Genomic DNA, 57671 nt, shown 5'->3' with positions numbered 1-57671 from the left:
GCTCGGTTCCCCGCTCCCCGTTCCCGAGGCCTTCGAGAACGTTCCCGGCCTCGGGGTACGCGGCACGGTCGACGGACACACCGTCCTCGTCGGCCGCGCCCGCCTGCTCGAGGAGGCCGGCGTGGAGCCGCCGCACGAGCTCTCCGCGATCTCCGGACGTACCGCCGTCGCGGTCGCCTGGGACGGGACGGCCCGCGGCATCCTGACCGTGGCCGACGCGGTCAAGGACACCAGCGCCGAGGCGGTCGCCCAGCTGCGCGCGCTGGGCCTGAAGCCCGTGCTGCTCACGGGCGACGAGCGCGCGGTCGCCGAGGCGGTCGCGGCCGGCGTCGGCATCGACGAGGTGTACGCCGAGGTGCTGCCGCAGGACAAGGTGGCCGCGATCCGGCGCCTTCAGGCGGAGGGCCGGACGGTCGCGATGGTGGGTGACGGTGTGAACGACGCCGCCGCACTGGCCACCGCCGACCTCGGTCTGGCCATGGGTACGGGCACGGACGCGGCCATCGAGGCCGGGGACCTCACGCTCGTACGGGGCGATCTGCGGGTCGCCGCCGACGCCATCCGGCTCTCGCGGCGGACCCTCGCCACCATCAAGGGGAACCTCTTCTGGGCCTTCGGCTACAACGTCGCGGCTCTGCCGCTGGCCGCCGCAGGACTGCTGAATCCCATGATCGCCGGATTCGCCATGGCTTTCTCGTCCGTTTTCGTGGTGAGCAACAGCCTGCGTCTGCGATCCTTCACGTGATACACAGGACCTTCACAAAGAGATCCAGATCACAGATATTTGTGGGTAACCATTCGGGCTCTTCGCGAGTCTAAGTGGGCGATGCCAGAACGTCTTGGGGGACGTTCATGGGATGTCTTGGGGGACGTCCCAGGCAAGCGTTGGCCGGGGCACGTAGACCGGGGAGCTTTGAGCGGCCCTCCCGACATACGTACCCCGGCAGACCGCGCGAAGAGCTTCTGCTGGGTACCAGCAGACGCCCGGGCCGGATCCCGTGGGGGGAATCCGCACCGGGGATATGGGAAGCGCCCCGCTCGCCGACCCGTGGGGGGATCGGCAGCGGGGCGCTTCTCGCTTGGTTCAGGAGACGCCGTCCTGCCCAGGAGGCGCCGTCGCCCCTGGGACACACCTCAGGAGCGACGACCCTGGAGGACCGGCGTCAGCGGGCTTCGACCGGAACGAAGCCCCGCAGGACCTCGCCCGTGGCCATGCAGGCCCGGGGGACACCCCCCGGACCCCCGGCAGCCGTCAGCGGGCCTCGACCGGAACGAAGTCCCGCAGGACCTCGCCCGTGTAGATCTGGCGCGGGCGGCCGATGCGGGAACCCGGCTCCTTGATCATCTCGTGCCACTGGGCGATCCAGCCGGGCAGTCGGCCGAGCGCGAACAGCACGGTGAACATCTCGGTCGGGAAGCCCATGGCCCGGTAGATCAGGCCGGTGTAGAAGTCCACGTTCGGGTAGAGCTTGCGCTCGACGAAGTAGTCGTCGGAGAGCGCGTGCTCCTCCAGCTTGAGGGCGATGTCCAGCAGCTCGTCCGACTTGCCGAGCGCGGAGAGCACATCGTGGGCCGCAGCCTTGATGATCTTGGCGCGCGGGTCGAAGTTCTTGTAGACCCGGTGGCCGAAGCCCATCAGGCGGACGCCGTCCTCCTTGTTCTTCACCTTGCGGATGAAGGTGTCGACGTCGCCGCCGGTGGCCGCGATGCCTTCGAGCATCTCCAGCACCGACTGATTGGCGCCGCCGTGCAGCGGGCCCCACAGGGCGGAGATGCCGGCGGAGATGGAGGCGAACATGTTCGCCTGCGACGAGCCGACCAGGCGCACGGTGGACGTCGAACAGTTCTGCTCGTGGTCCGCGTGCAGGATGAACAGCTTGTCGAGCGCGGCGACCACGACCGGGTCGGGCTCGTACTCCTGCGCCGGGACCGAGAACGTCATCCGCAGGAAGTTCTCCACGTACCCGAGGTCGTTACGCGGGTAGACGAAGGGGTGGCCGATCGACTTCTTGTACGCGTACGCCGCGATCGTCGGCAGCTTGGCCAGCAGCCGGATCGTGGAGAGGTGGCGCTGCTTCTCGTCGAACGGATTGTGGCTGTCCTGGTAGAACGTCGACAGCGCGCTGACGACGGACGACAGCATCGCCATCGGGTGGGCGTCGCGCGGGAAGCCGTCGAAGAACCGCTTGACGTCCTCGTGCAGCAGCGTGTGCTGGGTGATCTCACCCCGGAACGCGGCCAGCTCGTCGACCGTCGGAAGCTCGCCGTTGATCAGCAGGTACGCCACCTCGAGGAAGGAGGAGCGCTCGGCCAGCTGTTCGATCGGGTAACCGCGGTAACGCAGGATGCCCTGCTCGCCGTCGAGGTAGGTGATCGCGGATTTATAGGCGGCTGTGTTGCCGTAACCGCTGTCCAGGGTCACCAGACCGGTCTGCGCCCGGAGCTTCCCGATGTCGAAGCCCTTGTCACCGACGGTGCTCTCGACCACCGGGTAGGTGTATTCACCGTCCGCGTACCGCAGTACTACAGAGTTGTCGCTCACGTCATCCCTCACCGACGTAGTCCTCTTCTTCGAGGTGCCCTGACTGTCTCTACCATCCCCCATTTGGCTGAGGAGAGTGCACTCGGGGTCGACCATTGGGTCACTTGGCGGCACTCAGTGCCGCCAACCTGCTCATCGTGCCCCCTTCGCCCCGGTTCCGGAAGACTTAGGTGATCTTTCCCACGAAGCCTTCACCTGTCAGCCGGTGATCGAGTGCGGTAAAGCGCCTGCCTGCGGAAACGGTGCGCACCGCCTGCCCTATGGCCTTGCGGGAGCCGACGAGGACCACGAGCTTCTTCGCACGGGTGACGGCCGTGTACAGCAGATTTCGCTGGAGCATCATCCAGGCGCCGGTGGTGACCGGGATCACGACCGCCGGATACTCGCTGCCCTGGGAGCGGTGGATCGTCACGGCGTACGCATGCGCGAGCTCGTCCAGTTCGTCGAAGTCGTACGGCACCTCCTCGTCCTCGTCCGTCAGCACCGTCAGCCGCTGATCGACCGGATTGAGCGAGGTCACCACGCCGACCGTGCCGTTGAAGACTCCGTTCTTCCCCTTCTCGTAATTGTTGCGAATCTGAGTGACCTTGTCGCCGACGCGGAACACCCTGCCGCCGAGCCGCTTCTCGGGCAGGTCGGGGCGGGCGGGAGTGATCGCCTGCTGAAGCAGTCCGTTGAGAGTGCCCGCGCCGGCCGGTCCGCGGTGCATGGGGGCGAGCACCTGCACATCGCGCCGCGGGTCCAGGCCGAACCGGGCCGGGATGCGACGCGCCGCGACGTCCACGGTGAGCCTGCCCGCCTCCTCGGTGTCGTCCTCGACGAAGAGGAAGAAGTCGTCGAGGCCCTGGGTGAGGGGCTGTGTCCCGGAGTTGATGCGGTGGGCGTTGGCCACGACCCCGGACTGCTGGGCCTGCCGGAAGATCCGGGTCAGCCGGACGCTGGGCACCGGCCCGGTGTCGGCCAGCAGGTCCCGCAGCACCTCGCCCGCGCCCACGCTCGGCAGCTGGTCCACATCCCCGACCAGGAGCAGATGCGCACCCGGGGCCACGGCCTTCACCAGCTTGTTGGCAAGGAGCAGATCCAGCATGGACGCCTCGTCCACGACCACCAGGTCGGCGTCGAGCGGCCGGTCCCGGTCGTAGGCCGCGTCGCCGCCCGGCTTGAGCTCCAGCAGCCGGTGCACGGTGGACGCCTCGGCACCGGTGAGCTCGGCGAGCCGCTTCGCCGCCCTGCCCGTCGGCGCGGCGAGCACCACCTTCGCCCTCTTGGCGCGGGCCAGCTCGACGATCGAGCGAACCGTGAAGGACTTTCCACAGCCCGGGCCTCCGGTGAGGACGGCCACCTTCCGGGTGAGCGCGAGGCGCACGGCCTGCTCCTGCTCGGGGGCCAGCTCCGCGCCCGTACGGTCCGCGAGCCAGGCCAGTGCCTTGTCCCAGGCCACGTCGTGGAAGGCCGGCATGCGGTCCTCGTCCGTGCGCAGCAGCCGGATCAGCTGCGCGGAGAGGGACAGCTCGGCACGGTGGAACGGCACCAGGTAGACCGCGGTGAGGGGATCCCCGCCGTCCGGGGCGGGGACCTGCTCCCGCACGACTCCTTCATCGTCGGCCGCGAGCTCGGCGAGGCAGTCGATGACCAGGCCGGTGTCGACCTGGAGCAGCTTCACGGCATCGGTGATGAGCTGCTCCTGCGGAAGGAAGCAGTGCCCCTGGTCCGTGGACTGCGACAGGGCGTACTGCAAACCGGCCTTGACCCGGTCGGGGCTGTCGTGAGGGATGCCGACGGCCTGGGCGATCCGGTCGGCGGTGAGGAAGCCGATGCCCCAGACATCTGCCGCGAGGCGGTAGGGCTGGTTCTTCACGACCGAGATCGAGGCGTCACCGTACTTCTTGTAGATCCGCACGGCGATGGAGGTGGAGACGCCAACACCCTGGAGGAAGACCATGACTTCCTTGATGGCCTTCTGCTCCTCCCAGGCGGCGCCGATCATTTTCGTCCGCTTCGGGCCGAGGCCCGGGACCTCGATGAGCTTCTCGGGCTCCTTCTCGATGATGTCGAGGGTGTCGGCCCCGAAGTGGTCGACGATCCGCTCGGCGATTCTGGGGCCGATGCCCTTGATGAGGCCGGAGCCGAGATAGCGGCGGATGCCCTGGACGGTGGCGGGGAGGACCGTCGTGTAGTTCTCGACGCTGAACTGCTTGCCGTACTGCGGATGGGAGCCCCAGCGACCCTCCATGCGCAGTGATTCGCCCGGCTGCGCGCCGAGGAGCGAGCCGACCACCGTGAGGAGCTCACCGCCGCCGCGGCCGGTGTCGACGCGGGCGACCGTGTACCCGTTCTCCTCGTTGGCGTAGGTGATCCGCTCCAGGACCCCTTCGACCACTGCCAGATTGGACATGATCCGACGCTACCGCCCCGGTCGGACAGCCCGCCGCGCCTGTGGAGAACTCGGCGGCCACCCGGGCCCGCACAGGTCCCGGAGAGTTCAAGGGGCCCGGTCATATGACCGGGCCCCGCTCCCTCCCCCTCCGGCAGAGCTCCCCGATCCCCCCAGATCCCTCCCCAGGAGCCCTGACGCCAAGTACGACTCTTCTCACCCCGGAAGGGTTGCACGACTGCGGGCAGTTATTTTTTCGGAATCTCGAAATGCCGACATAAAGGGGCACCCTTAGCGTTTTCACCATGAGTCACGATGTGTTTCAGCAGGACGTACTGAACGAGCTGGGGGACGACCGGCTCCATGAGATCGCGGGCCTGCTCGGCACGGACCCCGGGCAGGCTTCGCGCCTCGTGGACACGTCCGTGTCCGCGCTCTCCGGAGGCCTGCGGGAGGCCGCCGCGACACCGGAGCACGCGGAGGAGGTACGACAGGCCGTCTCCGAGGTGACCGAACCTCCGCTCGAGGGCGTCGCGACCCTCGGCGGCGGGCTGCTGAGCGGCAGTCTGATGGCAGGCGTGCTCTCACGGCTGGCCAGACCCGCCGCCGCGGCGGTCGCCAAGAAGACGGGCCTTCCCTTGGCCACGGTCAGCCGGGTGCTCGAACTGCTGGTTCCCGTGGTCCTGACCGTCCTCACGAAGCGCGCGGCACAGCGCAGGCCGGCCGGGGCGGCTCCCGGGGCCTCCGGGGCCGCTTCCGGCTCGCCCGGCTTTTCCGGTGCCTCTCAGGGCAGCCTCGGCGATGTGCTGGGCGACCTGTTGGGCGGCGGCCCCAGGAAGCAGTGAGCCGCCGCGCGCCCCAGGGCCGTCCCGGCGCGCTACAGCACGTGCCGGACGTAGCGCGCCGCCGTCTCCGCCAGCAGCACCACCCCGTCGAGCGTCCACAGCTCATCGTTGAAGAGCTCCACCTCGACCGGGCCCGTGTAGCCCGCCGCGTCGACGCGTTCGCGCCATGCGCGCAGGTCGATCGCGCCCTCGCCCAACTGGCCCCTGCCGTTGAGCACCCCCTCCGGCAACGGAGTGATCCAGTCGGCCAGTTGGAACGAGTGGATCCGCCCGCCCGCGCCGGCGCGCTCGACCGCCGCGGGCGCCTGGTCGTCCCACCAGATGTGGTAGGTGTCCACGACGACGCCGACCTGCTCGGCGGGGAAGCGTTCGGCGAGGTCGAGGGCCTGGGTGAGCGTGGAGACGGCGCAGCGGTCCGCCGCGTACATGGGGTGCAGCGGTTCGATCGCCAGCCGCACACCCCGCTCCCCTGCATACGGCGCGAGTTCGCCCAACGCGTCCGTGATGCGCTCGCGCGCGCCCGGCAGGTCCTTGCTGCCGGGCGGCAGCCCGCCCGAGACGAGGACGAGCGTGTCCGTGCCCAGGGCGGCCGCCTCGTCGACGGCCGCGCGGTTGTCGTCCAGGGCCTGTGCCCGCGCCGCGGGGTCGGTCGCCGTGAAGAAGCCGCCACGGCAGAGCGTGGTGACCGTGAGTCCCGCGTCCCGCACGAGCTTGGCGGCGGCCTCGATGCCGTACGCCCGCACCGGTTCGCGCCACAGTCCGACGCCGGGCACGCCGAGCCGTACGCAGGCCTCCGCGAGCTCAGGCAGAGTGAGTTGCTTGACGGTCATCTGGTTGATGCTGAACCGGGAGAGGCTGTGGGTCACCGTGCGACTCCGTACACCGTGAGCAGGGATCGCATCCGGGCCTCGGCCAGCGCCGGGTCTGGGAACAGCCCCAGCCCGTCCGCCAGTTCGTAGGCCCGTGCGAGATGCGGCAGCGATCGCGCGGACTGCAGGCCGCCGACCATCGTGAAGTGGGACTGGTGGCCCGCCAGCCACGCCAGCAGGACGACGCCCGTCTTGTAGAAGCGGGTCGGCGCTTCGAAGAGGTGGCGTGACAGTTCGACCGTCGGGTCGAGAAGTTCACTGAAGCCCTTGGCGTCGCCGGTGTCCAGGGCGCGTACGGCTTCGGCCGCCACCGGCCCCAGAGGGTCGAAGATCCCGAGCAGGGCGTGGCTGAAGCCCTGGTCGTCGCCCGCGATCAGTTCGGGGTAGTGGAAGTCGTCGCCCGTGTAGCAGCGCACGCCGTCGGGCAGGCGCCGTCGCAGGTCGATCTCGCGCTGCGCGTCCAGCAGCGAGATCTTGACTCCGTCGACCTTGTCCGGGTGCTCGGCGATGACCTGGAGGAAGGTCTCGGTGGCCTTGTCGAGGTCCGCGCTGCCCCAGTAGCCGTCCAGAGCGGGATCGAACATCGGTCCGAGCCAGTGCAGGATGACCGGCTCGCTCGCCTGCCGCAGCAGGTGCCCGTAGACGGTCAGATAGTCCTCCGGGGTGCGGGCGGCCGCGGCCAGGGCCCTGGAGGCCATGAGGATCGCCTGCGCCCCGCTCTCCTCGACGAGCGCGAGCTGCTCCTCGTACGCCGCGCGCACGGCCTCGAGGTCCGCGCCGGCGCCCGTGAGCTGGTCGGTTCCGGCTCCGCACGCGATGCGGCCCCCGACCGCCTTCGCCTCGGCGGCCGAGCGCCGGATGAGCTCCGCGGCGCCCGCCCAGTCCAGTCCCATCCCCCGCTGCGCGGTGTCCATGGCTTCCGCGACGCCCAGTCCGTGCGCCCACAGGTGACGCCGGAAGGCGAGGGTGGCGTCCCAGTCGACGGCGGCGGGGCCGTCGGGGCTGGTGTCCGCGTACGGGTCGGCGACGACGTGGGCCGCCGAGAAGACCGTACGGGAGGCGAGCGGAGCACTGCCTACGGAGCAGGCAGTGCTCGTGCGTTCGGCTCGCGGCTCGTACGTGCGGAGCGTGCCGTCGCCGCCCGGCAGCAGGATGGTCACAGCGTCAGCTCCGGAACGTCGAGCCGGCGTCCTTCCGCCGACGACCTCAGCCCGAGCTCGGCGAGCTGCACGCCGCGCGCGCCGGCGAGCAGATCCCAGTGGTACGGCTCCCCGAGGGCGACATGGCGCAGGAAGAGCTCCCACTGGGCCTTGAACCCGTTGTCGAAGGCCGTGTTGTCGGGCACTTCCTGCCACTGGTCGCGGAACGACTCGGTGGCGGGAAGATCCGGGTTCCACACGGGCTTCGGCGTCGCACTGCGGTGCTGTGCGCGGCACCGTCGCAGCCCGGCGACGGCCGAGCCGTGGGTTCCGTCGACCTGGAACTCGACCAGCTCGTCGCGGTTCACGCGCACGGCCCAGGAGGAGTTGATCTGGGCGACGACCCCGCCCTCCAGCCGGAAGACGGCGTACGCGGCGTCGTCGGCCGTCGCCGCGTAGGGCTTGCCCCGCTCGTCCCACCGCTGCGGGATGTGGGTCGCGACCTGCGCCTGAACGCTCGTCACCCGGCCGAACAGCTCGTGCAGTACGTACTCCCAGTGCGGGAACATGTCGACGACGATGCCGCCGCCGCCCTCGGAACGGTAGTTCCACGAGGGCCGCTGGGCCTCCTGCCAGTCCCCCTCGAAGACCCAGTAGCCGAACTCTCCCCTGACGGAGAGGATCTCCCCGAAGAAGCCGCCCTCCACAAGGCGCTTCAGCTTCAGCAGTCCCGGAAGGAAGATCTTGTCCTGGACGACGCCGTGCCTGATGCCGGCGGCGCGGGCGAGCCGGGCCAGTTCGAGGGCGCCTGCGACATCGGTCGCGGTGGGCTTCTCCGTGTAGACGTGCTTGCCCGCGGCGATCGCCTTCTTGATCGCCTCGGCGCGCGCCGAGGTGACCTGGGCGTCGAAGTAGATGTCGACGGACGGGTCGTCGAGCACCGCGTCCAGGTCCGTGGACCACTCCGTCAGCCCGTGGCGCTCGGCGAGCTCACGCAGGGCCTGCTCGCGGCGGCCCACCAGGACGGGCTCGGGCCAGAGGATCTCGCCGTCGCCGAGGTCGAGGCCGCCCTGCTCGCGGATCGCGAGGAGGGAGCGCACAAGGTGCTGCCGGTATCCCATGCGTCCCGTAACGCCGTTCATGGCGATCCGCACTGTCCTGCGTGTCACGAAGATGCCTCCATGTTCCGTCGTCCCCTCGTTTCCTTGCGTCCTCGTGTCTTCGATACGGTCGCGAAACGGTGACAGCAAGCGCTTTCTATGCGCTATGACGCTAGCCTGCGCACAGTGGCCCTGCAAGGGCTCAGCCCGATCTCCCCCGGAGGAAAGCGATGACAGTCACGCTGGCGGATGTGGCGGCCCGCGCCCGGGTGTCCCCGGCGACCGTCTCCCGGGTACTCAACGGCAACTACCCCGTCGCCGCGACGACCCGGGAGCGGGTGCTCCGCGCCGTCGACGAGCTGGACTACGTCCTGAACGGGCCGGCCAGCTCGCTCGCCGCGGCCACGTCCGACCTGGTCGGCATCCTGGTCAACGACATCGCCGACCCGTTCTTCGGGATCATGGCCGGAGCCGCGCAGACCGCGATCGGCGAGGGGGCTTCCGGGCGGGCGGGCGGCGAGAAGCTGGCGGTCGTCTGCAACACGGGCGGCTCCCCCGAACGCGAACTGACCTACCTCACCCTGCTGCAGCGGCAACGGGCCGCGGCGGTCGTCCTCACCGGAGGGGCGCTGGAGGACCCGGAGCACATCGCCGCGATGTCGGCGAAGCTGGCGAGGCTCGCGGACGCGGGTACGACGGTGGTGCTGTGCGGCCGGCCGCCCGTGCCGGGCGGGTCCGTCACGGCGACCCTCGCCTTCGACAACCGGGGAGGCGGGCGGCGGCTCACCGAGCACCTGATCACGCTGGGGCACCGGCGGATCGGGTACGTGGCCGGACCCGCGGAGCGGACGACGACCCGGCACCGGCTCGAGGGCCACCGGGCGGCACTCGCCGCGGCAGGGCTCGACAAGGCCGCCGAGGATCACGCACGGCTCACCGTGCACGGCTCGTACGACCGGCGTTCGGGCTACGACGCCACGTTGGAGCTGCTGCGCCGCGACCCGGATCTGACGGCGGTCGTCGCCGCCAACGACACGGTGGCACTGGGCGCCTGCGCCGCTCTGCGGGATCAGGGCCTGCGCATTCCGGAGGACGTCTCGGTTGCGGGCTTCGACGACCTGCCGTTCTCGGTGGACGCGGTCCCGGCCCTGACGACGGTACGGCTGCCGCTGCACGAGGCAGGAGCACGGGCAGGGCGGCTGACCCTGGGCAAGGAGACGCCTCCGCCCGGGGGCATCGCGACGATCGGTGCGGAGCTCATGGCACGGGCGTCGACGGCGCCGCCGAAGAGGCGGTAAAAGGCCGGACCCGGCTCGAGGCCCGAGGCCCGAGGCCCTGCGCGAGGGCGGATCGGGACGGAGCGGGGTGGGCGAACAAGGGCCCGGGAGCGGCCCGACGGGGGCGCGGCAAGGCTCGGGAGCAGAGTTGTCCACAGGCCTTGCCGGGCATCTTCACCTCCACCTAGCCTTTGACTCAGTCAACGAAAATGGGGGCTGGGTCATGGCCGTTCACGAGATCCGCGCTTTCAACCGCTTCTACACGAACCTCATCGGCGCGCTCGACTACAGCAAGCACCTGTACACGCCGTACACATTGACCGAGTCGCGCGTTCTCTACGAGCTGGCGCACGCCCCGCGCACCGATGCCGCCGACCTCCGGCTGGAGCTCTCCCTCGACGCGGGGTATCTGAGCCGGCTGCTCAGCAAGTTCGAGCGCGACGGTCTGGTCGAGCGGGCCCCGTCGGAGGCGGACTCGCGGCGCCAGCGCATCACGCTCACCGAGCGCGGACGCGAGGCGACCGCGCTGCTGGACGAGCGGTCGCGGGAGGCCGTCGGCAAGCTGCTGTCCGCCGTGCCGGCGGACGACCGATCCCGTCTGACGGAGGCGATGCGCACGGTGCGGGACATACTGGGCGAGGCCCGCCCCGACCAGGACCGACACCGCGAGGGCCCCGTGCTGCGCGACCCCGTGCCCGGCGATCTGGGCTGGATCGTCCAGCGCCACGGCGCGCTCTACGCCGCGGAGTTCGGGTGGAACGCCGACTTCGAAGGCCTGGTCGCCCGCATAGTCGCCGACTTCGCCCAGGACCACGACCCGCATCTGGAGCGGGTGTGGATAGCGGAGATGGACGGCCGCCCGGTCGGTTCGGTGATGTGCGTACGGGACGAGGCGCCGGCCACCGCCCGGCTGAGGCTGCTGCTGGTCGAGCCGGAGGCGCGCGGGCACGGCCTCGGGGACCGGCTGGTGGGCGCGGTCGTGGACTTCGCCCGCGAGGTCGGCTATCGGGAACTGGTGCTGTGGACGAACGACGTACTCGGCGCCGCCCGCAAGATCTATCAGCGCGCCGGGTTCACTCTTGTCGCCGAGAAGCCCCACCGTTCGTACGGGGTGGATCTGGTCGGCCAGGACTGGCGGCTCCCCCTCCAGGAAGGATCACCCCAGTGAGGCTCGCCTTCTCGACGCTCGGAGTTCCCGGGATGTCCGTCCCCGAAGTGGCCGCCCTCGCCGCCGCGGCCGGCTACCAGGGAGTGGAACTGCGGGCCCACCCGGAGGAGCCGGTCCACCCGGGCATCGGTATACGCGAACGGGCCGCGGTGGTGGACGAGTTCGCTCGCGCAGGCGTGGAGATCCTGACGGTCGCCGGCTACGCCCGGGTGGCGGCCGCGGGCGACGACGAGGCCGTGCGCCAGGAGCTCGACGAACTGCTGTGGCTGGCCAGGGACTTGGGGGCCTCGTTCATACGGGTCTTCCCGGGCGGCGGCGACCAGGACCAGGAGACGGCGGACGCGGCAGCCGCGCGCCGGCTGGCAGCGGCGGCGGAGACCGCGGCGGGCCTGGGCGTGCGGATCCTGCTGGAGACGCACGACTCGCACCGCACGGGTGCGGCGGTGTCCCGCGTCCTGGGCACGGTCGGCCATCGGCACGTGGGCGCGCTGTGGGACGTCATGCACCCCTGGCTGGACGGCGAGGCCCCGGCCACCACCGATGCCGCCCTCGCCCCGTTCCTCGGCTATGTCCAGGTCAAGGACGTCGCTTCGCGGGAGGATCTCGGCCCACTCCCCCTCGGTGCCGGCGTCCTGCCTCTCGCCGAGTGCCTGGCCCTCACGGGCGAGGAGGGCTGGGTCTGCTGGGAGTACGAGAAGCGCTGGCATCCGCAAGCGCCGGACCTGCCGGGGCTGCTGTCGGCGGGGCGGAAGCATCTGGAGTCGCTGTCCGCGCCAGGGAGGTGAGCGCGACCCCGCCGACGAGGAGGGCCGCCGCGCACCAGCGGAGGGGGGTGACCGACTCGTCGAGGAACAGGGCGGCGGACGACATGCCGAAGACGGGCACGAGGAGGGAGAACGGGGCCACGGACGAGGCGGGGTGGCGACGGATGAGCCAGCCCCAGGCCCCGAAGCCGAAGATCGTGGTGATCCAGGCGACATAGACGATGACGCCGACGCCCGGCCAGTCGAGGGCGCGGAGTGCGGCGAGGTCCCGGTCGGGGCCCTCCATCAGAAGGGAGAGGAGGACCAGGGGGAGTACGGGCACGACCGACACCCAGACCATGAAATTGAGGGCGTCGGGCGGGGATGCCTTGCGGGTCAGGACATTGGAGACGCCCCAGCAGGCCGCCGCTGCGATCACGAGGGCGAAGCCGGTCAACGGGCCCGAGCCGCCTTCGTCGACCGCTGCCACCGCGATGCCCGAGAGGGCGATGAGCATGCCGAGCATGCGCGTTCCTCCCGGCCGCTCGCCCAAGGCCAGGAACGCGAAGAACGCGGTGAAGACGGCCTGGATCTGAAGGATCAAGGAGGACAGTCCGGCCGGTGCACCTTCGTTCATACCGGTGAAGAGCAGCCCGAACTTGGCGACGCCCAGCACCAGGCCGACGGCGATGATCCACTTCCAGGCCACCTTGGGGCGGCCGACGAAGAACACCGCCGGAAGAGCGGCGACCAGGAAGCGCAGGGCCGAGAAGAGGAGAGGGGGGAAGTGATCGAGGCCGATCTCGACGACAACGAAGTTCACGCCCCAGACCGCGGCGACGAGGGCGGCGAGAGCGACATGGGAGGGGCGCATGCGTCGAGCTTCGCCTGCGGCAACCATGTAGCACCAGCGCGGATTGCTACATGGTCGGTGGAAGCAGCGCTAAAGGGCAGTCGTCGGCGGGCTGATGAGACGGGGTCACATCGGCATCATCCGCACCTTTATCCAGGAATAAGAGGAATCTTCGCAATGCGGGGAACCTGCGGCGCTCCCGCCCCGTCCAAGTGCCGTCCTGCCGGTGAGTCACCGCAGCGCGGTGTCGGCCCTCGCTGTCGGCCGCGATCGCTGACTCCCCTCTCCAGCCGCCTGCGGCCGGCAGGGCACACCGCCACCGGCGCGCCCCCTCCCTAGCGCCGGTGGCGGCCCTCCCGGCCCGGCCCGGTCCGCCCGGCCCCCGGCCCCCGGCCCCCGGCCCCAACCTCCGGCTCCGCCCCCAGCTCGCCCGGCCTCCGGCACCGGCTCCGACCCCGGCTCCGGCTCCGGCTCGCCCACCCGGCCTCCGATGCCGCCCGTCCCGACACGCCACGCCCGCGCACCGCCCTTCCCTGCCACACCCCTTGACTGGCAGTTACTTTCCGGATATCCGTGGCTCCTTGGAAGTTTCCTTCACGGGAGGAGCATCAGTGCAGGACCGGACCACCCCCTCCAGACGTACTCTCCTCGCCGCGACCGCCGCCGGAGCCGCGGCCGTCGCTCTCGCCCCGGCATCCGCCCTCGCTTCCGGCCGGGGCGACGCCGAAGCCGCCACGCGTGACCACCTCAAGCGCCTCATCTCCCGGATGAGTCTGGAGGAGAAGGTCGGCCAGCTCTTCGTCATGCGGGTGTACGGGCACTCCGCCACCGCGCCCGACCAGGCCGACATCGACGCCAACCTCACGGAGATCGGCGTCAGGACCGCCGCCGAGCTGATCGAGCGTTACCACGTGGGCGGCATCATCTACTTCGCCTGGGCGCACAACACCCGCGATCCCCACCAGATCGCCGACCTCTCCAACGGCATCCAGCAGGCGGGCCTCGCCCAGCCCACTCCCCTGCCCCTGCTGATCTCCACCGACCAGGAGCACGGCATCGTCGCCCGGGTCGGCAAGCCCGCGACTCTGATGCCGGGTGCGATGGCGCTCGGGGCCGGCGGTTCGCGCTCACGCGCCCGCGAGGCCGCCCGGATCGCGGGCGCCGAGCTCGCCGCGATGGGCATCACGCAGAACTACGCGCCGGTCGCCGATGTGAACGTGAATCCTGCCAACCCCGTGATCGGCGTTCGCTCCTTCGGCGCCGACCCGCAGGCCGTGGCCGGGCTCGTCGCCGCCCAGGTCCGCGGCTACCAGGGCGCGGGCATCGCTTCCACGTCCAAGCACTTCCCGGGGCACGGCGACACCAAGGACGACAGCCACTACGCCCTGCCCACCATCCACCACACGCGTGAGCAGTGGAACGAGCTGGACGCACCGCCGTTCCGTGCGGCCATCGCCGCCGGGATCGACTCGATCATGACCGCGCACATCGTGGTCCCCGCGCTCGACCCGAGCGAGGACCCGGCGACGCTCTCCCGGCCCATCCTGACGGGCGTCCTGCGCGAGGAACTCGGCTACGACGGGGTCGTGGTCACGGACTCGCTCACCATGGCCGGAGTGCGCCAGAAGTACGGCGACGAGCGCGTCCCCGTGCTCGCGCTGAAGGCAGGCTGCGACCAGCTGCTCAACCCGCCGAGTCTGAACATCGCCTGGAACGCCGTCCTCGAAGCGGTCAGGAGCGGCGAGCTGACCGAGCAGCGCATCGAGGAATCGATCCTGCGCATCCTCCTCCTCAAGGCGAAACTCGGCCTGTTCCGCGACCGCTTCGTCTCGCACATGGGCGTGGACCGCACGGTCGGCACCCGCAGCCACCTCGCCGCCGCCGACCGGATCGCCGAGGAGACCACCACCCTGCTGGCGAACGAGAACGGCTTCCTGCCGCTCTCCCCCCACAGCCACTCCGACGTCCTTGTCGTCGGCGCCGACCCGGCGTCCCCCTCCGGCACGACCGGTCCGCCCACCACCACCCTTGCCAAGGCCTTCACCGAACAGGGCTTCACCGCCACGGCGCTGTCCACCGGCATCACGCCGACCGCCGCGAAGATCGACGAGGCGGTGGCCGCGGCGGCCGGCAAGGACGTCGTGGTCGTGGGTACGTACAACGTCTCGGCGACCAGCCCTCAGCGCACACTCGTGTCCCGGCTCGTCGCGACCGGCGTTCCCGTGGTCACGGTCGCCATCCGCAACCCGTACGACATCGCCCAGTTGACCGGCACGGGTCTCGCCGCCTCGCTCGCCGCGTACAGCTGGACGGACGTCGAACTGCGCGCCGCCGTACGGGTGATCGCGGGTCGCGCGGAACCGGAGGGCACACTGCCGGTACCCGTGCAGCGTGCGGACGATCCGGCACAGGTGCTGTACCCCGTCGGTCACGGTCTGACGTATCGGACGTAGCGCGGCGTACGCCGCACCACCGGCGCACGACCCCCGCACGACGGAAAGCCCCCGGCTCCCCTGGCGTGCGCCCGCTTCCGCGGGCCACGCTGGGACGGACCGACCGGGGGGAATTGCATGCGTATGCGGCGACTGGGTGTTGGGGTGGTGTGCGCCGCGCTCGTCATCATGGGCACGGTCGGATGTCAGCGCTCGCCGGGGCGCGGCGGCTCGGACGCGGATGGTCTCCGGCAGACCGGGAGCGGGCCGGTGCACCCGTCCGGGTACGGGGCGGTGTTCCTGGGGCCCGGCGACTGCAGCAACACCGGCGGCGACGACGTCCGTGAGGTGCCGTGCACGAGCGAGAGGGCGTCCGCCCGGGTCGTCGCGCGGTACGAAGGGCGCCGGGCGGGCGGGCCCGCCTGCCCGGCCGCGACCGACTTCGTCCTGCACATCTCCGAGAGCCGGCCGTCTGCCGACGAGGACGGCGACGGGGCCGTGCCGCGCGGCTACGCGTGCATGCGCAATCTGGAGGCGCCGCATCCGGGCGACCCGGGCGGGGGCGGCGGACCGCACACCGTGCCCGGCGACTGCGTCTACACCTCCCGCAAGGGGCAGGTGAAGGAGACGGCGTGCGACGGGTCGGGCGAGCGGCGGCCCGAGTTCGAGGTGGCGTCCGCGGCGGAGAAGCGGTCGCAGTGTCCGCCGTCGACGGATCTGTACGTCCACTTGGTGGGTGAAAGGCCGGTGGGCTGCGCCCGCCGTGTGTGACGCACACACGGCGGACACAGCCCACCCAGAGCCTCGGCCACGGACTACGGCCGAAGCGTGAACGGCTCCCGCTCGATGTCCTGCCTGTCCAGCAACGCGTCGGGCTTCGTCAGCCGCTTCGCCTTGGACGGGTCGGCCTGGACGGCGGCCGGCGCGACGCCCGCCCACTCCAGGATCCGGGCGGTGGCCTTCGCCTTCTGCTCGGGGTTCAGACCGGCCACGTTGGCACCGTGGTTGGCACCAGGGGCGGTGAAGACGTAGCTGTCACGCGCTCCCTTGCCCAGGCGGAACGGCTCCGCGCCCCACGGGTCGTTCTGCCCGTAGACGAAGAGCATCCGACGCGCGTTGTGCCTGACCCAGCTGTCCACGTCGTCCATGACCCACGGCTTGAACCGCATGGGGATGTCCCGCGGCACGAAGTTCCGCGGCGGCTGGTAGCCGTAGCGGCTCAGGCCCTTGAGGTGCGACTGCTCGATGTCGGGCGAGCCCAGCTCGGTCCCGGCCTGGTAGTAGTACGGCGTGTACGGGGCCAGTCCCTGGTCGGTGTAGAAGGAGAAGCCGGAGATCGCGTCGATGCTGTCCCAGATCTCCTGGTCGGTGGCGGTGGAGGCGACCGGGATCGTGTCGCAGTCGGCCACGAGGCTGTACTGCCAGAAGGCCCAGGTGTAGTCGAGAACGACGGCCTCGAACGCCTTGTCGAGCGAACCGACCGTGGTGAAGGTGTAGCCGTTCTCGGCCGCGTAGTCGGTGTAGCGGGCTTCCAGCGGCTTGCGACGGACGAGGGCCTCGCGCTGCACCGCGTTCAGCCTGTCGCGGCACTCCTTGGTGCCGACCTTCGCGAGGAACCGGTCGTAGGCCGAGTCCTCGTTGTTGTTCACGTCGTTGGGAGCGACGTACGCGACGACGCCGTCCATGTCACGCGGGTAGAAGCGCTCGTAGTAGGTGGCAGTCATACCGCCCTTGGAGCCGCCCGTGGAGATCCACTTCTTGTCGTAGATCTTCTTCAGCGCGGTGAAGACACGGTGCTGGTCGCTCGCGGCCTGCCAGATGTCGAGCTTGGACCAGTCGGCCGGATCGGGCCGCGACGGGCTGAAGAAGCGGTACTCGAGGTCGACCTGGTTGCCGTCGACGATCTGGGTGGGCTCGCGGCGGCGGGGGGTGGTGCCCACGTTGTAGCCGCTGGTGTAGAAGACGGTCGGCCGGGCCGCGTCCTTGTGCAGCACGGTGATGCGCTGCTGGAAGGTGCCCTTGGACGGATGCCGGTGGTCCACCGGCTGGGTGTAGTTGAGGACGAAGTAGCGGTAGCCGGGGTACGGCTTCTCCTCGATCAGGCTCATTCCGGGGATCGCGAGGATCCGGTCCTTGATGTCGGTGGACACTCCCGGTGAGCCGGTGGCCGGATCGGCGGCGGTGGCCGCGCTCGCCGTCGCTCCGGCCATGCCTATGAGCACGACCAACGACAGCAGCCATCTCAGCGTTCTGCGCATGCACCCTCCCCTTGGTTCACAACGGTCGCGGTGAACCTAGCGGGCGCAACACCCGTATCGCCAGACCCGGTTGCACGGCCCGGGCCCGCTCGGCAGTGGGCTCAGCAGAGAATCCAGCCGGTCGATGCGCTCTTCCCGGCGATCGAACCCGATGCGCGCACGCAGCGGTTGAGCGCGTGCACCGTGACCGGCCCTGCCTGTCGGGTGAAGCGCCCCTTGTCGACGGCGGCACGGCCGCCGCGCGGCTGGAGGGACACCGACATGGCCCGTCGGGTGCCGGGCTGCTTGGCGACGGCGAGGGCGCACACGTACTGCCGGGTCTTGTAGAGGCGCAACTCCCCCGTGGCGAACCCCACGGTCTTCGACGGGCGCCCGGAGCACGCGGACATGGCCGCCGCGTTCTGCACCCCCGGACCCGTCAGTGACAGAGCCGCGACGACCGCGAGCACCGCGAGTACGCGCACCACCAGTCTTCCGAACACCCTTGCTCCCCTCGGACACCAAGCCGTACTGACGTACGACGCAACAAGGGCCCGGACGGTTGCCGTCCGGGCCCTGCGCGTCCGTGTCCGGCCAGGCCGGAAGGGCCGGCACAGGCGGAATGGCCGGCGCAGGCGGAATGGCCTGCTCAGGCGGAATGGCCGGCTCAGGCCGCCGCCGGCGCCTCTTCCCCGATGAACGTCCGCCACAGCTCCGCGTACCGCCCGCCCTGCGCCAGCAGTTCGTCGTGCGTGCCGTCCTCGACGACCCTGCCGTGCGCCATGACGACCACCCGGTCGGCGCGGGCTGCGGTGGTGAGGCGGTGGGCGACGACGAGGGTCGTACGACGGCCCGTCAGACGGTCCGTGGCCTGGTTGACCTGTGCCTCGGTGGCCAGGTCCAGTGCGGCGGTCGCCTCGTCGAGCAGCAGCACGTCCGGGTCGACGAGTTCCGCCCTCGCGAGGGCGATGAGCTGGCGCTGGCCGGCCGACAGATTGCGGCCGCGCTCGGCCACCTCGTGCAGATAGCCGCCGTCCAGCGTGGCGATCATGTCGTGGGCGCCGACCGCGCGCGCCGCCGCCTCCACCTCGGCGTCGGTCGCCTCGGGACGCCCGTACGCGATGGCGTCGCGGACCGTGCCCGGGAAGAGGTACGCCTCCTGCGGGACGACTCCGAGCCGGTGCCGGTACGCGGTGAGGTCCAGCTCGCGCAGATCGACGCCGTCGGCGGTGACCCGACCGCTCGTCGGATCGTAGAACCGCGCCACCAGCTTGACCAGTGTCGACTTGCCGGCGCCCGTCTCCCCGACGAAGGCGACGGTCTGCCCGGCCGGGATGCGCAGGTCGACTCCGGTCAGCGCTTCTTCATCGTCGCCATAGGCGAACGACACGTCCTCGAAGGCGATCTCGCCGCGCAGCGACAGCACGTCCAGCGGCTCGCCGGCCTCCGCCGTCGACGTGGGCTCCCGCAGCAGCTCCTGGATGCGGCGCAGCGACACCGTCGCCTGCTGGTAACCGTCGAAGACCTGCGACAGCTGCTGCACGGGTGCGAAGAACAGGTCGATGTAGAGGAGATACGCGACCAGCGCACCCGTCGTGAGCGTCCCCGCCTCGATCCGCCCGGCGCCGACGATCAGCACGGCAGCGGCCGCCACCGACGACAGCAACTGCACGAACGGGAAGTACACGGAGATCAGCCACTGGCCGCGCACCCGGGCCTCGCGGTAGCTGTTGCTGCGCTCCACGAACCGCCGGTTGCCCGAGCGCTCGCGGCGGAAGGCCTGCACGATCCGCAGCCCGCTGACCGACTCCTGGAGGTCGGCGTTGACGACGCTGATCCGCTCGCGCGCCAGTTCGTACGCCTTCACCGACCGGCGGCGGAAGAAAAACGTCCCGATGAGCAGCACCGGCAGGGTCGCGAAGACCACCAGCGCCAACTGCACATCGAGCACGATCAGCGCGACCATGATGCCGAAGAAGGTGACGACCGAGACGAAGGCGGTGACGAGTCCGGTCTGCAGGAAGGTGGACAGGGCATCCACGTCCGTCGTCATCCGGGTCATGATCCGGCCGGTCAGCTCGCGCTCGTAGTAGTCGAGCCCGAGCCGCTGCAGCTGCGCGAAGATCTTCAGCCGCAGCGCGTAGAGAATGCGCTCGCCGGTGCGCCCGGCCATCCGGGTCTCACCGATCTGCGCCGCCCACTGCACCACCACCGTGAGCAGGGCGACGGCGGACGCCACCCACACCGCAGCCAGCGCCGCCCGCTCCACACCGTCGTCGATACCGTGCCGGATCAGCACCGGCAGCAGCAGGCCCATGCCCGCGTCCACCGCGACCAGCAACAGGCTGATCAGGAGCGGCAGCCCGAAACCGCGCAGCAGCCTGCGCAACCCGTACGACAACTCGGGCGTCACCGCCCGCGCCTCGTCGACGTCAGGGGTTTCGGTGGCCGGCGGCAGCGCCGCGACCTGGGCCAGCAGCTCGGGAGTGGCGCCGGCGGCCTCGTCCTCCTCGGCCTCCTCCTTGCGCACCCAGAGCGGGGGCGTGATGCCGCGCTCGGCGTCGAACTCGGCCTCCAGCTCCTCCAGGACCGTCCGGTCCTCCGGCAGCTCCACGGGAACGGCGTGTCCTGGCGACACACCGCCCAGCTCGTCGGGGTCGGTCAGCAGCCGCCGGTACAGCGCGGAGCGTTGCTGCAGCTCGTCATGGGTGCCGATGTCGGCCAGCCGGCCCTCGTCGAGGACGGCGATCCGGTCGGCGAGGCCGAGCGTGGAGCGGCGGTGGGCGATCAGCAGGGTCGTACGGCCGGCCATGACGCCGCGCAGCGCCTCGTGGATCTCGTGCTCCACGCGCGCGTCCACGGCGGAGGTCGCGTCGTCGAGGAGCAGCAGCCGGGGGTCGGCGAGGATCGCGCGGGCGAGGGCGATGCGCTGGCGCTGGCCGCCGGAGAGGGTGAGGCCGTGCTCGCCGACCTTGGTGGCATAGCCGTCGGACAGTGCGTCGATGAAACGGTCCGCCTGGGCGGTGCGCGCGGCCTGGACGATCTCCTCGTCCGTCGCGTCGGGCTTTCCGTACGCGATGTTCGAGCGGACGGTGTCGGAGAAGAGGAAGCTGTCCTCCGGCACGAGGCCGATGGCGGCGCGCAGCGACTCCAGCGTCAGATCGCGTACGTCGTGGCCGCCGACGAGGACGGCACCGCGCGTCACGTCGTAGAAGCGCGGCAGCAGCAGCGAGACGGTGGATTTGCCGCTGCCGGACGAGCCGACGACGGCGACGGTCTCACCCGGGCGGATCTCCAGCGAGAAACCGTCGAGGACCGGCTGCGAGGCCTCCCCGTCCCCGTACGCGAAGCCGACGTCCTCGAACTCGACGGTCGCGGGGGCGTCGGCCGGGAGCTCCTTGGTGCCGTCCTTGATGGCCGGCTCGGTGTCGACGAGCTCCAGGACCCGCTCCACGCCTGCGCGTGCCTGCTGGCCGACGGTCAGCACCATGGCGAGCATCCGCACCGGCCCGACCAGCTGTGCGAGGTAGGTCGAGAAGGCGACGAACGTGCCGAGGGTGATCTGACCCCGGGTCGCCAGCCAGCCGCCCAGCGCCAGCATCGCCACCTGCCCGAGCGCGGGCACGGCCTGCAGGGCCGGGGTGTACGTGGCGTTCAGCTTGATCGTGCGCAGCCGGCCGGCGAAGAGCCTGCGGCCGACGTCCCTGAGTTTCCCGGTCTCCTGCTCCTCCTGGCCGAAGCCCTTGACGACGCGGACGCCGGAGACGGCCCCGTCGACCACGCCCGCGACGGCCGCTGCCTGCTGCTGTGCGTACCAGGTGGCGGGGTGCAGCCTCACCCGGCTGCGCTTGGCGATGAACCACAGCGCGGGGGCGACGGCGAGCGCGATCAGGGTGAGCGGCAGCGACAGCCACGCCATGATGACCAGGGAGATGAGGAAGAGCAGGACGTTCCCGATCGTCATCGGGAGCATGAAGAGCAGACCCTGGATGAGCTGGAGGTCGCTGGTGGCGCGGCCGACGACCTGGCCGGTGGACAGCTCGTCCTGGCGGCGCCCGTCGAGCCGGCTGATCGTGGCGTACATGTCGGTGCGGAGGTCGTGCTGGACGTCGAGGGCGAGCCGTCCGCCGTAGTAGCGACGGATGTACGTGAGGACGTAGACGACGACGGCGGCGGCGATCAGGAGTCCGGTCCAGACGGCCAGTGAGCGTGTGTGATCACCGATGACGTCGTCGATGACGACCTTGGTGATCAGGGGGACGACGGCCATCACGGCCATACCGGCGAGGGACGAACCGAGCGCGAGCACGACGTTCCGCCGATCCCGCCAGGCGTAGCCGGCGAGCCGCCATGCCCAGGTCTGCTCTGACGCCGCCGCCACGGGTGCCTCCCGGCTCCGGATCCTGATCCTGATTTTGATCCTGATCTTCCGGAAGGCACCAACGCGGGCGCGGGCGGATTTCATCCCGCCGCAACAAAGTACGGTCTCCGGTCCTAGGACCCGTGTGGGACCGGAGACGAGCCGGTTCCCGGCGGGGAGCCGGACCGGCAGGACCCACCTGGCAGGACCTACGAGGCCGGGCCGCGCTCCGGCACGGCAGGCATGGCCTCCTGCGGGACGGCGGGCGGGGTGACCACCGAGCGCGTCGACGCCGTCGGGTTGAGGTCCCTGTGCACGACGCGGGAGACGGCCTGGATCGTGTTGATGCCGTCGGTCATCGTCGCGTTGTCGTGCGTGAGGACGGTGATCGAGTAGTTCGCCGTGGTGCTGGTGAAGGCGCCGATGCTGTGCACCCGCCAGCCGTGCGTGGCCCGGGACAGCCAGCCGTTCTTCACATGGACGGTCACGCTGGTGGGCGCGCCGACCGGGGTGCCCCAGCGCTGCGAGGAGACCACGCGTCGCATCAGGCTCTGCATGTACGAGCGCGAGCTGTCGCTGAGCACACCGTTCTTGTTGGTGACCAGGCCCAGCAGCTTGCGCTGGTCACGAGCGGTGATCTGGGTGAGCCCCCAGTAGCTGCCCGAGCCGGGAACGGTCATCGTCATGCCCGCGGTCTGCAGAAACGCCTTGACCTTGGTGACGCCGAGCTGGTTCCACAGCTGCGTGGTGGCGTTGTTGTCCGACTTGGTGATCATGGCGGTGGTGAGGCTGACCTCGCGGTCGGTCAGCCGCCGCTGCTGCTTGCCGGCGTCCCACAGCAACGTCGCCAGCACGGACGCCTTCACGACGCTCGCGGAGTCGAACCTCTGCGTGGCGCGCAGTTCGCAGTGGGTGTTGGTGGTGCGGTCGTAGACCGCGACGGCGGTCATCGAGGAGCGCCCGTTGAGGGCGGCCGCGATGTCGGTCGACAGCTTGGTCGCGAGTCCGGCCTTGTTCGAGGTACAGCTCACGGCTGGGGTCGCGGCGGAGGCGGGTGCGGCCGACAGTGCTGTCGGCAGGAGCACTCCCACGGCGAGCGCCGCACCGAGAGCGCCGCGTCTGCGGCGGCGGGATATGGAGTGGTGAGTCACGCATCGGAAGACTCACCGGACGGCGAAAAGTTGTACGAGCGCGGAGTCTGTCAGGTCACCGGGCACGTGCGTCTGCGTCAACGGGGACGAGGCCACGCACCGGCCGCCGACGAGGCGACCGTCCGCGTGGCCTCGTGCAGGTGCACCGGACTCGTGCAGTGCTCCGGATCACAGGTGCGCCGGATCACAGGTGCGCCGGGATCAGAGGTGCGTCGGGATCAGAGGTGCGTCGGCGCGAACATCCTCAGCAGCGCCGGCAGGACCACCACCGAAGGTCCTGGCTGGTCCAGGGACTTGGCCAGGTCCTCGCGCAGCGACTCCGTCGTCGTACGGACCGCGGGCACTCCGAAGGACTCGGCGAGTGCGACGAAGTCCGGGCGGGAGAGCTCGGTCGCCGTGGACTCGCCGAAGGCGTCCGTCATGTACTCGCGCAGGATGCCGTAACCGCCGTCGTCGACGATCAGCCAGGTCACCGGCAGGTCGTACTGCTTCGCCGTCGCCAGCTCCGCGATCGAGTACATCGCGCCGCCGTCGCCGGACACCGCGAGCACCGGGCGGCCGGGGTCCGCGGCCGCGGCGCCGAGGGCCGCGGGGAAGCCGTAGCCGAGGCCGCCGGCGCCCTGGGCGGAGTGCATGGTGTTGGGGTGCCGGGCGTCGAAGGCGGACCAGGCCCAGTAGGCCAGGATCGTCATGTCCCAGAAGCTCGGCGAGTCGTCCGGCAGGGCCTCGCGGACCGCGGCGAGCAGTTCCTGCTCCAGGGTCAGCTCCTGGCCGGCGATCCGCTCCCGCACCTTCGCCAGCAGGTCGGACACCCGCTCGGCGGCGGACGGGTCGGGGCGGTCCTCCACGGTCTCCAGCAGCGCGGCGAGCGCGAGACGGGCGTCGGCGTGGATGCCGAGGCAGGCGTGGTTGGACTCCAGCTTGCCGAGGTCGGCCTCGATCTGGACGACCCGGCCGCGCGGCGCGAACGTGTGGTAGTTCGAGGAGAGTTCACCGAGGCCCGAGCCGACGACCAGGAGGACGTCGGCGTCCTCCAGGAGGTCGGTGGTGTGCCGGTCCTCCAGCCAGGACTGCATCGACAGCGGGTGCTCCCAGGGGAACGCGCCCTTGCCGCCGAAAGTGGTGACGACCGGCGCGTCCAGCTTCTCGGCGAGCGCCAGCAGCTTGCCGGAGGCGTCGGCGCGTACGACACCGCCGCCCGCGATGATCGCCGGGCGGGAGGCGCGGGAGAGCAGATCGGCCGCGACGGCGGTCAGCTCCGGGCGCGGGACCAGGTCGCGCGGGGTCGCGTCCATGGCCGTGACGACCGGCAGGCCGGTCTCGGCGAGCAGCACGTCCTGCGGGATCTCCACCCAGACCGGGCCGTGCGGGGCGCTCAGCGCGGACTCCCAGGCTTCGGCGATCGCCGACGGGATCTGCGAGGCCCGACGGACCGTGTGCACGGACTTCACGATGTCGCGGAACGACGCCTTCTGGTCGCGCAGTTCGTGCAGGTAGCCGTGGCGTCCGCCGCCGAGACCGGCGGACGGCACCTGGCTGGAGATCGCCAGCACCGGGGCGGACGCGGCCGCCGCCTCCTGGAGCGCGGCGAGCGAGGTCAGCGCGCCGGGCCCGGTGGACAGCAGCAGCGGGGCGACCTGGCCGGTGATCCGGCCGTACGCGTCGGCGGCGAAGCCCGCGTTGTTCTCGACCCGGAGGCCGACGTACCTCAGGTCGGAGCGGCGCAGCGCGTCGAACATGCCGAGCGCGTGCTGCCCGGGCAGGCCGAAGACGGTGGTCGCCCCGAGCCCGGCCAGGGTCTCGACGACGAGGTCGCCGCCGTTGCGCCCGGCCGGCGGGTTGAGCGCGGCCGCGATCTGCGTCGCGGTCGGGCGCAGTACGAGGTCGTGGTCGTGGGTCACTATGCGTCCTCTGCGTCGCGTTCGGTCGGTGTCCGGGGCGCCGGTGCTCCGGCCGCCGGACCGTGGCCGGCCCGGCGCGAGCTCTCGGCGGCGCCGAAGCCGGACGAGGTGGAGGTCACTTCGCGGCTTCTCCCGCGCCGGAGGCACGGTTCGCGGCGATCTGGCGGGACATGATCGTGGTCAGCTCGTACGCCGTGTGGGAGGCCGCGACCGAGGTGATCTCGGCGTGGTCGTACGCGGGCGCGACCTCGACGACATCGGCGGAGACCAGGTTGCAGGAGGCGAGCCCGCGCAGGATCTCCAGCAGCTCGCGCGAGGTCATGCCACCGGCCTCGGGGGTGCCGGTGCCGGGGGCGTGCGCCGGGTCGAGGCAGTCGATGTCGATGGAGATGTAGAGCGGGCGGTCGCCGATGCGCTGGCGCAGCTGGTCGGCGACCTCGTCGGCGCCGCGGCGGTAGACGTCGGACGAGGTGACGATGCCGAAGCCCATCTTCTCGTCGTCGGTCAGGTCCTGCTTGCCGTACAGCGGGCCGCGGATGCCGACGTGGGAGAGCGCCTCGGTGTCGAGGATGCCCTCCTCGACGGCACGGCGGAACGGGGTGCCGTGCGTGTACTCGGCGCCGAAGTACGTGTCCCAGGTGTCCAGATGCGCGTCGAAGTGGAGCAGCGCGACCGGGCCGTGCTTCTTGGCGACCGAGCGCAGCAGCGGCAGCGCGATGGTGTGGTCGCCGCCGAGGGTCATCATGCGGGCGCCGGTGCCGAGGATGTCGTCCGCGGCGGCCTCGATGGTCTCGACGGCCTCGTTGATGTTGAACGGGTTGGCGGCGATGTCGCCCGCGTCGGCGACCTGGGCGAGCGCGAAGGGCGAGGCGTCCTGCGCCGGGTTGTACGGGCGCAGGAGCCTCGAGGCCTCACGGATGGCATTGCCGCCGAAGCGCGCGCCGGGGCGGTACGAGACCCCGGCGTCGAAGGGCACGCCGACGACGGCGACATCCGTGGTGCCGACCTCGTCGAGCCGTGGCAGCCGGGCGAACGTCGCAGGTCCGGCGTACCGCGGGATGCGGGACGAGTCGATGGGGCCGCGCGGCGTCTCGTTGCTGCTCATGACGTATGCCTTCTTCCTACGCTTTTCCTACTGTTCGCAGTCGATCGACTGTAACGGGCTTCAGGGGGCGGCCGGGACGGCCGGCTCGGCCACCGGCTCGTCGACGGCCTCGGGGCCGCGGCCCGCGAGACGCTCGCGCCAGTGGGCCAGGATCGCCTCGTCCGTCGGCCTGGTGGCCAGCGAGACGATGACGTACGTGGCGAGCGAGGCGAGCAGGCCGTAGTAGACGGGCTGGTTGGCGAGGATGCCGTAGTGCCACATCAGGCCGATGACCGCGAGGCCGCCGACGACGACGGAGGACAGCGCGCCGTGGACCGTGCCGCGCTTCCAGAGCAGTCCGCCGAGGATCGGGACGAGCAGTCCGCCGACGAGCAGGTTGTACGCGACCGTCAGTGCCTCGATCACATTGTTGAGGGCGATGGCGATGACGATCACCGCGACACCCATCATCAGGATGAACGCCCGGTTGCCCTTGACCTCGTCGTGCGCCTCGCCGTCCTCGCGCTGGTGGGTGACGGCGCCGCGCAGCCGCTGCCAGATGTCGTTGTTGGCGACGGTGGCGCAGGCGATCAGAGCGCCGGACGAGGTGGACATCACCGCGGCGAGCGCGGCGGCGAGGACCAGGCCCCGCACGCCGAGCGGCAGTTCGTCCTTGACGATGGTGGCGAAGGCGTCGTCTGCGTTGGCGAGGTTCGGGTAGAGCACCTTGGCCGCGGTGCCGATGACGGCGCCGGCGAGGGCGTAGACGAGGCAGTACGTACCGGCCACGGTGCCGCCGTAGCGGGCGACCTTGTCGTTGCGGGCGGTGAAGACGCGCTGCCAGATGTCCTGGCCGATCAGCATGCCGAACGTGTAGATCAGCACGTACGTGAAGATCGTCTCGCCGCCTATGCCGAGCGGGGCGAAGTACTCGGTGGGCAGCTGGGCCTTCATCTCGGCGAAGCCGCCGGCCTTGACGACCGCGATGGGCAGCAGCAGGAGCAGCACACCGATCGTCTTGACGACGAACTGCACCATGTCGGTCAGGGTGATCGACCACATGCCGCCGAGCGTGGAGTAGACGACGACGATCGAGCCACCGAGGATGATCGCGAGCGTCCGGTTCATGTCGAAGAGGACGTCGAAGATCGTGGCGTAGGCGATGGTCGAGGTGACCGCGAGCATCAGCGTGTACGCCCACATCACGACGCCCGTGATGAGACCGGCGCGGCCGCCGTAGCGGAGGTCGAGCATCTCGGAGACGGTGTAGACCTTCAGCCGGGCGATACGCGCGGAGAAGAAGATCGAGAGGGCGAGGAGCCCGAGGCCGATGGTGAAGACCATCCAGGCGCCGGAGAGGCCGTACTTGTAGCCGAGGCCGACGCCGCCGATGGTGGAGGCGCCGCCGAGGACGATGGCAGCCATCGTGCCGGAGTACATCCAGGGGCCGAGCCTGCGGCCCGCCACCAGGAACTCGCTCTTGGACTTGGCGCGGCGCATGCCCCACCAGCCCATGGCCAGCATGCCGGCCAGATAGACGACGATCACTGCGTAGTCGACGGCCATGGGGCCCTCCTTCGTTCACCTCGGTGGCGTGTCGTGCAGATGTGAGGGGGACGCAGCAGCTCTTGTGCGGGGACATCCGCCCGTACCCGCGGCCGCTGGACGTCTCGACGATAGGTGGCCGAAAACCGACGATGAAGTGTACGTTTCCTCCATTCTCGAAGACGATCACGGATGGAACGTCCACCATGCCGGACCCCACCGCTTCACCCGTCACCCCTTCGGCCCCACCGGCCCCTCCCATCCCACTGGCCGCACTGCTGGCCCGCGAGGACCTCGGCCTGCGTCTCGTCGCGGGCACCACGGACCCGGAGAACGCGACCATCCAGTGGGTGCACACCTCGGAGATGGACGATCCGTACCCCTATCTGCTGGGCGGCGAGCTGCTGCTGACGGCGGGCGTCCAGCTGACCGACGCCAACATGGACAGGTACGCGGCCCGCGTGGTCGAGGCGGGCGGTGCGGCGATCGGCTTCGGGGTCGCTCCCGTGTACGACACTGTCCCGCGCGCGCTCGTCGAGGCGTGCGAGCGGCACGGACTGCCGCTGGTCGAGGTGCCGCCGCAGACCCCGTTCACGGCGATCGCCCGCGCGGTCTGGCGGCTCATGGCCCAGGTCCGCCTCCAGGAGGTGCGCCGGGTGAGCGAGGCCCAGCAGGGCCTGGCGACCGCGGCCGCCCGCCCGGACCCGGTCCCGGCGGTGCTGCAGCAGCTGGCGTCCCGGCTGGGCGGCTGGGCGGTGCTCCTGTCCCCGGAGGGCTCGGCCCTGTACGCCTCCGGGCGCCGGCCGCCCGCCGATGCCCGCACGGCGCTGGCCCGGCTGGCGGCGGTGGTCAGGCCGGCGGCGGACGAGGAGCCCGGGCCCGGGGGACCTGCGTCGGCGCCGCGTACGACGGGAGCGGCCGGTACGGAGCCCTCGGCAGCACCCGCCGACTCCCCCGGCGGCAGCGGCCGCCGCACGCCCGCCTCCGCGACCGACACCGTCGACGGCGTCAGCCTTGCCGCGTACGCGCTCGGCGGCGGCGAGGGGCTGGTGCTGGGGATCGCGACCGAGGCGCGGGAGCCGGGCGGACACACGGTGGCCGGCGTGGCCGTGGTCCTGCTCTCGCTGCTGACGGCACCGCACCAGGGCGTGGACGCGACCGGACGGTCGGCGGCGCTGGTGCGGCTGCTGCTGGGGGCGGCCCCCGCCGAGGTGGCGCCTGCGCTCGGGCCGGGTCCGTGGACCGTGGTCCACGCTGCACGCCCCGGCCCGCCGCCCGACCGGATCGCGGCGTCGGCGCTCGGCGCGGTGCTGGGCAGTGCGCTGGTGGACGCGGACGGCGCGACCGTACGGATCCTGCTCTCGGGTGACCGCCGGGTCGAGCCGCAGCCGGGCTGGACCCTCGGCGTGAGCGACCCCGCAGCCCCCGCCGACCTCTCCGCCGCCGACACGGCCGCCGCGCGCGCCCTGCGCCGGGCCGAGGCGACCCGGGAGCCGCTGGCCCGCCAGCGCGCCACCGGGCTCGGCGAGCTGATCGCGCCCGACGAGGCCGCCGTGCACGCCCGCGCCCTCCTCGCGCCCCTCGCGGGCTCCCCCGCACTCACGGAGACCCTGCGCGTCTGGCTCTCGCTGCACGGCAGCTGGGACCGGACGGCGGTCGCCCTGGGTGTTCACCGCAACACGGTGCGCCAGCGCATCACCCGGTGCTCGGCGCTCCTCGGGGTGGACCTGGACGAGGCGGACGTACGGATGGAGCTCTGGTTCGCGCTGCGGTACGGACCACACACGTGAACCCCCGGTTCCGTAGGACGTCCACGGTTCCGTAGGGAATCCACCAACGCCGCACCCGAAGACTGTCGTGAACAACCCAAGTCCCTTCCGGTGCAGGGGTGTTGGAATGCCTTCATGGTCACTCCCGCACACGGAACCACGCTCCGCGCTCCGGACGGCCCCGGGCGCCGCCTGCGTGCCGAGATCGAGCGCCTACGGGACGAGGCAACGCGGCAGAAGACGCTCGCCCACCGGCGCGCCGAGTTCTGGGCCAAGGCCGACATCGCCCTCGGTTTCCCCGCCGCCCTGCTCGCCGGCTCGGCGGGGGCGGCAGGACTGGCCACGGCTGACGCACGGATTCCCGCGGCCCTGCTCGCCCTGGCCTCTGCCGGGTTCGCGGCCGGGGCGGGCTTCCTGCGGAGCGCCACCAGGTGCAAGGCGAACAAACGCGCCCGGCACGCCTGGGCAGCGGTGGAGGGCATGGCCACGGTGAAACTGGCGCAGGAGCAGCCGACCCCCGAGGCCCTCGGCGAGCTGCTGGGCTGCCGCCAGGCGGCTCTGAACGCCTACGACGGCGAGGACCCGCAGCCGGGCCCGCCTCCGCTCGCCGCGGGCTGAGCCGGGGTGGGGGCGCGAAGCCTGGAGCCGCGACTCTCCGCGATCCGATGTACGTCGCGCAGCGCTTCGACCATGCGGGCCACGACGAAGCGGAGTTGTGCGGGGGCGACCTGAGAGAGCAGCAGCGAAGGACTACGAGCATCATGGCTGAACGCATCGTCCCGGACAGCTCCCAACTGACCGGCCGGCGCAAGTCGTCCTACAGCGGGTCTGATCCGGGCAGCTGCGTCGAGGTGTTGGACAGTCACCTCTCAGGCGTCCCCGTCCGCTACTCCAAGACCCCGCACGGCCCCGCCCTGGTCTTCCCGCCCTCCCGTTGGTCATCGTTCATCGCAGCCGTAAGGGGCAACGAGTTCCCCTCCTGACTTGACTCTGTCGGGGATCTTGCAGTCGTCGAGGTCAGCCGCTGACAGACAAGATCCCCGGCAGAGTCAAGCTAGGGTCAATTCCGGTGATTTAGGTCGTTTTTAGTCGGTTGCTGGTTGGTTTGGTGCGTGGCGCCAGTGCGGCGGTGAGCGGCGTCCAGGGGTGGGGCGAGCCCCACGTCGGCGGATGCGGGGCTGGGCGCTGGGCTGTCAGACCGGGGTGCGAGGGTCCGTGAGCCGGTCGGTCACGCGGGAGGTGGCGGGGACGAAGACCGGGACGTCCTGCTGGTAGAAAATGTCGATGTCCGCCTCCTCACCGCCGACGATCAGCGTGTCCCACGCGCCGCTCTCCTGGAGCGTCCGCAGGGTCTCGGGGGCCATCGTGGAGAGGTGGGCCTGCAGTTCCTCGTCGTCGGGCAGGCCGGGCAGGCGGGCGGCGAGGCGGTCGCGGATCGCCCGCACGCGGTCCATGAGGATCTTCAGGTCCGCCCCCGCTGCTCCCGGAGACACGGAGCCAGCAGTCGATCCGGCGACTCCGGCTGCCGGCCCCGCCGTGCTCTCCATGCTGCGGTCGATGATGTCCTTGATCGCTCGGGTCACGCCCCGCTCGTCCGTCGTGACCATCGCGTTCCACGCGCGACTCTTGTGGCGGTACTGGAGCATCGACATCGCCGCCTCGTGCCGGATGAAGTCCGCGTCGCGCAGCGGGCGGCCCTGCCAGACGCGGCTGAGCGAGCGGGCCAGGGAGGCGGCTGAAGCGAGGCCACTGTTCAGGCCGCGGCCGGGCCAGAAGTGGATGGCGTTGGCCGCGTCACCCAGCAGGAAGCCGTACGTCCCGGGACTGCCGGCGGTCGGGCGGGCGAGCTGGGCGGTGAACCGCGGGCGCTGCACCATGTCCAGCCGAAACGATGTGATCGCGCTGAGGTCGTCCTCGGCGACGCCGAACAGCCGCAGCCCTTCCTGGATCTGCTTCCACAGCGGCGAGCTGCGCAGCAGCGCGGGCAGGAACAGCGTCCCGTGCGTCGGGCAGACGAACTCGTTGTCCTCCTGGCGGCTCATCACGCACGGCCGGGCTGCGATGCACTCCTCGAAGACCTGCCGCACCGGGTCGATGCCGATGACATTGCGCGCCTCATCGCGGGTCAGCCGCATGTTCAGGAAGCCCTCGCCGCGCAGCGAGTTGAGCAGGAACCGGTTCTGTGCCACCGTCAGCAGGACGCTCATCGGGTCCGAGAGCCTGGACTTGACCTGCAGCCCCAGCACCACGTCCTGCAGGTGCTCCCCGTCGAGGGAGTAGATGGAGGCGTCGGCCGCGCCGAAACGGTCCGCGAAGTGCTCGCGGGTGCGCGACCGGCCGCCCTCGCAGATCACCAGCACGTGGTCGCTGGTGATGAGGTGTTCGTGCTCCGCCGGGTCGAACCGCTTGGGCACCAGCCGGATCGCGGACTTGCCGTTGGCCAGCTCCAGCAGCCGGTCCTCGATGTAGGCGATCCTGATGTTGCGGGGCGGCCGTCCGTTCACGGAGTCGGGCCCCAGCGGCCACATCTCGGAGAACTGACCGTCCCTGAACAATGCCGACCGCATCTCCTCCGTCAGCGCCATGTACTGTCGGCTCTGGACGGTGACGACCTGCTGGCGGCGGACGTTGCCATGGGTCTCGTCCTTCCAGACCACGGTGGTGCCGCTGCGGACCCACCGGCCGTCGTAGACGGTGACGGAGACCCGCCCCGGCAGCGCCTCCTCCAGTAGCAGCGCGAAGGCGAGGCCGACCGGCCCGCCACCCGTCACCGTGACTCGCAGCACACCGGGGTCCACGGCAGCGTCGGCGCGGGGCAGGGCGAGCTGGGAGAGGTCCATGACCGTCTCCACGGCCTCCTGCGTCTCGAACAGGAACGTCTCGTCGCCGATGCGTATGGTGTCGCCGGGCGTCAGCTCGTGCCGGGTGACGCGCTTGTCGTTGACGTACGTGCCGTTCCTGCTGCCGCGGTCGTGGAGCACATACGCGCTGTCCTCCGTGACGATCTCGGCGTGCAGCCGGGAGGCGCTGACGCTGACGATGATGACGTCGTTGTCGCTCTTGCGTCCGAACGTCAGCGGAGCGTCGCCGAGGACCACGCTCTGACCGGCGAAGGGACCAGTGCGTCCCACGATGACCGACAACACGGAGACTCCTTAAGCGAAAGCCAGGTTGGTTGAAGTATGTACGACGTGTCGCCGGGTCACTCGCCGTTCGGACGGCATGTCACCGAGAACGCCACCGCGTTGGACTTGGCGTCGAACGGCGACCGGATCTCCACTGCCATCGCGCTCCGCAGCGTCCCCTCATGCGCGTACGTCGACAGCCGCACCGTCTCCTTCTTGGTGGTCGGGTCTCCCTCCCGGAACGTCAGCGTCCGCCACTGCCGGTCGACCACCGACCCGTTCTCCGAGACCCACCGATAGGAGAATTGGACGGGAGGCCGGGCCGTCGTGAACGTCGCTGTGAACCAGGGCGCCTGGCTGTCCCCCGGCGGGCAGTTCCCGTCGTAGGTGGTCGCGCCGCCCGTCACCGTCACCGACACGGGCTGTGACGTGCTTCCGCCGTTCCCCGTCCCGCCGTCCCCGTCGCCGCCCTTGCCCACGAGCGCGTAGGTCAGGCCCCCGCCGAGCAGGACCAGCACGGCCGCTCCGCCCCCGATCAGGTATGCGGTACGGCGGTTGCGCCGCGCGGTGGCGGGCGCGGCGCCGGTGTCGTGCCCGAAGCCGGGGCCGGGCGCCGCGATCACGGGCCCGAACCCCGCCCCGCCGGGAGGAGGACCGAACGACGGCACCGGCGCGGTCGCCGTCCCGCCGGTCCCAGGCGACAGTGCCGTGGGCTTGCCCGCCGTGGCAGTGGCGGCCGTCGTCCCGGCCGTGGCCGTCGTATCCCCATCGGCCGCCGTCGGCGCGGTCTCTCCGGGCACGGACGCGGCGGTGGGCAGCGTCTCCGCCGTCACCGCGGCCGTCACCGCGGCCGTGGCCGCGGCCGTGGCCGAGTTCGTGGCCGAGTTCGTGGCAGCGGTGGTGCCGGTGGCGGTGTCCGCCGCCGGCGGGGCCGCCGGCCCCTCGGCGGCCAGGCGCAGTTCCCGCCCGGCCTGCTCGGCCGTCATCCGCTCCGCGGGGTCCTTGCGCATCAGGCCCTCGATGACCGACGTGAGCGGCCCGGCCCGGTGCGGCGGCGGCAGTTCGTCGTCCACGACGGCGCGCAGCGTCGCCAGGGCCGTCGTCCGACGGAACGGCGAACGGCCCTGTACGGCCGTGTAGAGAAGCGCGCCCAGCGACCACAGGTCGGACGCGGTGCCCGGCGTCCGGCCCAATGCCCGCTCCGGCGCCAGGTACTCGGGCGAGCCGACGACCTCGCCGGTCATCGTCAGCGCCGAGTCCCCCTCCACGGTGGCTATCCCGAAGTCGGTCAGCACGACCCGGCCCTCGTCGGCGAGCAGGACGTTGGCAGGCTTCACGTCGCGGTGCAGTACCCCCGCGCCGTGCGCCGCGCGCAGCGCCGCCAGCACCTCGACGCCGATGCGCGCGGCCTGTTTCGGCGGCAGGGCGCCCCCGGCGCCGATCACGTCGGCCAGCGACCGGCCACGGACGAGTTCCATCACGATCCACGGCCGGCCGTCGAAGGTGGCCACGTCGTAGACGGTCACCACTCCACGGGCGTTGACGCGCGCCGCCGCCCACGCCTCCCGCTCCAGCCGGGTGTACATCCGCGCGCTTCGCTCCGCGGGCAGTTCGGCGGAGGCGCGCACCTCCTTGACCGCCACCTCGCGGTGCAGCACCTCGTCGCGGGCGCGCCACACGGTGCCCATACCGCCCTCGCCGAGCACGGACAGCAGTCGGTACCGCCCGGCGACCAGCCGTTCGCCGACGGAGTCCGGCGAGGCCGCGTCCTGGTTGTGCATGGGGCAACTCCCTGTCTCTGCGCACTGCCGGAGACAGTATGATGAATGCGTCGACGTTGACTGAATGCGCAGGGGGGCGGGCCGGTCGCCGTCCAGGATCCTGTCGGGATCTTGGATGCCCGCGCCCTCGAAGAACACCACCGGATCGTGATCGCTGTATGCGATGCCGAGGATCTCGTCCCGGCCCTGGGAGTGCACGGGGGGCGGACAGGTTGAAGATCCGGGCCCTCGCGAAGCGCCCTTCCTGGACCAGCACGGATCCCTCGACTGAAGTCTTGGCGGGCCGTCAGCGGCTGACCTCGACGACTGCAAGATCCCCGACAGGGTCAAGCCAAGGGCCGTTCCCCTCACCCCTGTTACTCCTGGCCGCCCGTGCTGTTACGTCCACCCCGGTGCTACCCACCGCGCGTTGAGGCGGTACCAGGCGTTTCTGGAACCGCCGGGACGTCGGCCCCTCTACCCGCAGGATGCGGAGTGCTCGTGCCGCGGCTGTTCCTTCGACGACGTGCGACATGCCCGCGATGGGCTCGAGGAAGTCCTGCAGGAACTGCCCTCCTGGGCACGCGCTGAGCTGAAGCGCCGAGTGGCGTCCCTGGACACCGTGTACCTCAAGCGCACTCTGCCGGATCCGTTCGCCGGTCGTCGGCAGTGGCGCTCTGACCGGTGGTGGCGTCGCCGTCTCGCCGGCGGCAGGGAGTCTGGATGAACGGCACTTCCGTCGTGCGCAGTCGCAGTGTGGCCTTGTCGGCTTGCTTGGGGAGCTTGCTCATACCTGAGATCTGCCGAGGTGAAGGTCTCGCGGGGCACGAGGGCAGCGCCATGACCGGCAGCGTTCGGCCCCATGGGGCCACGCACCCAGGGGTGGGGCGGGTGAGCTGGTGTTGGCGCACTCGGGTCGTGAGCACCGACGGGTCGTCCGAGACGGCCGACAACGACATCGGCTTGTGTCCGGCGGCACAGGAGCGTGCTCAGACTCACTCTGGACAGGCTTGCGAACCGCCGGGTAACTTAGGCTGAGCAAGCGCTTAGACATTCATCAAGCCCGTCAGCTCAGAGGGAGGCGTCCGGTGCGTCGGACCGTATTCAACGAGGACCACGAGGCGTTCCGCGAGACGATCCGCGCCTTCATCGAGGCCGAGGTCGTCCCCGTCTACGACGAGTGGTTCGCCGCGGGCCAGGCACCGCGCGACTTCTACGACAAGCTCGGCGAGCTGGGCATCTTCGGGATCAACGTCCCCGAGGAGTTCGGCGGTGCGGGCATGGACACGCACAAGTTCGAGGCCGTCCTCTACGAGGAGACCTCGCGCGCGGGCGTCCAGTTCGGCGGTTCCGGCGTGCACGTGCTGCTCGCCCTGCCCTACATCAAGATGCTCGCCACGGACGAGCAGAAGAAGCGCTACCTGACGAAGTTCGTCACCGGCGAGGAGATGTGGGCGCTGGCGATGACCGAGCCGGGCACCGGCTCCGACGTCGCGGGCATGAAGACCACCGCCAAGCTCTCGGACGACGGCACGCACTACGTCCTCAACGGCGCCAAGACCTTCATCACCGGCGGTGTGCACGCCGACCGCGTGATCGTCTGCGCCCGCACCTCCGCCCCGCGCGAGGACGACCGCCGCTTCGGCATATCCCTGTTCGCCGTGGACACGAAGTCCGAGGGCTACTCCATCGGCCGCAAGCTGGACAAGCTCGGCCTGCGCACCTCCGACACCGCCGAGCTGGCGTTCGTCGACGTGAAGGTGCCGGTCGAGGACCTGCTCGGCGAGGAGAACAAGGGCTTCTACTACCTCGGCCGGAACCTGCCCTCCGAGCGCTGGGGCATCGCCTTCGGCGCGTACGCGCAGGCCAAGGCCGCCGTCCGGTTCGCCCAGCAGTACGTGCAGGACCGCACGGTCTTCGGCAAGCCGGTCGCCAGCTTCCAGAACACCAAGTTCGAGCTGGCCGCCTGCCAGGCCGAGGTGGACGCCGCCGAGGCCGTCGCCGACCGCGCCCTGGAGGCCCTGGACGCCGGCGAGCTCACGCCCGCCGAGGCCGCCTCCGCCAAGCTGTTCTGCACCGAGGTCGCGCACCGCGTCATCGACCGCTGCCTCCAGCTGCACGGCGGCTACGGCTACATGAACGAGTACCCGATCGCCCGCCTCTACGCCGACAACCGCGTCAACCGCATCTACGGCGGCACCAGCGAGGTCATGAAGTCGATCATCGCCAAGGACATGGGTCTGTAACCCGGTCGACTCGGCCGACTGATACCTGCTCAAACATGAACGAAGCTCTGCAGTCCCTGCTCGATCTGCTCGACCTGGAGCAGATCGAGCAGGACATCTTCCGCGGCCAGAGCCGCTCCGCAGTCGTGCCGCGCGTCTTCGGCGGCCAGGTCGCCGCACAGGCCCTGGTCGCCGCGGGCCGCACCGTCCCCGGTGACCGGGCGGCGCACTCCCTGCACGCGTACTTCCTGCGCCCCGGCGACCCGGGCGCGCCGATCGTCTACACGGTCGACCGCATCCGCGACGGCCGCTCCTTCACCACCCGCCGGGTCGTCGCCGTCCAGCACGGGCATCCGATCTTCCATCTCTCGGCGTCCTTCCAGACGTACGAGGAGGGACTCGACCACCAGGCGGAGATGCCGCCGTCGCCGGACCCGGAGACGCTGCCGACGGCCGCCGAGATGCTGCCGCTCCACCTGCCGGCGCACATCGCCGAGCGGATGGTCCAGGCCCGCTCCGCGGTCGATCTGCGCTACGTCGACGCGCCGCCGTGGGCCAGCGTCGGGGAGCCCCGCGAGCCGCGCTCGCAGGTGTGGTTCCGTACCAACGGCAAACTCGACGACTACTCCGACGACCCGCTGCTGCACGTCTGCCTCGCCACCTACGTCTCCGACATGACGCTGCTCGACTCGGTGCTGCTCGCGCACGGGCGGGGCGGCTGGGCGGTCGGGGACGTCGTGGGCGCCTCGCTGGACCACGCGATGTGGTTCCACCGGCCGTTCCGCGCGGACGAATGGCTGCTGTACGACCAGGAGTCGCCGTCTGCGCACGGCGGGCGGGGCCTCGGCCAGGCCCGTATCTACACGCAGGACGGGCGGCTGGCCATCTCGGTGATCCAGGAGGGCGTGGTCCGCGTCCCGCACGGCTCGTCCTGACGCTCGGGCACGCCGGTGTGTGCGTGTCCCCCGACGGCTGTGCAGTGATCACCACGAGGCCGGCGTCGACAACGGCAGCACCGCCTCGACGGCGAAGCCGCCGTCCGCCGCCGGGGCCGTGGTGAGGGTGCCGCCGAGAGCCGCCGTGCGGGCCCTCAGGCCCGGCAGGCCCTGGCCGCCCGCGAGGTCGGGGCGCGGACCGGGCACGGACGGTGGCCCGTTGCGGACGGAGATGTGCACTGAGTCAGGTGTGTAGCGCACCGCGACATCGGCCCGGGCGCCCGGCGCGTGTCGGCGCACGTTCGTCAGTGCCTCCTGGACGATGCGGTACGCAGTGTGCTGGACCTCCGGCGAGCAGCCCGCGAGGTCCGCTCGGGCGAGGTCCGCGCGCACACCGTCGCCCGCGGCCACGACAAGTTCGGGGAGCTGCGCCAGGCCGGGGGTCTCGTGGCGGATCGCCTGGCGCAGGTCGGCCGCCGCACGTCTGCTCAGCTCGCCCAGCGCCTCGGCCTCCTGGCGGTAGTCGGGGGAGTCCGCCGCCGCGGCGAGTGCGGTGCAGCGAAGGCTGATCAGGCTCAGGTGATGGGCTGCGGTGTCGTGGACGTCCCGGGCCAGGCGCTCCCTTTCCCGCAGCGCCGCCTGCTCGGCGGCGTACCGGCGCTCGCGTTCCCGGGACAGGGCCAGTTCGGCGAGGCGGGCGGCGAGTTCGCGGCGGGCGCGGCCGAGCAGGCCCAGCGCGGCGGGGGCGACCGCGAGCAGCCCGGCCAGCAGTACGCCGAGGGTGGTGTCGGGGAGCGTCCAGGCGTACCCGTCGAGGTCCCGCCACGGGACGAACGCGACGACCGCGACGGCCGCCGACCCGGCGATCACCTCGCCGCGACGGCGTCCGGATGCGGCGAGTGCGTGCAGCGCGCACATCGCGGGCAGCCACAGCACGCCGGTGGCGAGGGTGGGCAGCGCGAGAGCGAGAACCGTCCGGGGGAAGCGCCTGCGCAGGACGAGGACGACCGCGACGGCGAGCGCGCCGGCGAACATCCAGTCCTCCAGCCAGTGCCGGGTCGCAAGTGCCTCGGCGACGGCGACGACAACGACGAGCGCTTCGACTGCCCAGAGGCGGGCGGTCATCCTGAACCTCGCCCGGCGGCGGATCGGTGGACCACGTTGGCGAGGGCCACCCGGCTGGTGACGGCGAGCTTTCGCTTGAGCGCCCCGATGTGGGTCTTGACCGTGGTCACGCCCATGCCGAGGTGGGCGGCGATGTCGGTGTTGGGCAGACCGGCCGCGATCAGTGCAAGCACCTCGCGCTCGCGGTCGGTGAGCCCGGCCGGCCCGTCGGACGCGTCGGACGCGTCGGACGCGTCGGGGCCGAATATCGGCGCCGAGCCGGCGTAACGGGCGAAGACCGCCGCGCTGCCTGGCGGTGTGCAGATGACGCCACCCGCGGCCAGCAGCCGCACGGCGTCCACGAAGAGCCTCGGCTCGGTGGTCTTGAGCAGAAATCCGGAGGCGCCGCCCCGCAGCGCGCGCTCGACGTGGTCGGCCCGGTCGAGGGCGGTGAGCATGGCCACGACGGGCGGCCGGGGAAGTGCGCGCAGACGGCGCAGCACCTCCAGGCCGCCGACGGACGGCATGTCGATGTCCAGCAGCACCACGTCGGGGGCGTGTCGCCCGACCGCCTCGACGGCATCGGGGCCGTCACAGGTCCCTTCGACGGTGATCGCGTCGGCGGCGTCGAGGATGCGCTGCAGTGCGGCGCGTACGAGCTCCTCGTCGTCGACGACGAGCACACGCACCGGCGGCCTCAAGTCGTAGAGCAAAGGTCGTCCTGTGGTGTGAGCGATGTGGTGCCTGGGGCTGCGAGCCTGGATGCAGATCCTAGGACGCCACAAGCGCCCACCGGGATCCCCGGGGCCCGACCAAACTCCCGGGACCCTCGCTGCACGGGCCGCCTGGCCCGCCCGCGAAGGGGATTCGCGCGCGGTGCCACCGGCCGAGGAGGAACCGTCGCACGCCGATGAGTCGGCCTGCGACGCGGCCAGGACCGCCGCCCGGGCGAGGCGACGCCTGCGCCCGGGCGGCGTGGCCCGTCGGAACCGCGCAGATCACCAGGACCGCCGCCGTTGCCGGTGGCACCGCGGTCGGTCGGCCGTCGCCGGGTGGCGTTGCCCTCGCCGTTCTCGGCGGAGGAAGGGGTGGGCGGTCCGGCCGGCGTGCGGACCGCCGTCAGGAGCAGGCCCGCCTGTTCGGCGGAGCTGAGCTCCTCCGAGTGACGTCCCCCATGGGTCACTCGGAGGAGCTGAGTCCCGCCGCGTCCAGGAGGTACGCCGTCATCGGCTCGTAGAAGCGGGGGTCGGTGACGTGGTCGTCCAGCGGGACCGTCACCCGAAGGGTGCCCTCCGCCTCACCGATGAACAGCGCCGGGTCGTTGCAGTCGGCATAGCCGATGGCGTCGATGCCGCGCTGGCCAGCGCAGCCCGCCCAGCCGTGGTCGGCGACCACGAGGTCCGGCAGTGGCCGGCCCTCCCGCTCCAGGCCGTCCAGGATCGCGGCCATCGGCTCCGGTGAATGGGTGTGCCACAGGGTCGCGCCGCGCTCCAGCATCGCGACGTCGGCGAACTGGTAGACCATGCCTTCGTCCGCGGTGAGCCCTGACGGGATCCGTACGATCTCGCAGCCCGCGGCTCTCAGCGCGTCCGCGGTCTGCCGGTGCACATCCAGCAGCCCGCCCGGGTGGCCGGTCGCGAAAAGCACCGATTCCCCGGCGGCCGCAGCCTCCTTCAGCCGCGCCGCCATCCGGTCCAGGGCGTCGACGGTCAGCTCGGGATCGATGGTGTCCTGCCCGAACCGGTGCTGCGGATCGTCGACGACGCCGCAGCGCTCGGCCATCACGGCCAGCACGTCCTGCTCGTCCGTCCAGCGGTCGCCGAGCTCGAGCCCCAGCCAGTAGTGGCGGTCTCCGTTGGCGAGCTTGCGGTAGTGGGAGAGGTTGTTGTCGCGGGGTGTGGCGACCTCTCCGGCAATTCGTGTGCGGACGAGGTGGTCGACGAGGGCGGCGCGGTTCGGTATCGGCATGAGCCCATTGTGCCGTCAGGTGTGCGGAGCGTGCCGGACGTCCCGGTGGCTGGACGCGCGCTGCGGCCGCATCATGCGGACAGCGAGGCGAACGCGCCGTGCGCCAGCTTGCGCAGCAGCTCCTCCATCGAGGCACGGTTCGGCAGGCCGTTTCCGTACGACCCGAGGTGCGGGGTGGAGTTGAGCAGCCCGAAGACCGCGTGGACGGCCGCCCGGGCCTGACCCTCGGGGACCTCCGGGTGCAGCTTGCGGACGACGTCCACCCACAGCTCGACGTACTGCCGCTGCAGCTGTCGCACGAGCTTGCGGTCGCTGTCCCGCAGGCGGTCCAGCTCCCTGTCGTGCAGGGTGATCAGGGGGCGGTCGTCGAGGGCGAAGTCGATGTGGCCGTCGATCAGCGAGGCGAGCACCTGCTCGGGCCCGCCGTCGCCGTCCGCCTCGGCGACCCGGCGCCGACCGCCGTCCAGCAGCCGGCCGGAGATGCCGACCAGCAGCTCGGCGAGCATCGCGTCCTTGCCGGCGAAGTGGCGGTACAGCCCTGGGCCGCTGATGCCGACGGCCGCGCCTATCTCGTCGACGCCCACGCCGTGGAAGCCGCGCTCGGCGAAGAGGCGGGCGGCCTCCCTGAGGATCTGCTCGCGCCGGGTGGAGGTGTCGGTCCGGGTGCTCATGCCATTGATTCTAGACAACGCAGTTAGCGCTCGTTAACCTGAAGGAAATGGGTTAACGCTCATTAACACGAAGGGAGCCCTGCCGGATGCAGCAGGCACCTGTGCTGGCGAGCGCGGCAGACCCCGCCTCCCAGGCTTGGCAGGCCAATGAAGCGGCACACCGCGCCCTGGCCGACACACTCCGCGCGAAGCTGGCCGCGGCCCGGCTGGGCGGCGGCGAGAAGGCCCGCGCCCGGCACACCGCGCGAGGGAAGCTGCTGCCGCGCGACCGGGTGGACACGCTGCTGGACCCGGGCTCGCCGTTCCTGGAGCTCGCGCCGCTCGCGGCCGAGGGGATGTACGAGGGACAGGCCCCGGCGGCCGGCGTGATCGCCGGGATCGGCCGGGTCAGCGGCCGCGAGGTCGTGATCGTCGCCAATGACGCCACGGTCAAGGGCGGCACGTACTACCCGATGACGGTGAAGAAGCACCTCCGCGCCCAGGAGGTGGCGCTGGAGAACCGCCTTCCGTGCGTCTATCTCGTCGACTCGGGCGGCGCCTTCCTGCCGATGCAGGACGAGGTCTTCCCCGACCGTGAGCACTTCGGCCGGATCTTCTACAACCAGGCGCGGCTCTCCGGCGCCCGCATCCCGCAGATCGCGGCGGTGCTCGGCTCCTGCACGGCCGGCGGGGCGTACGTCCCGGCGATGAGCGACGAGGCCGTGATCGTGCGGAACCAGGGCACGATCTTCCTGGGCGGCCCGCCACTGGTGAAGGCCGCGACCGGCGAGGTGGTCACGGCCGAGGAGCTCGGCGGCGGCGAGGTCCACTCCCGGATCTCCGGCGTCACGGACCATCTGGCGGAGGACGACGCCCACGCGCTGAGGATCGTGCGGAACATCGTGGCGACCCTGCCGGAGCGCGGCCCGCTCCCCTGGTCGGTGGAGCCCGCCGAGGAGCCGAAGGTCGATCCGTACGGGCTGTACGGCGCGGTGCCGGTGGATTCCCGCACCCCGTACGACGTGCGGGAGGTCATCGCCCGGGTGGTGGACGGCTCGCGGTTCGCGGAGTTCAAGGCCGAATTCGGTACGACCCTGGTCACCGGCTTCGCCCGGATCCACGGCCACCCGGTCGGGATCGTCGCCAACAACGGCATCCTGTTCTCCGAATCCGCCCAGAAGGGCGCGCACTTCATCGAGCTGTGCGACCAGCGCGGCATCCCGCTGCTGTTCCTGCAGAACATCTCGGGCTTCATGGTCGGCAAGGACTACGAGGCAGGCGGCATCGCCAAGCACGGCGCGAAGATGGTCACGGCCGTGGCGTGCACGCGGGTGCCGAAGCTGACGGTCGTCGTCGGCGGTTCGTACGGCGCGGGGAACTACTCGATGTGCGGGCGGGCGTACTCGCCCCGCTTCCTGTGGATGTGGCCCAACGCCAAGATCTCGGTCATGGGCGGCGAGCAGGCCGCCTCGGTGCTCGCCACCGTCAAGCGCGACCAGATCGAGGGCCGCGGCGAGGAATGGCCCGCCGGGGAGGAAGAGGCCTTCAAGGCCCCGATCCGCGCCCAGTACGAACAGCAGGGCAGTGCGTACTACGCGACGGCCCGGCTGTGGGACGACGGCGTGATCGACCCGCTGGAGACCCGGCAGGTGCTGGGTCTGGCCCTGACCGCCTGTGCCAACGCCCCGCTGGGCGAGCCCGGCTTCGGCGTCTTCCGGATGTGAGGGACTGCTGTGACATTCAAAGGACAGGCGATGTTCGACACTGTTCTGGTCGCCAACCGCGGCGAGATCGCGGTGCGCGTCATCCGCACACTCCGGGCCATGGGGGTGCGTTCGGTCGCCGTCTTCAGCGACGCGGACGCGGACGCCCGGCACGTCAGGGAGGCGGACACGGCGGTGCGGCTGGGCCCGCCGCCGGCGGCGGAGAGCTATCTCTCGGTGGAGCGGCTCCTTGACGCGGCCCGGCGCAGCGGCGCACAGGCGATCCACCCCGGCTACGGCTTCCTCGCGGAGAACGCACGGTTCGCACGGGCCTGCGCGGACGCCGGCCTGGTCTTCATCGGGCCGCCCGCCGAGGCGATCTCCCTGATGGGAGACAAGATCCAGGCCAAGGAGACGGTGCGGGCAGCCGGGGTTCCGGTGGTGCCCGGCTCCTCCGGGTCCGGGCTGACCGACGATCAGCTGGCCGACGCGGCCCGCGAGATCGGCATGCCGGTGCTGCTGAAGCCCTCGGCGGGCGGCGGCGGCAAGGGCATGCGCCTCACGCGCGTCGAGTCGGCGCTGCTGGAGGAGATCGCGGCGGCGCGGCGCGAGGCGCGGGCGTCGTTCGGTGACGACACGCTGCTCGTGGAGCGCTGGGTCGACCGCCCCCGGCACATCGAGATCCAGGTCCTCGCGGACGGGCACGGCAATGTGGTGCACCTCGGCGAGCGCGAGTGCTCGCTGCAGCGCCGGCACCAGAAGATCATCGAGGAGGCGCCCTCGGTCCTTCTCGACGAGAAGACCCGGGCGGCGATGGGCGAGGCGGCGGTCCAGGCCGCACGGTCCTGCGGGTACCGGGGCGCGGGCACAGTGGAGTTCATCGTCCCGGGCGGGGACCCTTCCTCGTACTACTTCATGGAGATGAACACCCGCCTCCAGGTCGAGCACCCGGTGACCGAACTGATCACCGGCATCGACCTGGTGGAGTGGCAGCTCCGGGTGGCCGCCGGCGAGCGGCTCCCCTTCACGCAGGAGGACATCAGCCTCACCGGCCACGCGATCGAGGCCCGTATCTGCGCGGAGACTGTGTCCATCAAGGAGGGCTCCCGCGGCTTCCTTCCCTCGGGCGGCACGGTCCTCGCCCTCCGCGAGCCGCAGGGCGACGGCATCCGCACGGACTCGGGCCTCAGCGAGGGCACTGAGGTCTCCAGCCTGTACGACCCGATGCTGTCGAAGGTCATCGCGTACGGCCCCGACCGCCCGACCGCCCTGCGCAAGCTGCGGGCGGCCCTCGCGGACACGGTCACCCTCGGCGTCCCGACCAACGCGGGCTTCCTCCGCCGGCTGCTGGCCCACCCCGCAGTCGTGTCCGGCGAACTGGACACGGGCCTGGTGGAGCGCGAGGTGGACGGGCTGGTGCCGGACGGCGTGCCGGACGAGGTGTACGAGGCGGCGGCCCTGCTGCGCCGGCCGGCCCCGTCCGCGGGCCCGGACGGCTGGGTCGACCCTTTCTCGGTCCCGTCCGGCTGGCGCCTGGGCGGCGAACCGGCCCCGACGGTCCGCCACTTCCGCGTGCCCGGCCACGACCCGTTGACGGTCCGGGTGCCCGACATGCCTGCCGGAGGCACCTCCCAGGCGCAGCTCCAGGGGGGCTCGAGGACGGACACACGCGCCGCCGGCTCGGAGAAGATCGGCACCGTCACCGTCGAGGTCGACGGCGTCACCCACACCTTCACCTGCGCCGCCACCCCCGGAGGGACCTGGCTCGGCAGGGACGGCGACTCCTGGCACGTCCTGGACCACGACCCCGTCGCGGCGAGTCTCAGCGGCGCCGCCCGGCAGGGCGCGGACACGCTCGCCGCGCCCATGCCCGGCACCGTCACGGTCGTCAAGGTGGCGGTCGGCGACGAGGTCATCGCAGGCCAGAGTCTGCTCGTCGTCGAGGCGATGAAGATGGAGCACGTCATCTCCGCCCCGCACGCCGGCACCGTCACCGAGCTGGACGTCACACCGGGGGCCACGGTCGCCATGGACCAGGTGCTCGCTGTCGTCGCCCCGCGCGAGGAGGGCGAGAAATGACCGCCGGACTGCCGATGGAGGTGCCCGTCGCGGACCTTCCGCCGCGGGTGCGGATCCATGAAGTGGGCCCGCGTGACGGGCTGCAGAACGAGAAGACATCCGTCCCGACGGACGTGAAGGCGGAGTTCATCCACCGCCTGGCCGACGCCGGCCTGACGACCATCGAGGCGACCAGTTTCGTGCACCCGAAGTGGGTGCCTCAACTGGCCGATGCCGAGGAGCTGTTCCCGCGGCTCGCCGGCATCGAGGGCGTCACCTTCCCCGTCCTCGTACCGAACGAACGCGGGCTCGACCGCGCCGTCGCCCTCGGCGCACGCCGGATCGCCGTCTTCGGGTCCGCGACGGAGACTTTCGCCGCCCGGAACCTCAACCGGACGATCGACGAGTCGCTCACGATGTTCGAGCCGGTCGTCGCCCGCGCCAAGGCCGACAAGGTGCACGTCCGCGGGTATCTCTCGATGTGCTTCGGCGACCCCTGGGAGGGCAGGGTGCCCGTCCACCAGGTCGTCCGCGTCGCCAAGCGGCTCATGGACCTGGGCTGCGACGAGCTGAGCCTCGGCGACACGATCGGGGTCGCCACGCCCGGCCATGTCCTCACCCTGCTCGCCCAGCTCAACGAGGAGGGCGTGCCCACCAGCGCCATCGGGGTGCACTTCCACGACACGTACGGCCAGGCACTGGCCAACACCTTTGCGGCGCTGGAGCACGGCGTCACGACCGTGGACGCGTCCGCGGGCGGCCTCGGCGGCTGCCCGTACGCGAAGAGCGCCACCGGGAACCTCGCCACCGAAGACCTCGTGTGGATGCTCAACGGCCTCGGCATCGAAACCGGGGTCGATCTCGGCCGGCTCACCGCCACCAGCGTGTGGATGGCCGAGCGGCTGGGCCGTCCCAGCCCTTCCCGCACCGTTCGTGCCCTCGCGGGCACGGCCTCCCACAAGGAGTCCTAGTCATGTCGCTCGACCACCGCCTCGCTCCCGAGCACGAGGAACTGCGCCGCACCGTCGAGGAGTTCGCCCACGACGTCGTCGCCCCGAAGATCGGCGACTTCTACGAGCGGCACGAGTTCCCTTACGAGATCGTCCGCGAGATGGGCCGCATGGGCCTGTTCGGCCTGCCCTTCCCCGAGGAGTACGGCGGCATGGGCGGCGACTACCTCGCCCTCGGCATCGCCCTGGAGGAGCTGGCCCGCGTCGACTCGTCCGTCGCGATCACGCTGGAGGCGGGCGTCTCTCTCGGCGCCATGCCGGTCTACCGATTCGGCACGGAGGAGCAGAAGCGCGAGTGGCTGCCCCGGTTGTGCTCCGGTGAGATCCTCGGCGCCTTCGGGCTGACCGAGCCCGAGGCCGGTTCGGACGCGGGCGGCACGAAGACCACCGCCGTGCGCGACGAGGCGACCGGAGAGTGGGTGATCAACGGTTCCAAGTGCTTCATCACCAACTCCGGCACGGACATCACGGGCCTGGTCACGGTCACCGCGGTCACCGGCCGCAAGGCCGACGGCCGCCCGGAGATCTCCTCGATCATCGTCCCCTCCGGCACCCCCGGCTTCACCGTCGCCGCGCCCTACTCCAAGGTGGGGTGGAACGCGTCGGACACGCGTGAGCTGTCGTTCTCCGACGTCCGGGTCCCGCCGGCGAACCTGTTGGGCGAGGAGGGCCGCGGGTACGCCCAGTTCCTGCGCATCCTCGACGAAGGCCGGATCGCCATCGCGGCGCTCGCGACGGGCCTCGCCCAGGGCTGTGTGGACGAGTCCGTGAAGTACGCCAAGGAGCGGCACGCCTTCGGCCGCCCGATCGGCGACAACCAGGCCATCCAGTTCAAGATCGCGGACATGGAGATGCGCGCCCACATGGCCCGTATCGGCTGGCGTGACGCGGCCTCACGACTGGTGCTCGGCGAGCCGTTCAAGAAGGAAGCCGCGCTCGCGAAGCTCTACTCCTCGACGGTCGCCGTCGACAACGCCCGTGAGGCCACCCAGATCCACGGCGGGTACGGCTTCATGAACGAGTACCCGGTCGCCAGGATGTGGCGGGACTCCAAGATCCTGGAGATCGGCGAGGGCACGAGCGAGGTCCAGCGCATGCTGATCGCGCGGGAGCTGGGGATCGCGGGCTGACGCGCCCCGCCGGCGTGCACCGCGCCCTCATCCCCGCTCGCGGGAATCCGCGTGCACCACGCCCTTCGACAGCGGTCCGATCCTGCTGATCGGAGGGCCGCCGAGGAGTTCCGCGCCCATCGGGGTGAGGGTGTGCAGGACCGCGCCCCCCAGCCGTCGGGAGGCGATCAGCCCCGCCTCCCGCAGCACGGCCGTGTGGTGGCTCACGGTGGCGGGGCTGATGCCGGCCCTCCGGGACAGCTCGGTGGTGCTCAGCCCGTCGGCGACGGCTTCCAGCACCGCGGCCCTCGCCCGGCCGAGCAGCGCGGCGAGCGCGCGATGGGGCGAGCCGCCACCGCTGCCCCGCCCGCGGTCCTCGCCTCCGTACGCGGAGGGTGCCGGCCAGCGCGGATCGTGGGTGAGGGGATGGACGAGCACGGGTGGCAGCGTCCGGTCCCTGAGCACGATCGGCCCGGGCCAGCAGAAGAACGAGGGGACGATCCGCAGGCCGCGTCCGTTCAGGTGCAGATCGCCGTCGAGGTGGGGGCCGCCGACCTCCAGGACCGGCGGCATCCACCGGATCGAGGGGTGCAGGCCCTGTGCCATGGCCGCGAACCCGCTCTGCAGCAGGACCCTGACGGCGGTGGACCGCTCTTCCTCGAACTGCGCCCGGATGTGGGTCCAGTACGGGGCCACGTGGAGCTCGTGATGCCGCCGCACCAACCCGGCCGTCCCGCGCAGCGCCTGGGGGTCGCCATCCGCCAACGGCCGCACCCAGCCCGGTAATCAGCGCGCGAGGGCAAGTTCCGTCAGGTCGGTGCGGAGCCGGGCCCGTGGCGTGGACAGCAGAGCGTCGATCCCCGCCTCAAGGCCAAGGGCCCCCTCGGCAGGGGTGAGAAAGTCAGCCGAGTAGCCCACCGGCGGGGCCAGCGTCCGCAGTCGGAGCAGCGCCGGCTCGACCGGACGCCCCGCGGCCGCACGCCGCCAACTCCCGAAGACCAGCGGCCCGTCGCGGTTCTGCAGCAGATGCAGGCTGAGCAACGCTTCCCAGAGGGGGTCCGGCGCGTCCGCCAGTACCACCCGGGTCAGGTCCTCGTACGTGAAGTGGATCCGCAGTCCCATGGTCGTCCCCCGTGTCCCCCGTTCCGTCCTGTCTCACGCGGGCGGCCCGGCAGCGGTTCCATGCCCCCCTCTGGACATCACGTGAGGTTAGGCTAACCTACCTTCGAACTTGCCCAGTGGCCGAAACCCGGCACGTACGAAAGCGACTCCGCCATGCCCCACGCCCGAGCCACCCATCTCACCCGACGCGGCCTGCTGGCCGCCGGAGGCGCCCTCGGGCTCGGCGCCGCGCTCACCGCCTGCGGTGGCGAGAAGAAGAGCGACTCGGCCGCCGACGCGAAGTCCGGCCCCTGGGAGTTCAAGGACGACCGCGGCCAGACGGCCAAGACCAAGGCGACCCCGAAGAACATCGTCGCCTTCAGCGGCGCGGCCGCCGCCCTCCACGACTTCGGCATCGAGGTCAAGGGCGTCTTCGGCCCGACGTACGTCGAGGACAAGGCGAAGGGCACGAAGGTCCCCGACGTCCAGGCGGGCGACCTCGACATCAACAAGGTCAAGGTTCTCGGCAATGTCTGGGGCGAGTTCAACGTCGAGGAGTACGCGGCGCTCGCCCCGGACGTCCTGATCACCGACATGTGGGAGAAGGACGCCCTCTGGTACGTGCCGGACCAGTCCAAGGACAAGATCCTCAAGCTGGCCCCGTCCGTCGCCCTGTGGGCCTCCGACTACTCGATGCCCAAGGTGCTCCAGCGCCACGTCGACCTGGCGAAGTCGCTGGGCGCCGACGTCACGGCCAAGAAGGTCACGGACGCCAAGGCCGCCTTCGAGAAGGCGGCGGCCCGGCTGCGCGCCGCCGCGAAGGCCAAGCCCGAGATCACGGTGCTCATCGGCTCCGCGAGCGCCGACCTCTTCTACGTGTCCACCCCGGGACGGCCGACCGACACGCTCTACTTCAAGGAGCTCGGCGTCAACTTCGTGACGCCCACCAAGCTCGACGCCGGCGGCTGGTTCGAGGGCCTCAGCTGGGAGAACGTCGACAAGTACAAGGCCGACATCATCATGATGGACAACCGCGCCTCGGCGATTCAGCCCGACGCCCTGAAGGCCAAGCCGACCTGGGCCCAGCTGCCCGCCGTCAAGGCCGGCCAGGTCATCCCGCGTGTCACCGAGCCGATCTACTCGTACGAGAAGTGCACGCCGATCCTCGAGGATCTCGCGAAGGCCATCGAGAACGCGAAGAAGGTCGCCTGACGATGTCGACAGCCGTAGCCGCCCCGTTCCGTTTCTTCCCTCTTCAGGTCGTACGGACGAGGCGGCTCGGCCCGTCGTTGATCCGTGTCACCTTCGGAGGGGAAGCCCTCGCGGACTTCGCCTCCGGTGGCCGTGACCAGTCCCTCTCGCTCTTCCTGCCGCACCCCGGCCAGGACGCGCCCGTCGTGCCGGTTCCCGAGGACGGGGACATGTACGCCGCGCTCGGCGCCTGGCGTGCGCTGCCGGACGGCGTACGGGCCGTGATGCGCTCGTACACCGTGCGGGAGCAGCGCCCCGACGCCGGTGAACACGGCGAGATCGACATCGACTTCGCCGTCCACGAGGACGGCGGGCCTGCCTGCCGCTGGGCGCAGAGAGCTGCCGCCGGTGACCGTGTGACCGTGCTCGGCCCCGCGGTCGCCGACAACACCGCCGTACGCTTCCGGCTCCCCGACGACGCCGACTCGGTGCTGATCTGGGCCGACGAGACGGCGCTGCCCGCCGCCGCGGCCGTCCTGGAGTGGCTGCCCTCAGGAATCCGCGCCCAAGTCTGGCTCGAAGTCCCTTGTGCCGCCGACCGGTTGGATCTCACGACCGCCGCCGACGCCACCGTCACCTGGCTGGTGCGGGCGGAAGGAGCGCCGTCCGCCGTCGAGGCCGTGCGCGCCGCCGGGTTCGCCGGCTCGGACCCGTACGCCTGGATCGCGGGCGAGTCCGGTTCGGTCAAGGCGCTGCGCCGCCATCTGGTGAACGAGCGCCAACTCGACCGCCGCCGCGTCACGTTCGTCGGCTACTGGCGCAAGGGCCTCAGCGAGGACGCCCTGCGCGAAGTCCCGGACGACGAAGCCTGATCCGCGTATCCCCTGACTGCGCAGCTCCGTGGCTCTGCCCGACGGAGCTGCACAGTCGTACCGGCCCGTGCGGCCGACGCGCGGCCGCGCGCCGAGTGTGACCCGAGTCGCTGCGCTTCTGGGACGGAAAGGACCTGAAGGGGTCGGCAAGGACCTCGAACTTAGGTTAGGCTTACCTAAGTTCGAGTCGCCCCTCTGCCTCCATTCCTGTCCCCGGGGGCGACCACGTCCCCGCACCGGGAGGACCCCCACCATGCGCTCGCACCTGCTCAACGACACAACGGCGGAGCGTTACCGGCGCTCCGTGACCGAAGGAGTCGAGCGGGTGGCGAACAAACTCGCCACGACCCGGCGGCCGTTCACCGGAGTCACCCCCGACGAGCTCGCCCCGGCGATCGCCGCCGTCGACCTGGACCAGCCGCTCGGCGACACCACCGCCGCGCTCGACGAGCTGGAGCAGGTCTATCTGCGCGACGCGGTCTACTTCCACCACCCCCGCTACCTCGGCCACCTCAACTGCCCGGTCGTCATCCCCGCCCTCCTCGGCGAGGCGATCCTGTCCGCCGTCAACTCCTCGCTCGACACCTGGGACCAGAGCACCGGCGGCACCCTGATCGAGCGCCGACTCATCGACTGGACGGCGGGCCGCATCGGCCTCGGCCCCGCCGCCGACGGCGTGTTCACCAGCGGCGGTACGCAGTCCAACCTCCAGGCACTGCTGCTGGCCCGCGAAGAGGCCAAGCCCGCCGACATGACCGCCCTGTCGAAGCTGCGCATCTTCTCCTCCGAGTGCAGCCACTTCAGCGTCCAGAAGTCCGCGACCCTCCTCGGCCTCGGCCGCGACGCCGTCGTCTCCGTCCCGGTCGACCGGGACAGGCGCCTCCAGACCGTGGCCCTCGCCGCCGAGCTGGAGAAGTGCAAGCAGAACGGACTCGTCCCGATGGCCGTCGTCGCCACCGCCGGCACCACCGACTTCGGATCCGTCGATCCGCTCCCCGAGATCGCCGACCTGTGCACGCTGTACGGCACCTGGATGCACGTCGACGCCGCCTACGGTTGCGGACTGCTCGCCTCCCCCACCCGCCGCCACCTCCTGGACGGCATCGAGCGCGCCGACTCGGTCACCGTCGACTACCACAAGTCCTTCTTCCAGCCGGTGAGTTCCTCCGCCCTACTGGTACGGGACGGGGCCACCCTGCGCCACGCCACGTACCACGCGGACTACCTCAACCCGCGCCGCACGGTCGAGGAGAAGATCCCCAACCAGGTCGACAAGTCCCTCCAGACCACCCGCCGCTTCGACGCCCTCAAGCTGTGGATGACGCTGCGCGTCATGGGTGCCGACGGTGTCGGCCGGCTCTTCGACGAGGTCTGCGACCTGGCGGCGGAGGGCTGGCAGCTGCTCGCCGGCGACCCGCGCTACGACGTCGTCGTCGAACCCCGGCTGTCCACGCTGGTCTTCCGCTACAACCCTGCGCGCGTCACCGCCCCGGCCGAGATCGACCGCGCCAACCTCTACGCCCGCAAGGCCCTGTTCGCCACCGGCGAGGCCGTCGTCGCCGGGACCAAGGTCGACGGCCGCCAGTACCTGAAATTCACCCTGCTGAACCCCGAGACGACCGTGCACGACATCGCCGCCGTCCTCGATCTGATAGCCGGCCACGCCGAGCAGTACCTGGGAGAGACCCTTGTCCACGCCTCTTGATTTCATCGGGATCGGTCTCGGTCCGTTCAACCTCGGCCTCGCCTGCCTGACCGAGCCCATAGACGAGCTGAACGGATTGTTCCTGGAGTCCAAGCCGGACTTCGAATGGCACTCGGGGATGTTCCTCGAAGGCGCCCACCTCCAGACGCCGTTCATGTCGGACCTGGTCACCCTCGCCGACCCGACCTCCCCGTACTCCTTCCTCAACTACCTCAAGGAGAAGGGCCGGCTCTACTCCTTCTACATCCGCGAGAACTTCTATCCGCTGCGGACCGAGTACAACGACTACTGCCGCTGGGCCGCCGCCGAACTGAGCAGCATCCGCTTCAGCACGACGGTGACGAAGGTCGCGTACGAGACCGGGAGCGAGCTGTACGTCGTCCACACCGCCGACGGCGAGACCTTCCGCGCGCGCCGGCTCGTCCTGGGCACCGGCACCCCGCCGTACATCCCGGACGCCTGCCAGGGCCTCGGCGGCGACTTCCTCCACAACTCGCGCTACCTCCAGTCCAAGGAGGAGCTGCAGAAGAAGCGGTCCATCACCCTCGTCGGCAGCGGCCAGAGCGCCGCGGAGATCTACTACGACCTGCTCGCCGAGATCGACGTCCTCGGCTACCAGCTCAACTGGGTGACCCGCTCCCCGCGGTTCTTCCCGCTCGAGTACACCAAGCTGACGCTGGAGATGACGTCCCCCGAGTACATCGACTACTTCCACGCGCTGCCGGAGGCCACCCGCTACCGGCTGGAGACGCAGCAGAAGGGCCTGTTCAAGGGCATCGACGGGGAACTGATCAACGAGATCTTCGACCTGCTCTACCAGAAGAACCTGAAAGGCCCGGTCCCGACCCGGCTGCTCACCAACTCGGCTCTGCACACCGCCTCGTACGAGCCCGCGACCGGGACGTACACGCTGGGCCTGCGCCAGGAGGAGCAGGGCAAGGACTTCGAGATCAGCACCGAGGGCCTGATCCTCGCCACCGGCTACACGTACGCGACCCCCGAGTTCCTGGAGCCCGTGCGCGACCGCATCCGCTGGGACGGTCACGGCCGCTTCGACGTCGCCCGCAACTACTCCGTCGACACCACAGGACGCGGCATCTTCCTGCAGAACGCGAGCGTGCACACGCACTCGATCACTTCGCCCGACCTGGGCATGGGCGCGTACCGCAACGCGTCCATCATCCGCGAGCTGCTCGGCAGCGAGTACTACCCCGTAGAGAAGACCATCGCGTTCCAGGAGTTCGCCGTATGAGCGCCATCGCCCCCGCCCTGGGGACATTCACCTTCCGGCCCCTCGACCCTTCCCCTACCTCCGGTGGGGAGACCCCGAGCGACGCCGAGCTGCTGCACGGCTGGGTCACCCACCCCAAGGCCGCGTTCTGGATGATGCAGGACGCCAAACTCCACGACGTGGAGCGCGAGTACATGGCCATCGCGGCCGCCGAGCACCATCACGCCTTCCTCGGCCTGCACGACGGGGAGCCGGCCTTCCTGATGGAGCGGTACGACCCGTCGAAGGTCGAGCTGGTCGGCCTGTACGAGCCCCTGCCGGGCGACGTCGGCATGCACTTCCTCGTCGCTCCGACGGACACCCCGGTGCACGGCTTCACGCGTGCCGTGATCATCGCGGTGATGCGTGAGCTGTTCGCGGACCCGGCGACCCGGCGCGTCGTCGTCGAGCCGGACGTGTCGAACAAGGCCGTCCACGCGCTGAACGAGTCAGTCGGCTTCGTACCCGAACGGGAGATACAGAAGCCCGAGAAGAAGGCCCTGCTGAGCTTCTGCACGCGCGAGCAGTTCGAGGCCGCCGTACGGGAGGAGGCCCGGTGACCACCGCGATCGACAGCGTCTCCCATCTCACGCCCGAGCTGTGGGCCGAGGCCAACCGTCAGCTGATCCGCAAAGGCATCGCCGAGTTCTCGCACGAGCGGCTGATCACCCCGAAGGCGCTCGGTGGGGGCTCTCCCCCTGGCTCTTCCCCCGGAGCTCACGCCTGGGGGCGCCCCCAGGGGACCCCCACCCAGGCCGGAGGCTCTGGGGGAGACCGCTACGCGGTGCTCAGCGACGACGGCAGGACCGAGTACCGCTTCACGGCCGTCCGGCTCGCCCTCGACCACTGGCAGGTCGTCGCCGAGTCCCTCACCCGCCACCGGGACGGCGGCGAGCTCCCCCTGGACGCCCTGGAGTTCTGCACCGAACTGCGCGGCGCGCTGGGCCTGTCCGACGAGATCCTGCCGGTCTATCTGGAGGAGATCTCCTCCACCCTGTCCGGCACGGCCTACAAGCTCACCAAGCCCGAGGTGTCCGCGGCCGATCTGGCCCGCGCCTCCTTCCAGGCGATCGAGACCGGGATGACCGAGGGCCACCCCTGCTTCGTCGCCAACAACGGACGGCTGGGCTTCGGTGTGCACGAGTACCACCGGTACGCCCCCGAGGCCGCGGCCCCGGTCCGGCTGCTGTGGGTCGCCGCGCACCGCTCCCGCGCGACCTTCACCTCCTGCGCGGACCTCGGCTACGAGAACCTGGTGCGCGCCGAGCTGGGCCAGGAGACGCTCGACCGCTTCGACGCCCGGCTGCGCGGGCTCGGCCTGGACCCGGACGCGTATCTGCTGATGCCGGTCCACCCCTGGCAGTGGTGGAACAAGCTGTCCGTCACCTTCGCCGCCGAGATCGCCCAGCAGCGCCTGGTGCCGCTCGGCGAGGGCGACGACGAATATCTGGCCCAGCAGTCGATCCGTACCTTCTTCAACACGAGCGACCCGGCCAAGCACTACGTCAAGACGGCGATGTCCGTCATCAACATGGGCTTCATGCGGGGCCTGTCCGCCGCGTACATGGAGGCGACGCCCGCCATCAACGACTGGCTGGCCGCGCTGATCGCGAGCGACGACGTGCTGAAGGCGGCCCGGTTCTCGATCATCCGCGAGCGGGCGGCGGTCGGCTACCGGCACCTCGAGTACGAGGCCGCCACGGACCGATTCTCCCCGTATCGCAAAATGCTCGCCGCGCTCTGGCGCGAGAGCCCGGTGTCCACGCTGGAGCACGGTGAGCGGCTCGCGACGATGGCCTCGCTGCTCCATGTCGACCGCGCCGGGAAGTCGTTCGCGGGCGCGCTGATCGCGGAGTCGGGTCTGGCGCCCGAGGTGTGGCTGCGGCGCTACCTCGACGCGTATCTGCTGCCGGTGCTGCACTCCTTCTACGCGTACGACCTCGTCTACATGCCGCACGGCGAGAACGTCGTCCTCGTCATCGGCGACGACGGGACCGTGCGGCGGGCGATCTTCAAGGACATCGCCGAGGAGATCTGCGTGATGGACCCGGACGCGGTCCTTCCGCCGGCGGTGGAGCGGGTCCGCGCCGAGGTCCCCGAGCACATGAAGCTGCTGTCGATCTTCACCGATGTCTTCGACTGCTTCTTCCGCTTCCTCGGCGCCACGCTGGCGACGGAGGGTGTCGTCGACGAGGAGACGTTCTGGCGGGCGGTCGCGGAGTGCGTGACGGCCTATCAGGAGTCGGCGCCGCATCTGGCGGACAAGTTCGCCCAGTACGACATGTTCGCGGACGAGTTCGAGCTGTCCTGCCTCAACCGGCTGCAGCTGCGCAACAACAAGCAGATGGTCGACCTCGCCGACCCTTCGGGCGCGCTCCAGCTGGTGGGCAGCCTGAAGAACCCGATAGCGCGCTTCGCGCGCTGAAACAGCGCGTCCCGCGCACCGAAGACAGGTCGGCGCCCGGGGTTACGGTCCCCCGGGCGCCGACGCCTGCGTCGGGGTGCCGCCGGCGATGTGAGGTGGAGGCCCTCCACCTCCGCCAGGGCGCCCCTCACTCAGCCGGCCACGGCACCTGCGGGGAGCGGTAGTAGTCGATGCCCAGCGCCGCGAAGCGAGGCCCCTGCGCCGCGAGCCGCACCTTGTACGCGTCCCAGTCGTGCGTCGACGCCGGGGACCAGCCGAGCTCCGCGACGCCGGGGAGCCTCGGGAAGGCCATGTACTCGATGTGGTCGCTGGTCGAGACGGTCTCCGACCAGAGCGGCGCCTCGACCCCGGCGATCGCCGACGGGGGCGCGCCGGGCAGATAGGCCCCCGGGTCCCAGTCGTACGCACGCTGCACCTCGACGTACCCGGCCCAGGCCAGGCCCAGCGGGGTGTCCTTGGTGTACTTCATGTCGAGGTAGATCCGGTCGGCGGGCGACAGGATCAGCCGGGTGCCGTTCCGCGCGGCGGCCGCGACCTGTTCCTTCTCGGCCGCGCCCGTGCCGTCCAGGCCCCAGTACTGGGCGACCGCGCCCTTTGCCGTCGTCGCCCCGGTCAGCTGGTGCCAGCCGACCACCGTCTTGCCGTACTTGGCGACGACGGCCTGTGCCTTGTCCATGAACGCCACGTAGTCGGCGTGGCTGGTGGAGTGGGCCTCGTCGCCGCCGATGTGCAGGTACCTGCCGGGGGTGAGCGCGGCGAGCTCGCGTACGACGTCGTCGACGAAGTCGTACGTGACGGCCTTCGACACACAGAGCGAGCTGAAGCCGACGCCGGTGCCGGTGTAGAGCGGCGGGGCGATCCCGTCGCAGTTCAGCTCGGCGTAGGAGGCGAGAGCGGCGTTGGTGTGGCCCGGCATGTCGATCTCCGGGATCACCTCGAGATGGCGGGACGCGGCGTAGGCCAGGATCTCCTTGTACTGGGCCTTGGTGTAGTGGCCGCCGGGGCCGCCGCCGACCTGGGTGGAGCCGCCGTAGGTCGCGAGCCGCGGCCAGGAGTCGATGGCGATCCGCCAGCCCTGGTCGTCGGAGAGATGCAGATGCAGCTTGTTGATCTTGTAGAGGGCGAGCTGGTCGATGTAGAGCTTGACCTGATCGACGGTGAAGAAGTGCCGGGAGACGTCGAGCATCGCGCCGCGGTGGCCGAAGCGCGGGGAGTCGGTGATGGTGCCGCCGGGAACCCGCCAGGGGCCTGCCTGCCGGGTGTCCTTCTCGACGGTGGCGGGCAGCAGCTGACGGAGCGTCTGGACGCCGTGGAAGAGGCCCGCCGGCGTGCGGGCGGTGATGGTGACCCCGCCGATGCCCGACTCCAGGCGGTAGCCCTCGTCACCGAGGCTCTTGTCGCGCGACCCGAGCGCCAGCCTGATTCCGCCGCGTCCGTGGTCGTCGTCGGTGACGGGCAGCGCGTACCCGGTGGAGGGCCGCAGCACGGCGGCCAGATACGCGCCGATGCGCCGCGCCTCGCGCGAGTCGTCGTCGACTCTGATGCGGGTCGCGGAGGTGAGGGCGTACGGAGCTCCGGAGGGCCTGACGGACGCGGGGGCGGGGACGACCTCGCCGAGCGGTCTGACGGCGGCGGGCGCGGTCTCGGGAGCCGCACCGGCGCCGCCCGGTACGGCTCCGACGCTGGAGATGCCGGCCGCCGCGACGAGAAGCAGCGAGCCGAGGAGCCGGGGAAATGTTCTGTGCTGTCTCACAGGCTGGGTCCCTTCCGAGGGCGTCACAACTGTGGTGCCGAGCAACCGAACGGTCACCATCCGTACCGCGCACCCCATGAGCGGTCAAGGTGTAGACCACTTCCGGTCCTTGGCGCGCCACCGGAACCGAAACCTCCGCCACCCCCGGTGCGACAATCACCGCCATGGCGACCCCGCCTCCCTGGGGACAACCCCCAGACCCCCGGCAATCACCACCACCCACGGAACCGAAACCTCCGCCACCCCCGGTGCGACAATCACCGCCATGGCGACCCCGCCTCCCTGGGGACAACCCCCAGACCCCCGGCAATCACCACC

43 protein-coding genes and 1 pseudogene (1 of these 44 only partly in view) are annotated in these 57671 nt (G+C 70.9%); 22 read left to right on the top strand and 22 right to left on the bottom strand.

Annotation, left to right across the window (positions count from 1 at the left end; all coding sequences use genetic code 11):
- Positions 1 to 745 carry the 3' portion of a heavy metal translocating P-type ATPase gene (locus tag ACWCP0_RS19025; RefSeq protein ID WP_451079948.1) on the top strand. Its footprint begins 1721 nt before the window's first position, so 745 of the gene's 2466 nt are visible here — the last part of the coding sequence; its start codon lies off the left edge, out of view; its stop codon occupies positions 743 to 745.
- A gap of 507 nt (positions 746 to 1252) precedes the next feature.
- Here ACWCP0_RS19025 and ACWCP0_RS19020 read toward each other — a convergent pair.
- Together ACWCP0_RS19020 and recD2 are read right to left on the bottom strand one after the other, a co-directional pair.
- Complete coding sequence (locus ACWCP0_RS19020; protein ID WP_451079947.1) at positions 1253 to 2542, bottom strand: citrate synthase; 1290 nt, start codon at positions 2540 to 2542, stop codon at positions 1253 to 1255.
- 166 nt (positions 2543 to 2708) lie between these two features.
- The gene (gene recD2 / locus ACWCP0_RS19015) at positions 2709 to 4937 is read right to left on the bottom strand and encodes an SF1B family DNA helicase RecD2 (protein WP_451079946.1); all 2229 of its coding nucleotides are present in this window, start codon (positions 4935 to 4937) and stop codon (positions 2709 to 2711) included.
- A gap of 284 nt (positions 4938 to 5221) precedes the next feature.
- On the opposite strand from recD2, the gene ACWCP0_RS19010 reads away from it, so the two are divergent.
- Positions 5222 to 5761, top strand: a complete 540-nt coding sequence (locus ACWCP0_RS19010) for a DUF937 domain-containing protein (RefSeq protein ID WP_451079945.1) — start codon at positions 5222 to 5224, stop codon at positions 5759 to 5761.
- 32 nt (positions 5762 to 5793) lie between these two features.
- Here ACWCP0_RS19010 and ACWCP0_RS19005 read toward each other — a convergent pair whose 3' ends face one another.
- Genes ACWCP0_RS19005 through ACWCP0_RS18995 form a run of 3 tightly spaced genes read right to left on the bottom strand, consistent with a single transcriptional unit; the run spans position 5794 to position 8938 of the window.
- On the bottom strand, positions 5794 to 6591 hold the full coding sequence (locus ACWCP0_RS19005) for a sugar phosphate isomerase/epimerase family protein (RefSeq protein ID WP_451079999.1): 798 nt from the start codon (positions 6589 to 6591) through the stop codon (positions 5794 to 5796).
- Between the two features lie 32 nt (positions 6592 to 6623).
- Positions 6624 to 7790 (bottom strand): dihydrodipicolinate synthase family protein, encoded by a 1167-nt coding sequence (locus tag ACWCP0_RS19000; protein ID WP_451079944.1) that lies wholly within the window; start codon positions 7788 to 7790, stop codon positions 6624 to 6626.
- Positions 7787 to 8938, bottom strand: a complete 1152-nt coding sequence (locus ACWCP0_RS18995; protein ID WP_451079943.1) for a Gfo/Idh/MocA family protein — start codon at positions 8936 to 8938, stop codon at positions 7787 to 7789. Before ACWCP0_RS18995 ends, ACWCP0_RS19000 begins: the two co-directional genes overlap by 4 nt.
- Positions 8939 to 9099: 161 nt before the next feature.
- Here ACWCP0_RS18995 and ACWCP0_RS18990 point away from each other — a divergent pair, with 161 nt between their 5' ends.
- From ACWCP0_RS18990 to ACWCP0_RS18980, 3 genes and pseudogenes are all read left to right on the top strand, one after another.
- Entirely contained in the window at positions 9100 to 10167 is a 1068-nt protein-coding gene (locus ACWCP0_RS18990) for a LacI family DNA-binding transcriptional regulator (protein ID WP_451079942.1), read from the top strand.
- Between the two features lie 202 nt (positions 10168 to 10369).
- Positions 10370 to 11314, top strand: a complete 945-nt coding sequence (locus ACWCP0_RS18985) for a bifunctional helix-turn-helix transcriptional regulator/GNAT family N-acetyltransferase (RefSeq protein WP_451079941.1) — start codon at positions 10370 to 10372, stop codon at positions 11312 to 11314.
- Positions 11311 to 12090 (top strand): annotated as a pseudogene (locus tag ACWCP0_RS18980) (sugar phosphate isomerase/epimerase family protein); the annotation flags it as partial. The gene ACWCP0_RS18985 and the pseudogene ACWCP0_RS18980, both read left to right, overlap by 4 nt.
- On the opposite strand, the gene ACWCP0_RS18975 reads toward ACWCP0_RS18980, so the two are convergent.
- Positions 11972 to 12931, bottom strand: coding sequence for an EamA family transporter (locus ACWCP0_RS18975; RefSeq protein ID WP_451079940.1), 960 nt, complete (start codon positions 12929 to 12931; stop codon positions 11972 to 11974). The pseudogene ACWCP0_RS18980 and the gene ACWCP0_RS18975 sit on opposite strands and share 119 nt — an antisense overlap.
- Before the next feature lie 590 nt (positions 12932 to 13521).
- Between ACWCP0_RS18975 and ACWCP0_RS18970 the strand changes: the two genes are divergently transcribed.
- Positions 13522 to 15363 (top strand): glycoside hydrolase family 3 protein, encoded by a 1842-nt coding sequence (locus tag ACWCP0_RS18970; RefSeq protein WP_451079939.1) that lies wholly within the window; start codon positions 13522 to 13524, stop codon positions 15361 to 15363.
- A gap of 117 nt (positions 15364 to 15480) precedes the next feature.
- Positions 15481 to 16113, top strand: coding sequence for an LppU/SCO3897 family protein (locus ACWCP0_RS18965; RefSeq protein ID WP_451079938.1), 633 nt, complete (start codon positions 15481 to 15483; stop codon positions 16111 to 16113).
- A gap of 44 nt (positions 16114 to 16157) precedes the next feature.
- Here ACWCP0_RS18965 and ACWCP0_RS18960 read toward each other — a convergent pair whose 3' ends face one another.
- The 7 genes from ACWCP0_RS18960 to ACWCP0_RS18930 form a co-directional block, all read right to left on the bottom strand.
- Positions 16158 to 17600: a S28 family serine protease gene (locus ACWCP0_RS18960; RefSeq protein ID WP_451079937.1), complete on the bottom strand. Its 1443-nt coding sequence runs from the start codon at positions 17598 to 17600 to the stop codon at positions 16158 to 16160.
- A gap of 101 nt (positions 17601 to 17701) precedes the next feature.
- Positions 17702 to 18082, bottom strand: coding sequence for a hypothetical protein (locus tag ACWCP0_RS18955; RefSeq protein WP_451079936.1), 381 nt, complete (start codon positions 18080 to 18082; stop codon positions 17702 to 17704).
- Between the two features lie 164 nt (positions 18083 to 18246).
- Positions 18247 to 21960 (bottom strand): ABC transporter ATP-binding protein, encoded by a 3714-nt coding sequence (locus tag ACWCP0_RS18950; protein ID WP_451079935.1) that lies wholly within the window; start codon positions 21958 to 21960, stop codon positions 18247 to 18249.
- A gap of 188 nt (positions 21961 to 22148) precedes the next feature.
- Positions 22149 to 23090 (bottom strand): serine hydrolase, encoded by a 942-nt coding sequence (locus ACWCP0_RS18945; RefSeq protein WP_451079934.1) that lies wholly within the window; start codon positions 23088 to 23090, stop codon positions 22149 to 22151.
- 218 nt (positions 23091 to 23308) lie between these two features.
- Complete coding sequence (locus ACWCP0_RS18940) at positions 23309 to 24991, bottom strand: thiamine pyrophosphate-binding protein (protein WP_451079933.1); 1683 nt, start codon at positions 24989 to 24991, stop codon at positions 23309 to 23311.
- A 115-nt stretch (positions 24992 to 25106) separates the two neighbouring features.
- Positions 25107 to 26096, bottom strand: coding sequence for an agmatinase (gene speB / locus ACWCP0_RS18935; protein ID WP_351228866.1), 990 nt, complete (start codon positions 26094 to 26096; stop codon positions 25107 to 25109).
- A 60-nt stretch (positions 26097 to 26156) separates the two neighbouring features.
- Positions 26157 to 27641: a sodium:solute symporter gene (locus ACWCP0_RS18930; RefSeq protein ID WP_451079932.1), complete on the bottom strand. Its 1485-nt coding sequence runs from the start codon at positions 27639 to 27641 to the stop codon at positions 26157 to 26159.
- 185 nt (positions 27642 to 27826) lie between these two features.
- On the opposite strand from ACWCP0_RS18930, the gene ACWCP0_RS18925 reads away from it, so the two are divergent.
- From ACWCP0_RS18925 to ACWCP0_RS18915, 3 genes are all read left to right on the top strand, one after another.
- On the top strand, positions 27827 to 29410 hold the full coding sequence (locus ACWCP0_RS18925; RefSeq protein WP_451079931.1) for a PucR family transcriptional regulator ligand-binding domain-containing protein: 1584 nt from the start codon (positions 27827 to 27829) through the stop codon (positions 29408 to 29410).
- A 114-nt stretch (positions 29411 to 29524) separates the two neighbouring features.
- The gene (locus ACWCP0_RS18920) at positions 29525 to 30007 is read left to right on the top strand and encodes a hypothetical protein (RefSeq protein ID WP_451079930.1); all 483 of its coding nucleotides are present in this window, start codon (positions 29525 to 29527) and stop codon (positions 30005 to 30007) included.
- A gap of 143 nt (positions 30008 to 30150) precedes the next feature.
- Entirely contained in the window at positions 30151 to 30372 is a 222-nt protein-coding gene (locus ACWCP0_RS18915; RefSeq protein WP_451079929.1) for a DUF397 domain-containing protein, read from the top strand.
- A gap of 210 nt (positions 30373 to 30582) precedes the next feature.
- Here ACWCP0_RS18915 and ACWCP0_RS18910 read toward each other — a convergent pair whose 3' ends face one another.
- Both ACWCP0_RS18910 and ACWCP0_RS18905 read right to left on the bottom strand, forming a co-directional pair.
- Positions 30583 to 32535, bottom strand: coding sequence for an FHA domain-containing protein (locus ACWCP0_RS18910; protein ID WP_451079928.1), 1953 nt, complete (start codon positions 32533 to 32535; stop codon positions 30583 to 30585).
- A 56-nt stretch (positions 32536 to 32591) separates the two neighbouring features.
- On the bottom strand, positions 32592 to 34295 hold the full coding sequence (locus ACWCP0_RS18905) for a serine/threonine-protein kinase (RefSeq protein WP_451079927.1): 1704 nt from the start codon (positions 34293 to 34295) through the stop codon (positions 32592 to 32594).
- Between the two features lie 1067 nt (positions 34296 to 35362).
- Here ACWCP0_RS18905 and ACWCP0_RS18900 point away from each other — a divergent pair.
- Positions 35363 to 36520, top strand: coding sequence for an acyl-CoA dehydrogenase family protein (locus ACWCP0_RS18900; RefSeq protein WP_451079926.1), 1158 nt, complete (start codon positions 35363 to 35365; stop codon positions 36518 to 36520).
- 35 nt (positions 36521 to 36555) lie between these two features.
- Positions 36556 to 37434, top strand: coding sequence for an acyl-CoA thioesterase (locus ACWCP0_RS18895; RefSeq protein WP_451079925.1), 879 nt, complete (start codon positions 36556 to 36558; stop codon positions 37432 to 37434).
- Positions 37435 to 37482: 48 nt separating this feature from the next.
- Here the strand turns inward: ACWCP0_RS18895 and ACWCP0_RS18890 are convergent, their stop codons facing one another.
- From ACWCP0_RS18890 to ACWCP0_RS18875, 4 genes are all read right to left on the bottom strand, one after another.
- Entirely contained in the window at positions 37483 to 38559 is a 1077-nt protein-coding gene (locus tag ACWCP0_RS18890; protein ID WP_451079924.1) for a sensor histidine kinase, read from the bottom strand.
- Positions 38556 to 39251, bottom strand: a complete 696-nt coding sequence (locus tag ACWCP0_RS18885; protein WP_451079923.1) for a response regulator — start codon at positions 39249 to 39251, stop codon at positions 38556 to 38558. The genes ACWCP0_RS18890 and ACWCP0_RS18885 overlap by 4 nt, the downstream gene beginning before the upstream one ends.
- Before the next feature lie 466 nt (positions 39252 to 39717).
- Positions 39718 to 40506 carry a phosphatase gene (locus ACWCP0_RS18880; RefSeq protein WP_451079922.1) on the bottom strand — a complete coding sequence of 263 codons (789 nt, stop codon included), beginning with the start codon at positions 40504 to 40506 and terminating at the stop codon, positions 39718 to 39720.
- A gap of 71 nt (positions 40507 to 40577) precedes the next feature.
- Positions 40578 to 41177 (bottom strand): SACE_7040 family transcriptional regulator, encoded by a 600-nt coding sequence (locus tag ACWCP0_RS18875; protein WP_451079921.1) that lies wholly within the window; start codon positions 41175 to 41177, stop codon positions 40578 to 40580.
- A gap of 86 nt (positions 41178 to 41263) precedes the next feature.
- On the opposite strand from ACWCP0_RS18875, the gene ACWCP0_RS18870 reads away from it, so the two are divergent.
- Genes ACWCP0_RS18870 through ACWCP0_RS18855 form a run of 4 tightly spaced genes read left to right on the top strand, consistent with a single transcriptional unit; the run spans position 41264 to position 47057 of the window.
- Positions 41264 to 42880 (top strand): carboxyl transferase domain-containing protein, encoded by a 1617-nt coding sequence (locus tag ACWCP0_RS18870; RefSeq protein ID WP_451079920.1) that lies wholly within the window; start codon positions 41264 to 41266, stop codon positions 42878 to 42880.
- Positions 42881 to 42910: 30 nt separating this feature from the next.
- Positions 42911 to 44938: an acetyl/propionyl/methylcrotonyl-CoA carboxylase subunit alpha gene (locus ACWCP0_RS18865; protein ID WP_451079919.1), complete on the top strand. Its 2028-nt coding sequence runs from the start codon at positions 42911 to 42913 to the stop codon at positions 44936 to 44938.
- Positions 44935 to 45888, top strand: a complete 954-nt coding sequence (locus tag ACWCP0_RS18860) for a hydroxymethylglutaryl-CoA lyase (protein WP_451079918.1) — start codon at positions 44935 to 44937, stop codon at positions 45886 to 45888. The genes ACWCP0_RS18865 and ACWCP0_RS18860 overlap by 4 nt, the downstream gene beginning before the upstream one ends.
- A gap of 2 nt (positions 45889 to 45890) precedes the next feature.
- Entirely contained in the window at positions 45891 to 47057 is a 1167-nt protein-coding gene (locus ACWCP0_RS18855; RefSeq protein WP_451079917.1) for an acyl-CoA dehydrogenase family protein, read from the top strand.
- A gap of 27 nt (positions 47058 to 47084) precedes the next feature.
- Here ACWCP0_RS18855 and ACWCP0_RS18850 read toward each other — a convergent pair whose 3' ends face one another.
- Positions 47085 to 47801, bottom strand: coding sequence for a helix-turn-helix domain-containing protein (locus ACWCP0_RS18850; RefSeq protein WP_451079916.1), 717 nt, complete (start codon positions 47799 to 47801; stop codon positions 47085 to 47087).
- Between the two features lie 21 nt (positions 47802 to 47822).
- The gene (locus ACWCP0_RS18845; protein ID WP_451079915.1) at positions 47823 to 48158 is read right to left on the bottom strand and encodes a hypothetical protein; all 336 of its coding nucleotides are present in this window, start codon (positions 48156 to 48158) and stop codon (positions 47823 to 47825) included.
- Positions 48159 to 48311: 153 nt separating this feature from the next.
- Here ACWCP0_RS18845 and ACWCP0_RS18840 point away from each other — a divergent pair, with 153 nt between their 5' ends.
- From ACWCP0_RS18840 to ACWCP0_RS18815, 6 genes are all read left to right on the top strand, one after another.
- On the top strand, positions 48312 to 49349 hold the full coding sequence (locus tag ACWCP0_RS18840) for an ABC transporter substrate-binding protein (protein ID WP_451079914.1): 1038 nt from the start codon (positions 48312 to 48314) through the stop codon (positions 49347 to 49349).
- A gap of 2 nt (positions 49350 to 49351) precedes the next feature.
- Positions 49352 to 50200 carry a siderophore-interacting protein gene (locus ACWCP0_RS18835; RefSeq protein ID WP_451079913.1) on the top strand — a complete coding sequence of 283 codons (849 nt, stop codon included), beginning with the start codon at positions 49352 to 49354 and terminating at the stop codon, positions 50198 to 50200.
- 253 nt (positions 50201 to 50453) lie between these two features.
- On the top strand, positions 50454 to 51905 hold the full coding sequence (locus ACWCP0_RS18830; RefSeq protein WP_451079912.1) for a pyridoxal phosphate-dependent decarboxylase family protein: 1452 nt from the start codon (positions 50454 to 50456) through the stop codon (positions 51903 to 51905).
- Positions 51889 to 53157, top strand: a complete 1269-nt coding sequence (locus ACWCP0_RS18825; RefSeq protein WP_451079911.1) for a lysine N(6)-hydroxylase/L-ornithine N(5)-oxygenase family protein — start codon at positions 51889 to 51891, stop codon at positions 53155 to 53157. The genes ACWCP0_RS18830 and ACWCP0_RS18825 overlap by 17 nt, the downstream gene beginning before the upstream one ends.
- Complete coding sequence (locus tag ACWCP0_RS18820; protein WP_451079910.1) at positions 53154 to 53735, top strand: GNAT family N-acetyltransferase; 582 nt, start codon at positions 53154 to 53156, stop codon at positions 53733 to 53735. The genes ACWCP0_RS18825 and ACWCP0_RS18820 overlap by 4 nt, the downstream gene beginning before the upstream one ends.
- Positions 53732 to 55600, top strand: coding sequence for an IucA/IucC family protein (locus ACWCP0_RS18815; protein ID WP_451079909.1), 1869 nt, complete (start codon positions 53732 to 53734; stop codon positions 55598 to 55600). Before ACWCP0_RS18820 ends, ACWCP0_RS18815 begins: the two co-directional genes overlap by 4 nt.
- Before the next feature lie 127 nt (positions 55601 to 55727).
- Here ACWCP0_RS18815 and ACWCP0_RS18810 read toward each other — a convergent pair whose 3' ends face one another.
- Positions 55728 to 57353, bottom strand: coding sequence for a beta-N-acetylhexosaminidase (locus ACWCP0_RS18810; RefSeq protein ID WP_451079908.1), 1626 nt, complete (start codon positions 57351 to 57353; stop codon positions 55728 to 55730).
- Between the last annotated feature and the right edge of the window lie 318 nt (positions 57354 to 57671).

It is taken from the genome of Streptomyces sp. NPDC001970, from assembly GCF_053594115.1.
The sequence above is the reverse complement of the archived record's forward strand: the minus strand, read 5'-3'. Positions and strand labels throughout refer to the sequence as shown.

Bases quoted from the DNA above. Each gene is read 5' to 3' on its own strand.
- recD2 (WP_451079946.1), bottom strand. From the start codon at position 4,937: ATGTCCAATCTGGCAGTGGTCGAAGGGGTCCTGGAGCGGATCACCTAC.
- ACWCP0_RS19010 (WP_451079945.1), top strand. From the start codon at position 5,222: ATGAGTCACGATGTGTTTCAGCAGGACGTACTGAACGAGCTGGGGGAC.
- ACWCP0_RS19005 (WP_451079999.1), bottom strand. From the start codon at position 6,591: ATGACCGTCAAGCAACTCACTCTGCCTGAGCTCGCGGAGGCCTGCGTA.
- ACWCP0_RS18990 (WP_451079942.1), top strand. From the start codon at position 9,100: ATGACAGTCACGCTGGCGGATGTGGCGGCCCGCGCCCGGGTGTCCCCG.
- ACWCP0_RS18985 (WP_451079941.1), top strand. From the start codon at position 10,370: ATGGCCGTTCACGAGATCCGCGCTTTCAACCGCTTCTACACGAACCTC.
- ACWCP0_RS18975 (WP_451079940.1), bottom strand. From the start codon at position 12,931: ATGCGCCCCTCCCATGTCGCTCTCGCCGCCCTCGTCGCCGCGGTCTGG.
- ACWCP0_RS18965 (WP_451079938.1), top strand. From the start codon at position 15,481: ATGCGTATGCGGCGACTGGGTGTTGGGGTGGTGTGCGCCGCGCTCGTC.
- ACWCP0_RS18960 (WP_451079937.1), bottom strand. From the start codon at position 17,600: ATGCGCAGAACGCTGAGATGGCTGCTGTCGTTGGTCGTGCTCATAGGC.
- speB (WP_351228866.1), bottom strand. From the start codon at position 26,096: ATGAGCAGCAACGAGACGCCGCGCGGCCCCATCGACTCGTCCCGCATC.
- ACWCP0_RS18930 (WP_451079932.1), bottom strand. From the start codon at position 27,641: ATGGCCGTCGACTACGCAGTGATCGTCGTCTATCTGGCCGGCATGCTG.
- ACWCP0_RS18925 (WP_451079931.1), top strand. From the start codon at position 27,827: ATGCCGGACCCCACCGCTTCACCCGTCACCCCTTCGGCCCCACCGGCC.
- ACWCP0_RS18920 (WP_451079930.1), top strand. From the start codon at position 29,525: ATGGTCACTCCCGCACACGGAACCACGCTCCGCGCTCCGGACGGCCCC.
- ACWCP0_RS18915 (WP_451079929.1), top strand. From the start codon at position 30,151: ATGGCTGAACGCATCGTCCCGGACAGCTCCCAACTGACCGGCCGGCGC.
- ACWCP0_RS18905 (WP_451079927.1), bottom strand. From the start codon at position 34,295: ATGCACAACCAGGACGCGGCCTCGCCGGACTCCGTCGGCGAACGGCTG.
- ACWCP0_RS18895 (WP_451079925.1), top strand. From the start codon at position 36,556: ATGAACGAAGCTCTGCAGTCCCTGCTCGATCTGCTCGACCTGGAGCAG.
- ACWCP0_RS18890 (WP_451079924.1), bottom strand. From the start codon at position 38,559: ATGACCGCCCGCCTCTGGGCAGTCGAAGCGCTCGTCGTTGTCGTCGCC.
- ACWCP0_RS18880 (WP_451079922.1), bottom strand. From the start codon at position 40,506: ATGCCGATACCGAACCGCGCCGCCCTCGTCGACCACCTCGTCCGCACA.
- ACWCP0_RS18875 (WP_451079921.1), bottom strand. From the start codon at position 41,177: ATGAGCACCCGGACCGACACCTCCACCCGGCGCGAGCAGATCCTCAGG.
- ACWCP0_RS18870 (WP_451079920.1), top strand. From the start codon at position 41,264: ATGCAGCAGGCACCTGTGCTGGCGAGCGCGGCAGACCCCGCCTCCCAG.
- ACWCP0_RS18865 (WP_451079919.1), top strand. From the start codon at position 42,911: ATGTTCGACACTGTTCTGGTCGCCAACCGCGGCGAGATCGCGGTGCGC.
- ACWCP0_RS18860 (WP_451079918.1), top strand. From the start codon at position 44,935: ATGACCGCCGGACTGCCGATGGAGGTGCCCGTCGCGGACCTTCCGCCG.
- ACWCP0_RS18855 (WP_451079917.1), top strand. From the start codon at position 45,891: ATGTCGCTCGACCACCGCCTCGCTCCCGAGCACGAGGAACTGCGCCGC.
- ACWCP0_RS18845 (WP_451079915.1), bottom strand. From the start codon at position 48,158: ATGGGACTGCGGATCCACTTCACGTACGAGGACCTGACCCGGGTGGTA.
- ACWCP0_RS18840 (WP_451079914.1), top strand. From the start codon at position 48,312: ATGCCCCACGCCCGAGCCACCCATCTCACCCGACGCGGCCTGCTGGCC.
- ACWCP0_RS18835 (WP_451079913.1), top strand. From the start codon at position 49,352: ATGTCGACAGCCGTAGCCGCCCCGTTCCGTTTCTTCCCTCTTCAGGTC.
- ACWCP0_RS18830 (WP_451079912.1), top strand. From the start codon at position 50,454: ATGCGCTCGCACCTGCTCAACGACACAACGGCGGAGCGTTACCGGCGC.
- ACWCP0_RS18820 (WP_451079910.1), top strand. From the start codon at position 53,154: ATGAGCGCCATCGCCCCCGCCCTGGGGACATTCACCTTCCGGCCCCTC.